Raw genomic sequence first — 57,523 nt, forward strand, 5'->3', positions numbered from 1 at the left:
GGTAAGCCGCCATGTCGGCCATGCGCGTCTTGAGCAGATAGTCAAAACCACCTGCCACCATGTGGCACTCCATGATTTCGGGCCGTACCTGCACCGCCGCCTTGAAGGCTTCGAACACATTGGGCGTGGTGCGGTCCAGCAGCACCTCTACAAACACTGTCATGCCGCGCCCCAGCTTGAGCGGGTTCAGGCGTGCCTCGTAGCCCAGGATGTAGCCGTCCTTGGTGAGGCGCTGCACGCGGGCCAGTACGGCAGTGGGCGACAGGGTGACGGCTTCGGCCAGTTTGAGGTTGGCAATGCGGCCGTCCTGCTGCAGGCAGTGCAGGATTTTCAGGTCGATGCGGTCGAGTTCGGGTGCAGAGTTCATAAGGCTTGTGGCTTGCCAAACAGGTAGCCCTGGAAATGGGTGCAGCCCAGCGCGATGAGGGCGGCACGTTGGTCTTCGGTCTCTACGCCCTCGGCGATCACCTGCAGGCCCACGCTCTGGCCCACGTTGATGATGGCGCGCACGATGCCGGTGTCCTTGGGCGAGGTCAGCATCTCGCGCACAAAGGATTGGTCGATCTTGAGCTGGTCCAGCGGCAGGCGCTTGAGGATGCTCAGTGACGAATAGCCAGTGCCAAAGTCGTCCAGCGACATACACACGCCCATGGCCTTGAGTGCCTGCATTTTGAGGATGACGTTCTCCACATCGTCCACCAGTTGGCTTTCGGTCAGCTCCAGTTTCAGCAGACCCGTGCGTGCGCCCGATTGCTGCAACGCTTGTTCGACCTGGGCTACAAAGTCCGGCTGGTGGAACTGGCGTGCACTGACGTTCACCGACAAGTGCCAGTGGGCTGTGGCAGGCGTTTGCGACCACGCCACCAGTTGCCGGCACGCGGCATCCAGAATCCAGCGCCCCAGCGGCAGGATCAGGCCCGACGTTTCGGCCACGGGGATGAACTGCATGGGGGCCACCAAACCGCGCAGCGGGTGCTGCCAACGCACCAGCGCTTCCATGCCCAGGGTCTGCCCCGCGCTGTCCACCTGGGGCTGGTAATGCAGCACAAACTCGTTGCGCACCAGCGCCTGGTGCAGATCGGCCTCCAGCGCGGTGCGCGCGCTGATCTGGGCCTGCATGGCGGGGTTGAAAAAACGCACCAGGTTGCGCCCATCCTTTTTGGCCTGGTACATCGCCAGGTCGGCCTGTTTGAGCAGTTCGTCCTGGTCCATGCCCGTGCCGGAAAACAGGGTCACCCCAATGCTGACCGAGGTGCGGTAGCTGTGGTCTCCCAAAGCATATGGCTCGCCCAACTGGGCCAGGATTTTCTGCGCCACCAGGCCCGTTTGCTGCGCCGCCGTGTCGACGTCAGCGCTCAGTCCCTGCAGCATCACCACAAACTCGTCGCCCCCCTGGCGTGCCAGCGTGTCCTCGGCGCGGGTGCAGGCGCCCAGGCGCGCGGCCATCTGGCGTAAGAGCGCGTCGCCCATGGGGTGGCCCAGGGTGTCGTTGAGGTCCTTGAAGTTGTCCACGTCGATGAACAGCAGCGCGCCATGTTCGCCCTGTTCGCTGCCACGCCGCTGCGCCGTGAGCGCCTGCTGCACCCGCTCCATCAGCAGGCGGCGGTTGGGCAACTGGGTGAGCGGGTCGTAGTAGGCCAGCCGGTGGATGGCTTCCTCAGCCTGCTTGTGTTTGGTGATGTCGGTGGAAATGCCGCACAGGGCGTAGATGACGCCGTTGCGGTCGTACAGCGGCAGCTTGACCGACAGATAAGTGTTCTCCTGGCTGCCATCGGCACTGAGGTTGGTCTCTTCCTCCTCGACGCGCTCGCCATGCTCGATCACGCGCAGGTCATTGATGCGCAAATGGGCATGGGTAGCCGCGTCAAAGAAGTCTGCATCGGTCTTGCCCACGATCTGTTCGGGCTCCATGCCAAACAAGTCACACACCCTGCGGTTGGCGTACTGGTAGCGCAACTCCGTGTCCTTGATGTAGATATAGGCTTCCACACTGTTGAGGATGGTGGCCAGCCGGGCCTCGGTGGACTGCAGGTGCCAAGCCTGGTCGGCCACCTCGCGGCGCAAATGCAGGCCTACGCCCACCGCCACCAGCAGCAGAACTCCCAAGCCGCCCAGGCTCCACCATACATAGGCCGGCACCGAGAAGCGCGGCGGTACATCCATCCATTGTTTGAGCACCTTGAAATACGGCGAGTCGGTTTGGGACTGCCACACACCCAGGTGCCGGTCTATGGCTTCCAGCAGGTCTGCATTGCGTCCCTTGGCCGTGGCGTAAAACAGCTGCGAGGGCTGGAACAGGATGGGCGTGGGGTCAAGCTGGTATTTGGCGGCCTGCCGGTCGCCGTAAAAGCGGTTGGCCACGGCGGCATCTGCGGTACCGGCGGCGACCTGCGCAAACGCCTCCTGCAAATTGCTGACGGGTACCAGCGTGCCATGGATGCCAAAAGCCAAGAACTGGTTTTCCAGATACGTCTGCTGTATCGAGCCGCTCAACACGGCAACGCGTTTGCTCTGCAGGTCCAGCGCCGTATTGATTTGCACGCCACTGCGTTTGTAGATCTGCGACCAGCTCAGCAGCGCCGCAACCTTGTGGAAGTTGTAGGTTTGCGCGCGTTGCTCGGTGTAGGCCACATCGGGCATCAGGTCGATGTCTCCGGCTGCCAGCGCATCCAGGCAGGCCTGCCATTCACAGACCACGGGTTTGATCACCCAGTCTTCCTGAATGGCCATTTGTTGCAGCAGGTCACCCAGAATGCCGCTGGCCTGCCCATTCGGGCCGAGCAAAATTTTCGGCTCGTTCTGGTAGACACCCACGCGGACTTCACGTTCGGTGTTTTGTGCCAGGGCGGCACCCGCGAGCATCACCCCGGCCAGCACAGGCAGTGCCCGGCGTAACCAGGCCCAGCAGGTGGGCAGACGGGAGCGGGAGAAGATGGGCATGGGTTGGGGGGGGGGTGGGTGCCGAGTAATTATCTATAAAAGACCAAAAATACAACCATTAATTAACCACTAAAAGCGTAAACATAGCGTATTCACCAATACGAAGTCGAGCCCACCATGACCGTTTCCCAACGCCTGCCTTTCCCCTACCGCCCCGAATCCGAGGTGGTGGCCCACCGCCTGCAGGTGGTCAGCGCGGGGCTGGACTGGCACGCCGCCGCCAAAACCGCCGCCCCCTGGGTGCAGGCCGTGCGCGACAACCCGCCGCCGTTCTGGGCCATGGAAAGCCTGCTCAAGGAGTACCCCATTTCCAGCGCTGAGGGCCTGGCCCTGATGCGACTGGCCGAAGCCTTGTTGCGCGTACCGGATGCCGAGACCGCCATCGCCCTCACTGCCGACCAACTGGGCCGCGCCGACTTTGACGCGTCTGGCGACAAGGTGCTGGCGCGATTGTCCAGCACGGCCATTGCGATGTCCAAGCACTTTTTGCCCGATGCGCAGGAGTCGGGACTCATGGGGAAACTGGGTGCCAAGACGGTTGTTGCGGCCACGCTGCGTGCGGTGCAGTTGCTGGGCCGCCAGTTTGTGCTGGGCCAGACCATGGCTGAAGCGGTGAAAGAAGCCGACGTGGCGCGCAAACGCATCGGCGTGCGTTTCTCGTACGACATGCTGGGCGAGGGGGCACGCACCGATGAAGACGCGTTGCGTTACCTCAAGAGTTACAAGGATGCTATTGAATTCATAGCTGCTCGCACAAATCAGACGGGGGCTTTGGAACAAAACGACGGTATATCCATCAAGCTCTCCGCTTTGCACCCGCGTTACGAAGATGCACAAAGCCCGCGCGTCATGGCCGAGCTGGTGCCGCGTGTCTGGGATCTGTGTGACGCGGCGGCCCGCGCCAACATCAACCTCACCATCGACGCCGAAGAGGTCGACCGCCTGGAGCTGTCCCTCGAAGTGCTGGAGGCGCTCACGGCCAGAGTGGCACAGCACCACCCAGCGTGGACCGGTTTTGGCCTAGCCATGCAGGCCTACCAGACGCGTGCGCTGGAACTCATAGAACACGTGGCCGTGCTGGGCCGCAAGTACAAGCTGCGCCTGATGTGCCGCCTGGTCAAGGGCGCGTATTGGGACGCCGAGATCAAGCGCGCGCAGGAGCAGGGCCTGCCGCATTACCCGGTGTTCACGCACAAGCACCACACCGACGTGTCCTACCTGGCGTGTGCGCGTGCACTGCTGGACGCGCCCGACGCGATCTACCCGCAGTTCGCCACACACAATGCCGCCACCATCGCCGCCATATTGCAGATGGCCGCCAAGACCGGTGTGCCGTTTGAGCTGCAGCGCCTGCATGGCATGGGCGAGGGCGTGTACCGCGAGGTGCTGAAGAACCCGTTGGTGTCCTGCCGCGTCTACGCCCCCGTGGGTGCACACCGCGACCTGCTGGCCTACCTGGTGCGCCGCCTGCTGGAGAACGGTGCCAACTCATCGTTTGTGCACCAGCTGGCCGACGAATCGGTGGGCATGGAAGAGCTGCTGATCTCGCCGCTGCGCCTGGAGCCCCATACCAGCCTGCCGCTGCCCCCTGTGCTGTTTGGCAGCCATGCCGGCGCGCGCGCCAACAGCACCGGGCTGGACCTGACGGTGCCCGCCATGCGCGATCCGCTGCTGGCCGCTTACGCCGCGGTACAGGTACCGCAGGTGCCAGAATTTGATGTCAAAAACATCCCTGACGCTTATGCAGACTGCGCAAGCAGCTATCAAAAGTGGAGCAAAACAGGCGTGACCGAGCGCGCCGCCATACTGCGCCGTGCCGCCGATGCGCTGCAGGCGCAGACGCCGCACTTCTGCGCACTGCTGGTCAAGGAAGCCTTCAAGACCTGGGGCGACGCCGTGGCCGAGGTGCGCGAGGCGGTGGACTTCTTGCGCTACTACGCAGACGAGGCCGAACGCATCATGGCGCCCATCGCCATGCCGGGGCCGACGGGCGAATCGAACGAGCTGCGCCTGATCGCGCGCGGTGTGTGGGTCTGCATCAGCCCCTGGAATTTCCCGCTGGCCATCTTTGCGGGCCAAGTCGCCGCCGCGCTGGCCACCGGTAACACCGTGCTGGCCAAGCCCGCTGAACAAACACCCGGCGTGGCGCTGGAAGCCGTGCGCCTGCTGCACGCTGCCGGTGTGCCAGCCGACGCACTGCAACTGTTGCACGGTGCCGGTGACACCGTGGGCGCCGCATTGGTGGCGCAGCCCGGCGTGGCCGGTGTGGTGTTCACCGGCTCCACGCAGGTGGCCAAGATCATCCACCGCGCGCTGGCCGCCAAAGACGGCCCCATCGTCCCGCTGATCGCCGAGACGGGCGGCATCAACGCGATGGTGGTGGACAGCACCGCGCTGCCTGAACAGGTCAGCGACGCTGTCGTGCAAAGCGCTTTCCGCAGCGCGGGCCAGCGCTGCTCGGCGCTGCGCCTTCTGTGCCTGCACGAACAAATTGCCGATCCGGTGATCGCGATGATCCGCGGCGCCGCACAGGAACTGGTGGCGGGTGACCCGGCCGATCTGGCCACCGATGTGGGCCCGGTGATTGACCGCGAGGCCTTTGACGGCATCCAGAAACACCTGCTGCGCCTGAATTCAGAGTCAAAACGGCTTCTAGCCCCCGCAGGTATTGCGCAAGCAGCTACTAATTCAATAGCGAATCTGATCCCTCCGCAGGCTTTTGAAGTGCCCAGCATTGCGGCGATGCAGCAGGAGATTTTTGGCCCGGTGTTGCACATCGTGCGCTGGAGCGGTGATCCGCTTGCGGTTATCGAACAGATCAACGCACTGGGTTACGGCCTGACCATCGGCATCCAGACCCGCATCGACAGCCGCGCCCAGGCGCTGGCACGTGCGTCGCATGTGGGTAATGTCTACATCAACCGCAACCAGATCGGCGCGGTGGTGGGTGTGCAGCCGTTTGGCGGCGAGGGCCTGAGCGGTACCGGCCCCAAAGCCGGTGGCCCGCACTACCTGGCCCGCTTCTGTGCCGAGCAGACCATCACCGTCAACACCACGGCCGCAGGCGGCAACGCTGCGCTGCTGGCCAGCATGCACTGAAACCTATCTGTGCTGCCGCTGCGAATGTGGGCGGGTCCGGCTGGCGGCTGGTGCAGAATGCGGTGAAACTCTGGTTTCATCCACTACCTGCTGCAACCGTTCGCCATGTCATCCAAGGATCGCTCGTTTCTCACCCGTGTTCGCAGCGCCATGCCTGGGTTGCACCCTGCCGAGCGTCGCCTGGGGGAGTTTGTTTGTGATTTTCCTGGTGAACTGGCCAGTTATTCAGGCTCCGAACTGGCGGGATTGGCCCACGTGTCGAAAGCGACGGTATCCCGGTTCATCAAGCGTTTGGGGTACGAGAGTTACGAAGAAGCCAGGCGCCATGCACGCGAAGAAAAACAGACCGGATCACGCCTGTTTCTAAGTACATCGGCCGATGTCTCGTCGGTGCAGTCCGTGGTGGCCCACGTCGCCCAAGGCATTGCCAATCTGGAGGCCTCCTTTTTGTCGATCACAGACGCGCAGATCGACGCTGCAGCGCGGGCCATTTTGGCGGCACGCAAGGTATGGGTCATTGGCTTTCGCAGCAGCCATGCGTTTGCCGCCTACCTGCAGTGGCAACTGACGCAGGTGGTGGAGCAGATCGTCGCCATCCCCGGTGGGGGACAGACCATGGGGGAGCATTTGGTGAGCTGTACTCCGGACGATCTGGTGATCGTCTTTGGATTGCGTCGGCGGGTAGCCCGCATGGACCTGTTGCTCAATGCCATCGCAGACAGTAAAGCCAAGCTGCTGTACATCACCGATGAAGGTGTACCTTTTCAGAACGGCGCAGCGTGGCATTTCCGGTGCCAGTCCCTCGCCCCGGGACCGTTGTTCAACCATGTGGCGGTGACCGCCGTGTGCCATCTTCTGGCGACACGTGCGATTGAGCAGGCCGGCCCCGCAGGACGCAAGCGCCTGCGAGGTATCGAGGCACTGAACGACGGCCTGGAGGAGCTTTAGGCCCTCGTTCGCCGCCCGGGCGTTCCGCCCCTCGCTTTCATCGCTCCCTACCCAAATCTGTACCCCATTCAGGGCGCAGGCACTCTTTGGGTGCCATATTTGCTGCCGATTTGGTGCATCACGTGCTGGGTGTTTTCCCTGCTTGTGGTGTTTCCTATATGAAATTATAGTTTCATATAGGTTGGCAAGAAACTTGCGTTCCTCGTCCGTGTCGGAGCCGAGGGGGTTTCGTTTGCCGATCTTGTCCAACTTAAGGAGTCACCATGTCTTCACGCTTTTTCGCTGTCAGTACGGTGCGTTGCATCACTTTGTCCATTGCAGCCTGGGCGGCCAGCGGCGCCACGACCGCGCAGTCGGAGCCATTGAGCATCAAGGTTCTGGGCCAGCCGGCAGGTTCTGGGTTGATTCAAAAGAACAAAGAGCAACCCTTCTTTGAGGGCTTGGCAGCCAAGTCGGGGATGAATATCTCGCTCCAATATGTTCCTGTGGATGTAGCGGGCATTCCCGATACGGACGGGTTGCGCGTGCTCAAGTCGGGCCTGTTCAATATTGTTTCCATCCGCGGTCCTCAGGTCAGCCGTGATGAACCAACCGTCATGGGCCTGGACCTGGTGGGCTTGAACCCCAGTTTCGAAGCTGGCAAAAAGAACACTGCAGCCTACTTTTCTACCTTGGACAAGCGCCTGCAATCGAGCTTCAACGCCAAACTACTGGGCGTCTGGCCAGCAGGCCCTCAAGTTATCTTCTGCAAACCCCAGATCAAGGGCTTGGCGGATCTGAAGGGCATGAAGATTCGGGTGGGCGACCAAAGCAGCGCCAATTTTGTGGCGGGGCTGGGAGCAACGGGGGTGCCGATGCCGTTTGGCGAGGTCCAGCAATCTTTGGCGCGCGGTGTGGTGGACTGCGCCATTACCGGACCTGCGTCAGCCAACTCCGGCGGCTGGCCCGAGGCCACCACGACCGTGCTGCCTTTGGCGCTGCAACTCGCAGTCAACGGTTACGCCATCAATCTGACAACGTGGAACAAACTCTCGCCCGCGGACCAAGGCAAACTCCAGAAAGCGGTTGAAGGGCTGGTCGCAGATATTTGGTCCTATTCACAGGAACTCTACGACGACGCGATGCGCTGCAACACGGGCGCCAACCCCTGCAATTTGGGCAAACCCTACAAGCTGACAGCCGTGCCGGTGACCGCAACCGACCTGGCCACGGTGAAAGCAGCCCTGACTGAACGGTCATTGCCGGTCTGGGCCAAACAGTGCAACGCGGTGAACCCGCGCTGCGAGGCCGACTGGAAAGCCACCATCGGCGCAGGTCTCTGAACCACACGGATATCGGGAGTCCACCATGCAACGTTACACCCGTGTCGCAAGCCTGATTTTTGGCGTCATGATGCTTGTCCTCTCTGCCGCCGTGACGCTGGAGACCCTCCTTCGCAAGCTGTTCTCTTTCTCTCTGGGAGGGGTGGATGAGCTGTCCGGCTACGCCATTGCATTGGGGGCGCCACTCGCCTTTGCGGTAGCGCTATTGGAGCGATCCCATATTCGGATCAACTTGCTGTACCTCAAACTCGCGCCCAAGCGCCAGGCCATGCTCGATGCGGCGGCGGTGTTGTCCTTGGGGGCGCTGGCGGTGTTCTTGCTGTTTTTCACGGTGCAAAACGTGCTCGACACGCGGCAATACCAGTCCATTGCGCAGACCCCTTGGGCTACGCCGCTGATCTATCCGCAAGCTCTGTGGTTGATTGCCATGCTGGCATTTGCACTGCCTGCGGTGTGGTTGATGCTGCAGGTGCTGAATCTTTTGGCACGGCGTGACTGGGAGGGCCTTCGAAAGCGCTTTGGTCCTGAGTCCACAGAAGATGAGCTCAAGGCAGAGCTCGATGACCTGCAACGGCGCTAAAGGAGTCCTGCCATGAGCATTACATTGATTGCGTTGGGCTTTGCCGTCATGCTGGCCCTCATGTTTCTGAGCCTGCCGGTGGCGTTCTGCATCATCGCAGTGGGCACATTGGGGGGCTATCTGGCCTACGGCATGCCGTTGGTGGACATGATGGGCGGCGTCGTCTGGGGCACGTTAAACAACTCCGTCATGACGGCGATTCCCCTTTTCATGCTGCTGGGTGAAATCCTTCTGCGCGGCGGTATCGCTGACAAGATGTTCGACGCGTTGGCCGTCTGGTTGGGCCGCCTGCCCGGCGGGTTGCTGCATACCAACATTGGAACCTGTGCGTTGTTCTCCGCCACGTCCGGATCCTCTGTGGCAACGGCCGCCACGGTGGGCACAGTTGCCTTGCCTGCCCTGCAAGCGCGTGGTTATCCCCTGGCCGCGTCGCTGGGCTCCTTGGCCGCCGGAGGTACGCTGGGCATTTTGATTCCCCCAAGCGTCAATTTGCTGGTGTATGGGTCGCTGGCCAATGTGTCTGTGGGCCAGCTATTCATTGCGGGTGTGGTGCCTGGGCTGGTGATGACGGCACTTTTCTCTCTCTACATTTTTGTATTTCACAGTAAGGCGGGGCGCAACGACAGGGGGGTGGATCTTCCCATGTCGGACAAGATCGCCCTGCTGCGCCACCTGGTACCACCCGGCGTGATCTTTCTTGTAGTCATGGGCAGTATCTACGGTGGTTTGGCAACGCCTACCGAGTCCGCAGCCTTGGGCGTGATGGTGTCGCTTTTCTTTGTCTGGCGAGCGGGTCGGCTGCAGTGGTCTTTGCTGGAGCATTGCTTTACCCAGTCTGCGCGGACTACCGGCATGGTGGTTTTGATCATTGTTTGCGCCTTGTTGCTCAACGTGACCTTGTCCATGCTGGGGGCTGCACAAGCGGTAACGCAATGGGTAGCCACTTTGGGCTTGAACCAGATCACTTTGCTGCTACTGCTCGTGGTCTTCTACATTATTCTTGGCATGTTTATGGACGCCATGTCCATGCTGGTGCTCACTGTGCCGATTGCCGTCCCTATGGTGATCGCGGTGGGAGTGGACCCGGTGTGGTTCGGCATCTTCATTGTGGTGATGTGCGAGATCGCCCTGATTACGCCCCCGGTGGGGATGAATCTGTTCGTCGTGCAAGGGCTGCGGCGTGATGGTGGAAGCTTCAGCGACGTTGTGGTGGGTGCCTTGCCGTATGTCTTCATCATGATCGGCTTCACTGTATTGCTCATCCTGTGGCCCGATTTGGCCCTGTGGTTGCCCAAATCCATGAGCGGCTCATGACCGAGTCTGCCTCCGCCGTGCACGCCGGTACTGCGCAACGCATCCTCGTCATCAACCCCAACACCAATCCGCTCGTAAGCCAGCGGGTCAGGCTGGCGGCTGAGGCATTCCAGTCGCCTGACCTGTGGCTGGAGGTTGTCAATCCCAGCGAAGGGCCACTCTCCATTGAAAGTGCGGCGGAGCGCGCCGAAGCGGAAGTGCAGGTCATCCGGCTGATCCAGGGGCATCAGGAGAAGCCTTATGCCGCCTATGTGCTGGCGTGTTTTGATGACATCGCGCTGGATGCCCTGCGCCAGTTCGTGGCGGTGCCAGTGATTGGAACCTGCGAGGCAGGGATTGCCGCTGCGCGGGCGACATCGCCACGATTTGCGGTGATTACGACGGTACATTCCGCTGTGCCCGGCATCCGTTCGCTTTTGCAACGGTATGGTGGTGGGGATGAATGCGTGGTGCGTGCGGCGGGTATCGGAGTTGCCGCAGCTGCAAGTGCGCAAGGCGATACTTTGGAGCGAATCGCGGCGACGGTTGAAAAATCACTCAAAGAAGACGGCGCACAAGCCATTCTTCTGGCTTCCGGGGGGTTGACCGGGTATGGCGATGCGATTGGCGCACGTTTTGGTGTCCCGGTACTCGATGGCGTGGCGTGCGCGATGGCATTGGCTGTGCAAAGTGTGCGAGAGAGTGCCTAGAAAAGCACTGTTTGCAAGTAAGCATCGACAGCTCGCTGCTGTGCAGCAACGCTGAGTTCGGTGGAAAATGCGGGCCAGAACTCTGGAGCGACTGCATGTTCTTTCGTAAAACTTTGGTTGTCTTGCTGTTCGGGGCCTTGCTGGCGGGTGGCGGCGCCGTAGTGGCGCAAACGGTGGACAAGGCGCCGACACCTGCTGCGTCTGCCTGCCCGGTCGTGTTGCAGCACCAGTTTCTCCGTCTGCAAGACGAGAGCACACAGAACCTGTGCCAGTACGCAGGCAAGGTCGTGTTGGTGGTGAATACCGCCAGCTACTGTGGGTTCACGCCTCAGTTTGAAGGGCTGGAGGCGCTGTATGCCAAGTACTACGCGCGTGGTTTGGTGGTGCTGGGATTTCCCTCCAACGATTTCAAACAAGAGGCCAAGTCGGCCCAGGAAACGGCAGATGTGTGCTTCAACACCTACGGCGTGAAGTTCCCCATGTTCACCAGCTCGGTGGTCAGCGGCGCTGGCAAGAACCCGCTATACGTGGCGCTGGAGAAGGGGGGCGCCGCCATGCCGCGCTGGAACTTCCACAAGATCCTGCTGGACCGCCGTGGTCGCGTCGTCGCCAGTTTCCCCAGCCAAGTCGAGCCGCAGAGTACGCAACTGACGGCGGCCGTGGAAAAGGCCTTGCAGGCGCGCTGAGGGCTTTGCTGGCGTTTGACCCAACGCAAACGATGGTCATGTCGCGCTGCATCTTGGGGTTTATGCACATGGCAAAAGACTGGGATTTCGATATAAGAACAAGCAGTCCATAAATACACCTCGTTCGGAATCCCCATGCAACATCTTCGTACCAGCAGCGCCCTTCCTGCCTCTGCACGCATGCTTTTAGGCGATCGCGTTTTGCTGATGGCTGCCATCGTGGCCACCCTGGCCAGTGTGGCGTTGGGACTTCAATTTGTGGAGTCGGGCCTGGCGCTGGGCGGCAGTGCGGTGCTGCTGGGGGGCGCGTTGGCGGTGTATTTCATGGCGCCCGGCACGGCATGGAGTCGTTATGTGCTGACTTTTGTGTTGGTGGCGCAAGTGGCGCTGCATATCCAGCTGGCACGCGGAATGATCGAGCTGCACTTTGGTGTCTTTGTGGTGCTGGCCTTTCTGCTGGTGTATCTGGACTGGAAGGTCATCGTGTTCGGCGCCGCGCTGTTTGCCGTGCACCACGTGCTGTTTGACCGCCTGCAGGCTGCGGGATTGGGTGTGTATTGCACCACCGAACCGGATTTCCTGCGCATCGTGCTGCATGCCATATATGTGGTGGTGCAGTCGGCAATGGAAGTGGTGCTGGCGGTGCGCATGCGTACCACGGCCCGCGAAGGCGAGGAACTGGGCATGATGGTGGCCCAGGTCAACCGGGCCGATGGCATCGCCCTGAACATTGGTGATGCGGTCGTGGAAACCATAGGCGGCAACGCACTGAAGGCCACCCTGTCACGCATGGACGCCGCCGTGTCGGCCGTGCGTTCGGGGGCGTCAAGCATTGAGGTGGCCTCGTCCGAAATTGCCAGCGGCAACCAGGACCTGAGCGACCGCACCGAGCAGACCGCGGGCAACCTGCAGCGCACGGCCAGCAGCATGGCCCAACTGACCAGCACCGTGCAACAGTCGGCGGAGAACGTGCGCCGCGCCAACCAATTGGCTGGCAATGCCAGCACGGTGGCCGAGCGCGGCGGCACGGTGGTGGCGCAGGTGGTGGACACCATGCAGGGCATCAACGAGGCCAGTCGCAAGATAGCTGACATCATCAGCGTCATTGACGGCATCGCCTTTCAAACCAACATCCTGGCCTTGAATGCCGCGGTGGAGGCTGCCCGTGCCGGCGAACAGGGACGCGGCTTTGCCGTGGTGGCCAGCGAGGTGCGATCCCTGGCCGGGCGTAGCGCCGAGGCCGCTAAGGAAATCAAGCACCTGATAGACACCAGCGTGGCACGCGTGGAGCGTGGCAGCGCGTTGGTGAGCGAGGCTGGCACCACCATGACCGAAGTGGTGGGCAGCATCCGGGAGGTGACCCAGATCATGGGCGAGATCAGCGCCGCCAGTGCCGAGCAAGCCTCCGGTGTGGCCGAGGTCGGCGAGGCCGTGAGCCAGATGGACCAGGCCACCCAGCAAAATGCTGCCCTGGTGGAGCAGATGGCTGCGGCCGCCGGGAGTCTCAAGTCCCAGGCGCAGGAGTTGGTGCAGACGGTGGCGGTGTTCCAAACAGGGGCAGCAGGGTAATTGCGGACACGTAGGGGACTACACCGCGCGCCCGAACTCGCGTACGATGCCCCTCACTTGGGGTGGCACCGCTGCTGTCCTGTTTCCGGACAATAGGAGTTGGACATGAAATTCAATAATCTGCGCGTGGCCTACAAACTGTGGGTCGTGATCCTGGGTCTGTTGTTGCTCATGCTGGCTGCAGCCATCTGGACTCAGCTGCGCTCCCGCCAGGCGACCGATGCCACGCAGCAAATGGTCGCCAAGTACGAAGGCACCATCACCACCGCCGTGCGCTGGAGGGGGCTGGCCGAATTGGCGGTAACCCTGTCCATGGGCAGTCTGGTGACGACCGACGAAGGCCTGAAAAAAGATTACGATGCCCGAGTGGCTGCGTTGACCGCGCGCATCACGCCGGTGCAGGAGCAGGTCAACAAGGACGCCACATCCGCGCTGGACAAAGAGGCTCTGGAGTTCGTAGCCAAGACACGCGCAGACATTCGCGGGCAAGGCGACAAGGCCAAAGTGCTGAAGGAATCGGGCGATGCCGCCGCCAAGCAGGCGTTTCTGGACAAAGAGTACCGGCCAAGGGCAGAGGCCTATCTGGTCGCCATCGACAAATTTGTTGCTGCGCAGGAACAGCAGCGTGATGCGGCCCGGGCTGCGCTGGAAGAGGTTCGCAAGAACCTGACCATGGTGGCCATCATCAGCGTTGTGGTTGTGTTTGGGTTGGGTATCTTCATGTCGCTCCTGCTGGTGCGTTCGATCACCCAGCCACTGGCGCGGGCCGTCTCGGTGGCCCAGGCCATCACCGCAGGCGACCTGACCCAGGAAGCACGGGACGACCGCAAGGACGAATTTGGCACTCTGATGCAGGCCCAGTCCGACATGGTCGTCAAACTGCGTGGGCTGGTGTCCGAAGTGCGCAGCGGCGTGGAGTCAGTGTCCACCGCATCCAGCGAAATTGCCAACGGCAACCACGACCTGTCGGCCCGCACGGAGCAGACCGCATCGAACCTGGAGGAAACCGCGGCCAGCATGGAAGAACTGACCAGCACCGTGAACCAGTCGGCCGACACCGCACGCCAGGCCAACGACCTGGCCGCCAAGGCCGCACAGGTAGCGGCACGTGGTGGCGAGATGGTGGGGCAGGTGGTGCAGAGCATGCAACACATCACCACGTCTTCCCACAAGATCGGCGACATCATCAGCGTGATTGACGGGATTGCCTTTCAGACCAACATCCTCGCGCTGAACGCTGCCGTGGAAGCGGCGCGCGCGGGTGAGCAGGGTCGTGGGTTTGCCGTGGTGGCCAGTGAAGTGCGAAGCCTGGCCGGACGCTCGGCAGAGGCTGCCAAGGAAATCAAGGCGCTGATCAGCGTGTCGGTTGAAACCGTGGAGACCGGCTCGCGCCAGGTCGAGCAGGCCGGTCAGACCATGGGCGAGATTGTCAGCAGCGTGCAGCGTGTGAGTGCCTTGATCGGTGAAATCACGGCGGCATCCACCGAGCAACGGGACGGTATCGCCCAGGTGAATCAGGCCGTGGGCAATCTGGACCAGATGACGCAGCAGAACGCCGCGCTGGTGGAACAGTCCGCCGCTGCAGCCTCGGCACTGCATGAGCAGGCCCAGCGACTGGCTGAGGTGGTGTCGGTGTTCAATGTGGGCAACACCGCGACACGGCGGCTCAGCTGAGGTTGGGTGCACTCACTTACGCATCAGGGTGCTCTTGCCGAACAATGATTCGATCAAATCCACGGCGACCAGCGCCGTGCGGTTGCGTTCGTCCAGTGCAGGGTTGAGTTCCATCACGTCGAGTGAGGCCAGGCGGCCGGTGTCGGCAATCATCTCCATGCAGAGCTGCGCTTCGCGGTAATTGGGGCCGCCGCGCACGGTGGTGCCCACACCCGGGGCGATGTCGGGGTCCAGAAAGTCCACGTCAAAGCTCACATGCAAATGCGTGTTGGCATCGGTCAGTGCCAGGGCCAGCTCCATGGCCGCACGCATGCCCATCTCGTCGATGTAACGCATGTCAAAGACTTCCAGGTCTTGCTCGTGCACAAACCGTTTCTCGCCCTCGTCCACGCTGCGGATGCCGATCTGGCGCACCCACTTGGGTGAAATCGCTGGCACGTGGCCGCCGATTTCGATGAGCTGTTGTGGCCCGTGCCCACACAGGCAGGCCACCGGCATGCCGTGAATGTTGCCGCTGGGCGTGAGGGTGTTGGTGTTGAAGTCAGCATGCGCATCGAGCCACAACACCCGCAGCTTCTTGCCCGTGTCACGGCAGTGGCGCGCCACGGCACTGATGGAGCCAATGCCCAGGCAGTGGTCACCACCCAGCACGATGGGCAGGCGTCCCAGTTGCAACTCGGCATACACCGCATCGTGCAGCGACTGGTTCCACGCCGTCACCTCGGCCAGATGGCGGTAGCCGTCGACCGGCGGCAGCCAGGGGTTGTTGGGGCCGGTGAGGTTGCCGCGGTCCAGCACTTCCAGGCCGCGCCCTTCCAGCGCACTGGCGATCTGGGCCACACGCAGGGCTTCGGGCCCCATGCTGGCGCCGCGGCTGCCCGCGCCAATGTCGGTGGGTGCGCCTATCAGGCTGATGCGTGTGTTCATGGTGTGCTGAGTGTGAAAACAGGAAGACGCTCGCCGACCAGCAGGCCGCGTGCGTTGATGATGCTGGCCGCGCGCCAGGGCTGCAGGGCCGCGCGTTGCGCATCGTCGAGCCAGCCCAGTTGTTCCAGCACCTCCACCGTAGCGGCAAACAGTGCGGGTTTGTTGCCGTCGATGATCTTCAGCGCAAAGGCCTCGCCGCGGCTCTTGCTGCCGACCACCTGCACGCCGTCGGCGCCGACCTTGGTGACCCAGTCGCCGCGCCCGGCTTGCATAAAGGCCAGGTCGTTGCGACCGGTGCCGCTGACCAGGTCCGGGTGCGCCGTCATTGCTTCGCCCAACAGCGCAAAACTTTCTCCCATCTCCGCATCGGCCGCGCCACTGGCCAGGCGCGCATAGCCGTAGGCCAGTTTGGACAAGGGCATCGCGTAGTTGGGAGCCGAGCAGCCGTCGACGCCCAGCTTCAAATCATTCGCGTCCATACCCACGGTGCGTGCCACATCGCGGCGGATGGCCTGCTGCAGTGGATGGTCGGGTGCGGTGTAGTCATCCAGCGGCAGGCCGTGCTGCACGCAGTAGGCGACAAAGCCCGCGTGTTTGCCGCTGCAGTTGTTGTAGCGTTCGTCAAAACGGGCGCCTTCCGGCACCGGTTTGCCGGTCTGTTCGAAGTGGTAGGGCACATGGCAGCCGCAGCGCAGCACTTGGTAGGTCTGGCCGGCTTTTTCGAGCATGCCGGTGGTTGCCTGCACATGGCTGTCTTCTCCGCTGTGGCTGGCGCACAGCATGGCAATCTGCGGCTGTGAAAAGCCGAACTGTCGGGGGCCACCGGCTTCGACAAAGGGCAGAGCCTGCAGCGCCTTGAGCGTGGAACGGGTGAAGGTCAGCCAGTGCGGATCACCGGCCTGGGCCAGCAGCTGGCCGCGCGTGTTGACGACGGCCACGGCGCCGAAATGCAGGTTTTCCTGCTGGCCGCCGCGGGTGAGTTGGATCAGGGGAGCAAGGTTCACGGTGGGGCCCAGTGTTGGGATAGGACAAATTTTTTGCAGAGCATAACCCGATGCGCGTGTGTGACAGCCGGGGTAAATCGCCCTGCCTATACTGGGCCGCCACAACCTTTCCTGACCATGCAAGAACTCCATTCCCCCCTCCAAGCCCAACTGGTGCAATGGCTGGTCCAGCCCGGTGACACGGTGGCCGCCGGTGACGTGTTGCTGATTCTGGAAGCCATGAAGATGGAGCATGAAATCCGCGCCCCCCAGGCCGGGCGCATCGGGGAGCTGTTTTATGCTGCAGGTGAATCCGTGGTAGAGGGTGATTTGCTATTAAATTGGGAGCGTCTTGCGCATGCTGCGCAAGGGCTAGAGGCCAAAAACACCCTAAATCCTGAGGTGCAGCCTGCATCGGTGCAAGGCCTGCGCGCCGATCTGCAGAAGCTGCAGCAGCGCCAAGCCTATACCTTGGACGCCAGCCGCCCCGAGGCGATGGCCAAGCGCCACGCCCAGGGCATGCGCAGTGCACGTGAAAACATTGCAGACCTGTGCGATGCGGGCTCTTTCATCGAATACGGCGCACTGGCCGTGGCCGCGCAGCGCAGCCGCCGCACGCAAGAAGATCTGGAGCAGAACACGCCAGCCGATGGCATGGTGACGGGCATAGGCGCCGTGAACGGCAAACGTGTGGTCGTGATGGCCTATGACGCCACCGTACTGGCCGGCACCCAGGGCATGCGCAACCACCAGAAGACCGACCACATGTTGGGGTTGGCGCTGCAGAACAAGTTGCCCGTGGTGCTGTTTGCCGAGGGCGGCGGTGGCCGTCCCGGTGATGTGGACATGCCCATCGTGGCGGGTTTGCATGTGGCCACGTTTGCGAGTTTTGCGCGTCTCAACGGCCAGGTGCCTGTGGTGGGCATTGCGGCCGGGCGCTGCTTTGCCGGTAATGCGGCGCTCTTGGGTTGCAGCGACGTGGTCATTGCCACGCGCGCCAGCAACATCGGCATGGGTGGCCCGGCCATGGTGGAGGGCGGCGGCCTGGGCGTGTTCAAGCCCGAGCAGATTGGCCCCAGCAGCGTGCAGCACGCCAATGGTGTGATTGACATCCTGGTGGACGACGAAGCGGCTGCCGTGGCCGCTGTGCGGCATTACCTCTCCATGTTCCAAGGCGCGACTGCAAGCTTCACCGCCCCGCCCGCCGAGGCGCTGCGCGAGGTGGTACCGGAGAACCGCCTGCGCGTCTACGACGCCCGCACAGCGATGGAAGGTATTGCCGACACCGGCTCGTTACTCATGCTGCGCACCGGCTTTGGCCTGGGCATCCACACCGCGCTGGCGCGTATTGAAGGGCGTCCTGTAGGCCTGCTGGCCAATAACCCTCAGCACCTGGGCGGGGCGATTGACGCCGATGCTGCGGACAAGGCCGCACGTTTTATGCAGTTGTGCAACGCGCATGGCCTGCCGTTGGTGAGTCTGGTCGACACGCCCGGTTTTATGGTTGGCCCCGACACCGAAGCCACGGCCCAGGTGCGCCATGTGAGTCGTATGTTTATCGCTGCCGCGCATCTGCGTGTGCCGTATTTGAGTGTGGTGCTGCGCAAGGGCTACGGCCTGGGTGCCATGGCCATGACGGCGGGTGGTTTTCATTCACCGCTGTTCACCGTCGCCTGGCCCACGGGCGAGTTTGGTGCGATGGGGCTGGAGGGCGCGGTGCGTCTTGGCTTCCGCAAAGAGCTGGAAGCCGTTCCCGAAGGGCCCGAGCGCGAGGCGCTGTACCAGCAACTGGTGGCGCGCCAGTACGAAAACGGCAGCGCCATTGCCATGGCGGCGACGCTGGAGATTGACGCGGTGATCGACCCAGCGCAGACGCGCACCTGGCTGGTGGCGGGCCTGCAGTCGGGCCAGGTGGGGCCGTTGCCAGGCGCCGCCATCGACACCTGGTAGCCTGACGTTATGCAGGCGTATCCGTTCGGGCTGAGCCTGTCGAAGCCCTCGTCGATTGGTAAATCCTGCGTTTCGACAAGCTCAACGCGAACGGATTAGTCAGTTAGTTAGTCAGTTGCAGCGGTGCGGCGTTGTCGCTGCTGTCCGTGCTGAGGCGGAACACGGCCACGGCCTGCACCAGGTCCTGGGCCTGGGTGCGCAGGCTGCTCGCCGCAGCGGCCATCTCTTCCACGAGCGCCGCGTTTTGCTGCGTGGCCTGGTCCATTTGTGTGACGGCTTCACCGACCTGGGCCACGCCCAGCGATTGTTCGTTGCTGGCCGCGCTGATCGCACCCATGATGTCGGTCACGCGCTTGATGCTGCTGACCACTTCGGTCATGGTGCTACCGGCTTTGTCCACCAGCGTGGTGCCTTGTGTCACACGCTCCACACTGGCATTGATCAGGGTCTTGATTTCTTTGGCGGCTTCGGCACTGCGGCCCGCCAGGGAGCGGACTTCGGAGGCCACCACGGCAAAGCCACGGCCCTGCTCACCGGCACGCGCAGCTTCTACCGCTGCATTCAAGGCCAGGATATTCGTCTGGAAGGCAATGCCGTCGATCACACTGATGATGTCGCTGATCTTGCGGCTGGATTCGTTGATGCCTTTCATGGTCTCGACCACCTGGCCCACGACTTCACCACCCTGCACCGCAACCGTCGAGGCACTCATGGCCAATTGGTTGGCCTGGCGGGCGTTGTCGGCGTTTTGTTGGACGGTGGAGCTGAGCTCCTCCATGGATGCGGCGGTTTCTTCCAGCGCACTGGCCTGGCTTTCGGTGCGGGACGAGAGGTCTTGGTTGCCATGGGCAATTTCGGAGCTGCCGGTGGCCACGCTTTCTGCGTTGCCGCGTACCGCCGCCACAATGCCTTGCAGGCGCTGGCGCATGTTCTCCAGCGCACCCAGCAGTTGCGAGGTTTCGTCGGTGCCGTTGGCTTTCAGGGGCACGGTCATGTCGCCCTCACTCATGCGCTGGGCGCTGTTCACGGCCACGGCCAGCGGGCGCGTCACATGGCGGCTCACCCCAATGCCCAACCCGATACCGGTGGCTACGCTGACCAACACCAGCACCACCGTGATGTTGCGGCTCTGCAGGTAGAGCTGGGTGTTGGCGTCGGCGGCTGCTTTGGCTTCCTTCTCCTTGAGCTCGGAAAGACCGGTCATGGTGTTGCCCAACCGGATACTGGGTGGTGCGACATCGTCCTTGAGGTAGTTCAGCAGTTCGTTGGGCTGCTGCAATTCAGCAGCGGAAATCCGTTTGATGAGTTCATCCACAGCCAGCCGGTCCTTGGTGGCGGCTTCGCGCAGCAATACCAGCTGTTTTTTGCCCTCTTCGGTGGTAAACAACGGGGCAGCCTGCTCAATCAAAGCGTTACTCTTGTCGCGACCGTCCTGCACGCGTTTGAAGGCGTTACGGCGGTCTACCGGGCCCATCGCCAGCAGGGCGTCGCGCAATCCGACCACCGCTTTGAGGCGTTCTACATTGGCTTCCTTGAACAGAGACAGGCCGATCAGCTCACGCTCGTACATCAGCGTGTCGGCCGCATCGATTTTTTCCATGTTGAAAATCGCATAGGCCCCCAGGGCGGCACCGATCAACGCGACCAACACAAAAGCGGCAATCAGCTTGGTGGCTGTTTTGAAATGGGAGAGCTGCATGTGGGGGCTCCTGCGTGAGAGGTGGATGTGTCCGCGTGCGTCAATGGCTTCTAGATTCGGCGTAGCACCGGAAACGCAAAACACATGCCAAAAAAATGGCCCTTCCGCAGAAGAGCCAGGTTATGCATAGGAGCAATGGCTTACTTGCAGTACACCCGTGCCGTACGGGGTGTGTAGATACCCAGTGTCACCAGGCCCAGCAACACCTCGGGGCCGGTTTGTTCCACGCCCACGCCCAGAACCTTGCTGGCGCCGCCACAGACCTGCGCAGCATCGACGGTTTTTGACTGGCCAATGCCGTCCAAAAAGAAAGTCTGGCTGTCTTCCACTTTGGGGCTGGCACCGGCCGCATCACCCGACACATTGAACCGCTGGCTAGCGCAACCGGCCATTACCAGGCTTGCCGCCAGAATGGATGCTACGGATTTGATCATGCGAAATACTCCCTGAGATAGGTAGGAAAAAGAAGACGGCCTCAGGCAAGGCCGAATTCATTATGGCGTCGAAACATGACGGCGTGGCATGAAGTACAAAGCGCATCCGGTTAACTTGCAGGTGCACAACCTGCCGTGCGGCACCTGCCCTTGCTGAAAATGGCCGTTGCGCCGGCGCTGGACCCGCCACTGCGGCAGGAAGACCCGGCCGGGAGAGCCGCTTACTTGGGCGCGCGCTGCATCCAGTCGGCAAGCCGGGCCACACCGTCGTGCAAGCGGGCGATGTCCTTGGAGGCAAAGCACCAGCGCAGCCAGCCATTGGCCTCGGGCGCAAAGGCATTGCCCGGCGCCAGGCCCAGGCCGGCTTCGCGCACCAGGCGCTTGGCCACCTCCAGTGAATCCTTGGCACCGGGTAACTGGAAGAATGCATACATGCCGCCCTGCGGCGTGGCCAGCGACAAGCCCGGCAATGCCTGCAGTGCCGGTACCAGTGCATCGCGGCAGGCCTGCAGGTGGGCCACCACGCGTGGTGTGACGTCATCGGCATGCTGCAAGGCCGCAATGCCGGCGCGCTGCACAAACACGCTGGCGCAGGAGGTGTTGAACTCGATCAGCTTGCCCATGGGCACCGTCAATGCGGGCGGCATCACCATCCAGCCCAGGCGCCAACCTGTCATCAGAAAACTCTTGGAGAAGCTGTGCACCACGACCAGCCGGTCTTCGGGCACGGACAGGTCCAAAAAACTCGGTGCACAGCCCTGGGCGCTGGGGGCGTAGTACAGGTTCTCATAGACCTCGTCGGCCAGTATCCAGGTGCCGGTGCGGCGGCAGTGGTCCAGGATGGCGCGTTGTTCCTCCGTACTGAGCGTCCATCCCGTCGGGTTGTTGGGCGCGTTCACGATCAGCAGCTTGGTATCTGCCGTGATCTGTGCCAGCAACCGGTCCAGGTCCAGCGTCCAGGCACCGTTCACGGGCTGGAGTGGTACCGTGCGCAGGTGGGCACCCATGATCAGCGGCTGTGCCGTCAGGTTGGGCCACACGGGTGTCACGGCCACCACGTCGTCACCCGGGTCCACCAGCGCCTGCACTGCCAGCATCAGCGCGTTCACGCCGCCAGCAGTCACGGCAATGCGTTCCATCGCAATCGGCTGGGCGTTGCCGTGCAGGGGGTGTTTGCGCGACATGGTCTGCGCAATCTCGGTGCGCAGCTCGGGCAGGCCCAGGTTGTGGGAATAAAAAGTTTCGCCGCGCTGGATAGAGTCCACCGCCGCCTGGCGGATGAAGTCGGGTGTGACTTCGTCACTCTCGCCAAACCAGAACGCCAGTACGTCCGGGCGGCCCAGACCGGCATTGGCCACCTCGCGGATTTTGGACTCTTCGAGGTTCTCTATCGTTCTGCGCATGCATCACTCCTGTCGTTGGCGCGCCCGTGCTGGCGTGCGGGATGGTTCATCGAAAAAACAGCGGCATCAGCAGCGAGGCCAGTACCACTTGCAGGCCCAGTGCCAGGCCGGCGTAAGCGCCCGCATCGGCATTGACCTGCAAGGCACGGGCCGCGCCAATGCCATGTGCGGCCGTGCCCAGCGCAAACCCGCGTGCGGCCCAGCCGCTGTGGTTGTGCGGCAGCCGGAGCAGTGTGAACAGCAGCTTGCCACTCAAGGCACCGGTGAGCCCGGTCAACACGGCAAACACCGCCGCCAGCGCGGGAATACCACCGATCTTTTCCGCAATGCCCATGGCCACCGGCGCGGTGACGGACTTGGGTGCCAACGACAGCACCACATCCACCGGCAAGCCCATGGCCCAGCCCAGTGCCAGGGCGGATCCACTGGCTGCAGCACCCCCCAGCAGCGAGGCCAGCAGCAAGCGGCCCCAGCGCTGGCGCACCTGGGCGCGGCGTTGCCACAGCGGCCAGCCCAAGGCCACCACGGCGGGCCCGAGCAGAAAGTGGATGAACTGCGCGCCCGAGAAATACGTGGGATACGACACGCCGGTGGCCAGCAGCACCGCTGCAATCACCACCACGCTCCAGAGCACGGGGTTGGCCCAGGCGGCCTGGTGCACCCGCAGGTAGAAGGCATGGGCCAGCACATAGGTCACCAGCGTGGCGGTCAGCCCAAACAGCGGTGTGGCCGACAGGTAAACCCACAGCGCGACAAAGTCAGACATCGTCCGCCTCTGTCACAGGGCCCAGGTGGTACAGCACCAGCGCGGTGACGGCCAGGCCGGTCCAGGTGGATAGCACGATCACCACGAGCATGCGTCCACCGTACTGGCTCAGCAAGGCCAGGTGCGTCATGACGCCAACCCCCACGGGGATGAACAGCAAGGACAAGTGGCTGAGCAAAAACTCGGCGCACTCGGCCACCGGTTCGCGCACCAGCGGCCAGTGCAGTGCCGCCAGCAGCAACACCATGCCCACCACAGGACCGGGGAAGGGCAGGGCCAGACCACGCGCCAGCAGTTCACCAGCGCTTTGCAGCGCGAGCAACCAGGCCAAACCGCGCAGACCTTGCATGGTTTAGAACCGGGGCAGGTCCGGGTGTTTGACCTTGCCGCCACGCACCAGCTCGCGGCCGTATTCGGCGCAGCGTTGCAGCGTGGGAATCACCTTGCCGGGGTTCAGCAGGCCCTGCGGGTCAAACGCGGCTTTGAGTGCAAACATCTGTGCGTTTTCCTCCGCGCTGAATTGCACACACATGCTGTTGAGTTTTTCCACACCGACACCGTGCTCGCCAGTGACTGTGCCGCCCATGGCCACGCTGGTTTCCAGAATCTCCGCACCAAACAGTTCGCAGCGGCGCAACTGGTCGGCGTCGTTGGCATCAAACAGGATCAGCGGGTGCAGGTTGCCGTCCCCCGCGTGGAACACATTGGCGCAGCGCAACTGGTATTTCTTTTCCATCTCGGCAATCGCGAGCAGGATGTCAGCCAGGCGGTTGCGTGGAATGGTCGAGTCCATGCACATGTAGTCGGGGCTGATGCGACCCGATGCCGGAAAGGCGTTCTTGCGTCCGCTCCAGAAGCGCAGGCGTTCGGCCTCACTGTTGCTCACTGCAATCGCGGTGGCGCCCGCACTGCGCAGTACGGCGGTCATGCGGCCAATTTCTTCTTCCACCTCTTCGGGCGTGCCATCGCTCTCGCACAGCAGGATGGCGGCAGCAGTTAGGTCGTAGCCCGCGTGCACAAAGTCTTCCACGGCGGCGGTCATGGGTTTGTCCATCATCTCCAGTCCGGCCGGGATGATGCCCTGCGCGATTACGGCGGCCACGGCATCGCCCGCTTTGCGCAGGTCGTCAAAACTGGCCATGATGCAGCGCGCAAGTAAGGGCTTGGGTACCAGTTTCACGGTCACCTCGGTGATGACGGTCAACATGCCTTCGCTGCCCACGATGACACTCATCAGGTCGTAGCCCGGTGTGTCCAGCGCGTCGCCACCAAACTCGATGGGCTCACCCTCCATGGTGAAACCGCGCACCTTCAACACGTTGTGCAGTGTCAATCCATATTTCAGGCAGTGCACGCCGCCCGAGTTCTCGGCCACGTTGCCGCCTATGGTGCAGGCAATCTGGCTGCTTGGGTCGGGTGCGTAGTACAGGCCCAGCGGCGCGGCCGCTTCGCTGATGGCCAGGTTGCGCACGCCACACTGGACTACGGCCGTGCGGCTGCGTTTGTCCAGTTGGATGATCTTGTTGAACTTGGCCAGTGACAGCGTCACGCCCAACGCATGTGGCATGGCCCCGCCGGACAGACCGGTACCTGCGCCGCGTGCCACCACGGGCACGTTCAAGGCATGGCAGACCTTGAGCACGGCGGCGACCTGTTCCTCTGTCTCTGGCAGCGCCACCAAGAGCGGGCGCTGGCGGTAGGCGGTCAGGCCGTCGCATTCGTAGGGCGTGGTGTCTTCGGTCTGGTACAGCAGTGCATGCAGAGGCAAATGGGCCTGTAGCGCCCGTACCACCTGCGCCTGCAGCTCTGCTTTTTGTAGCAATTCTGTGGTGGCGGATGGGGTGGGGGCATTCATGGGCGGGCTCCGGGTGGGGGAATGTGTACTGTAGGGCAGGCCAGACCGGCGTGGTGTGAAGAAACTTGCACGCGGGTGTGAAATGGCTACGCCACTGCCTGCTTGAGCCAGTCGGCAAAAGCCGCCACTTCCCAGCGGTCCATGGCGCCGGTGCGCCAGCACAGGTAGTGGGCGTGGGGGCTGGGCACACTGTGTGTGAACACCTCATTGGTGCCCAGGCGCACCAGCGAGCCATGCTCCAGCCACGGCGCACCCAGCTTCAGGCGCACCAGCGCGATGCCCATGCCGGCCGCGGCGGCGTCGCACATCAGGCCAATGTCGTTGAACTGCGAGCCGTCCACCGGTTCGGGCCAGTCCAGCCCGCTGGCGGCAAACCAGGTGCGCCAGGGTTCCAGCGGGCTGCGCAGCAGCGGCAGGCTCTCCAGATCCTGGGGCGTCTCAAACGGACCGTGCTCGCGCACAAAGGCGGGGGACGCCAGCGGCGTTACATCGTCCTTGGACAGGCACACGTACTCCATGTCCGCATAACGGCCCGGGCCAAAACGCACGGTCAGATCCGCGTCTTCCGCCACCACATCGAGCAGCGGAATCGACACCTGCAGTGTGAGGTCGATCTCGGGGTAAGCCTCGGTGAACTGGCGCAGGCGCGGAATCAGCAGGGAGCGTGCAAAGGTGGGCGTGACGGCCAGGCGCAGCTTGCGTTTACCCGGTGCCGCGGCCGAAGAGGGAAACTTCTGCAGCGTGGCCAGACCTTCGCGCACATGGGCCAGATACTCGCTTCCCTCAACGGTCAGCGAAAAATCGGCCCGGCCAAACAGCTTGGTGCCAATGATCTGTTCGAGCTGGCGCACCCGGTGACTGACCGCGCTGGGCGTCACGCACAGCTCTTCGGACGCCTGGGTCACGCTGCGCAGGCGCGCCAGCGTCTCAAAGGTCAACAGGCACTGGATGGGAGGGATGCGGGCGGCGCTCATGGAAGGGGATGATGCCACCACTGGGTGGGCGCCTTCTGTTTGAGTGTGAAATCGGGCCTTGGCCCTTATGGGGTCTGCGCAAGTCGCTACTAATTTGATAGCGATTTGTGTTGGCGCTCTTGATGGCGTGGCGTTTGTGCAGCAGAGCAGGGGGTATGGGCCCCCGCCTCATACTGTCAAATGCCCAGAAATCGGCGGGGGCCCATACCCCCTGCTCTGCCGGTGAGTGGGTTGGTTTGCGTGGGGAGCTTTGAGTTGGGGTTCGACGACTGCAATGTGGTGGAAGCGGGCTGTCAGATGGGCCATCCCATCTTGGTTCCTGCTGGGTCTGGTTCTATTCCCATGGCTCGCCAAGCTGCTTCGAATATGGGAAATCAGATATAAATCAATTGCTTAAAAAATACACGGGAGGAAAACATGGGTCGATACGACTTTCTTCATAAGACGTGGTTCACTTCCATAACACGTTAGAGCTCCTATGGCTTACGCGGGCGTTCTAGTCATTGCCGCAATCAACTGCGCTGTCCTCTTCTTTCTCGCATTCCTTGCGACAGGCGGAGACGGCAGTTCGGACGGGGTCAAAACCATCTGGCTCTTCGGCTATATCTGGATCACCCTATTCACTGTCGTAGCGCTGGCTTTTTGCGCCCGAAAAGGACGCACCGCCGGAGCAGTAATTGCCGTCAGTACTCTTCCAACAGGCTACTTCGCAAGCATTGCCGCCATAGCGCTCGGAGCCGGCATCACATTTCTGAAGCCAGATTCCGCAGAGTTCACAGCAGCATGTAAGAGTTCCGGCGCACAGTTTTTGGCATCACCAACTAAGCCTGTCCACTCGCTGGCGTATGAGTGGGGCCGCAAGTATCCAATTGAGATCAATTATTTTCAGATCGCCGCAAACAACCACGTTTCCTCAATCGAAACACGCAACCCACGTTACCCATCTGGCATCACTCTCATAGAGAACAGCCCGTCTGCGGCTGATGTACTCGTCAGATTCACCTACCCAGTTGGCAAAGATGAGCTACTCAACGCCCTTTCTCACCAAGGTTTGATTGGGTACGAAATAGCTGTACTGGATCAACGAGACAACCGTACCCTTGCAACACTCAGGTACTTCACGGATTTTTCGAACAGAAAGGCTTGCGCCCCAACCAACGGCGGAGCTTTTAGCGTCAGAGAATTTGTTCTCAAAGCCATCGGAGCGCAGTGAAGGCTCTGTCTATGCACCAGAGCCCTAACTCCTCCTATATGGACTCCCCCACAAGTACGAGAAACTGACCGATGTTTTGGCTGTTGGGGAAGCGCCTGCAGTCGTGTGTCCGGTATCTAGAGTGGAATCGATAACGTCCCGTACCGACATGGAATCTGTGTCACCGATGCGCCAGTCAATACAAGCGGCAGGCAAGCTTCCGGAAAAGCTATCGGTGGCTACGAGTCCACATCACTGTCGATGACCGGCTGGTAGGCGCCAGCAGATTCCCACCCATTGGACCGTTTGGGGCCAGTTTTTAATAACTATTGGGATGGATTTCGGAGGGCGTTCCCCGGGAGCGAAGCCTACTTTCGCCCTGCGTGCCTCAGTAGAATGGCCCTCTTTTTCCCCTCGGAAGTTCCTCTGTGTCTGACACCCTTGCCGTACTGCCGCAGTACTTACTCCCCAAAAAAGCCCTGACTGCCTTTGCCGGCTGGGTGGCCAATGCCCGCTGGGGCCGCAGGACCACGGCCATCATCGAATGGTTTATCGGCAAATACAACGTCAACATGGCCGAGGCCGCCAATTCTGACCCGGCCAGCTACGCCAGCTTCAACGAATTTTTCACGCGTGCGCTCAAGGATGGCGCCCGGCCACTGGCAAAAGCCGACTTCGTCTGCCCGGTAGACGGTGCCATTAGCCAGATTGGTGCGATTGAAAAAGACCAGATATTCCAGGCCAAGGGCCACCACTACAGCAGCACCGCGCTGGTCGGCGGCGACGCTGCACTGGCTGCGCAGTTTGACAATGGCCACTTCGCCACGATCTACCTGAGTCCGCGCGATTACCACCGCATCCACATGCCCTGCGATGGCCAGTTACGCCGCATGATTTATGTGCCCGGCGACCTGTTCTCGGTGAACCCGACCACGGCACGTGGCGTGCCCGGCCTGTTTGCCCGCAACGAACGTGTGGTGTGTGTGTTCGACACCGCACACGGCCCCATGGTGCTGACGCTGGTGGGCGCCACCATTGTGGGTAGCATGGCTACGGTCTGGCACGGCGTGGTGAACCCGCCGCGCTTGCCCCAGGTGACCGAGTGGCATTACGACCCCGGCGCAGTGAGCCTGCGCCAGGGCGAAGAGATGGGCCGTTTCCTGCTCGGTTCCACCGTCGTGCTGCTGTTCCCCAAAGACACACTGCAGTTCAACGCGCAGTGGACTGCGGCCAAGCCCGTAGTGCTGGGTGAGGCCATGAGCGCACGCTAGGCAGAACGCGCCTGAGCGTGCTAGTCTGCGGGTCCGTCGTTTTGGCGGATGCCGCATACAGAGGAGTTGCATATGCCAGGCTTGCTCAACCACGTAGACCCGGACGGGCTGCTGGAGTTTTCGGTGGTCTACACCGACCGCGCGCTCAACCACATGTCGCAGCGCTTCCAGGGCGTGATGAAAGACATCTCGCGCATTCTCAAAGAGGTTTATCACGCGCAGTCCGCCGTGCTGGTGCCCGGCAGCGGCACCTTTGGCATGGAAGCCGTGGCGCGCCAGTTCGCGACGGGCAAGAAAACCCTGGTGATTCGCAATGGCTGGTTCAGCTACCGCTGGACGCAGATTTTTGAGATGGGCTCCATACCTGCCGAATCCACGGTGCTCAAAGCCCGCCGCGTCGGCAGCGGTCCGCAAGCGCCCTGGATTCCGTGCCCGATTGACGAAGTGGTGGCCACCATCGCCGCCAAGAAGCCGGACGTGGTGTTCGCCCCACACGTGGAAACCGCCGCCGGCATGATCCTGCCCGACGATTACCTGCGCAAGGTGGCCGACGCGGTGCATGCCGTGGGCGGCCTGTTTGTGCTGGACTGCATCGCGTCCGGCGCGTTGTGGGTGGATATGGAAGCCACCGGTGTAGACGTGTTGGTCAGTGCGCCGCAAAAGGGCTGGAGCGGCTCGCCCGCCTGCGCCATGGTGGCGTTGTCGGAGCGTGCCCGCAAGGCGATTGACGGCACGACCAGTACCAGCTTTGCCTGTGACCTCAAAAAGTGGTTGCAGATCATGGAAGCCTACGAAGCGGGCGGCCACATGTACCACGCGACCATGCCCACCGATGCATTGGCACGCCTGCGTGACGTGATGGAAGAAACCCGCGCTTACGGTTTTGAGAAGGTGCGTGCGGAGCAGATCGAACTGGGTACCAAGGTGCGTGCGCTGTTCGAGAGCCGTGGCATTGTCAGCGTAGCGGCAGAGGGCTTCAAGGCACCAGGCGTGGTGGTGAGTTACACCACCGACCCGGGCATGCAGAACAGCAAAAAGTTTCTGGCGTTGGGCCTGCAGACTGCTGCGGGTGTGCCGCTGCAGTGTGACGAGCCTGCCGACTTCAGCACCTTCCGTGTCGGACTGTTTGGGCTGGAGAAGTTGCACAACGTGGAGCGCAGCGTGCAGCATTTGGCGACTGCGCTGGACCAGATGGGGGTTGTCGCTCCCGCTAAAGCAGCCTGACGTTCGTTCTGGAGAGAGCGGGGCTGGCGGGGCGAGCGGCTCCGTTCATGTCCCCCGCCCGCTTCGCGGGCTCCGCCTTTACTTCACTGCGCCGCTCACCCCACCATCCCCTTGTGGGTGGGGCCTTAGGTCGCAGTACTCTATTTGAAAATCACCGTCTTGTGACCGTTGAGCAGCACGCGGTGTTCGCTGTGCCACTTGACGGCACGGGCCAGTACTTGGCTTTCGGTGTCGCGCCCCATGGCGGTCAGGTCTTCCACGGTCTTGCTGTGGTCGGCGCGCGCCACGTCCTGCTCGATGATGGGGCCTTCGTCCAGATCTGCCGTCACATAGTGGGCGGTGGCGCCGATCAGTTTGACGCCGCGGTCGTGTGCCTGGTAGTAGGGCTTGGCGCCCTTGAAGCTGGGCAAAAAGCTGTGGTGGATGTTGATGGCCCGGCCTGCGAGCTTGCGGCACAGATCGTCTGACAGGATCTGCATGTAGCGCGCCAGAACTACCAGTTCGGCGCCTTCGGCCTGGATGATTTCCAACTGTTTTGCTTCGGCCTGCGCCTTGGTCGCCGCCGTCACCGGAATATGGTGGAAAGGCACGTTGTAGCTGGCCGCCAGTTGGTAGAACTCGCGGTGGTTGGAGACGATGGCGCGGATGTCCAGCGGCAGCAGGCCACTTTTCCAGCGGAACAGCAGGTCGTTGAGGCAATGCCCTTCCTTGCTGACCAGCAGCACGGTGCGCATGGGTTGGGCCGTGGCGTGCAGGCTCCACTGCATGGCAAATGGGGTGGCAAACGTGCCCAACTGGGTGCGCAGGGCCTCGTGGCTGTGCTTCGCACAACTGAATTGCACACGCATGAAAAACAGGCCAGTGTCGGGGTCGTTGTACTGGGCGGCTTCTTCGATGTTGCCGCCATGTTCCAGTAGAAAACCGGAAACGGCATGCACAAGACCCAGGCGGTCAGGGCATGAGAGGGTGAGGACGTAGGTTGGGTGGTTCAAGGCGCTCATGGGGCTGCATTGTCGCAGTAAGCGTACCCACCAACCGGATCGGGAGGGATGGGTGTTCTGCGCAGGTAAAGGAGGAGCCCGCAAAGCGGGCGGGGGACACGGAGCAGAACGCCCAGTCCGCTCGGTCCAGCGCCAGCAGTGGTTGCCGGCTACCCCACAAATTGCAGGTTAATGCACGCTGACCGGGTTCTGCGCCAACCCGGCGTACTGCTCCAGCGTGTCTTCGACTTCTTCCTGGGTGGGTGTGTTCACCTGCCAGGCCTGGATGTGCTGCTGGAAAAGTTCAGCCCAGGAACCGTCGAGGTAGACCTCTTTGCCGGAGCGCTTGTCCACGATCTCAAACCCATGGCGTGCCAGCAGCGGGATGCCACGGGCATGGTGTTCGGATTTGCTGGCGCCTGAGGGGCGCTGGGGGATCGCCTCCGCGTTGGCCAGCATGTGGGTCACGGAGAAGGTCTCAGAATCGTAGAGGGTATGCATGTCAGCGAAATTCCTGGTTGGATCTCAGTTGGGTGCGGGTCTACTGGTTTCAAGAGTAACAGGCTTTTTGATCTGTGCGAAAAATCAGGGAGTCTGGGTGCCACTCCATTGTTGATCCACCAAATCTCCGTTGCTTTGCAACAACCGTATGCGAACAGGGAGATACGCAAAATCAGGTGCTAGCCAAATGTCCCCTTTGGGGTCGTACTCCCCAACGGCGTCCCGGGACAGTTTGACGGCTTTAATTTCCCCGCCAGGTAATTGCAAGGTTTCCATTTCCCCCACCTTGAACACCCAAACATCCGATGACCTGGGGCCTACAGCTTGGAAGGAGATCGTGGTTCCAGCGGGAAAACGATCCGGGGCGTTGCCCAGCATGGCAGCCAACTGCATGAATACGCTTAACTGATCTTGCGCGCCGGGTAAGAGAGGAGCGTCCGGTGTATTGGCGCTAAAACTGACTTTGCCTTTATCACGTTCGAAATGGGCCGCCACTTCACTGCGTACTTTGTCGCCAAAACGTTCTGGTTCCAATCCGTCGGGGGTAATTCGTCCCCTGCTGGTCTGTACACGGGAGCCAAGTAAAAAATGGCTGATTTCTAGCCGTGCATCGTAAGTCTTGCCATCCTGAAGCCAGAGTAGCTCGCCATTCACAGCCAAAGAGATGCCTTTGACTTGGGTCTTGACGTCGTATTTCAGGCGCATTGACTTTGGGATGGCTACATTGCGAACGGTTTGTGCTTGGCTCGATTTTTGTGTAGACCCGGTACTGACATTGGGAGTGGGATTCGACGGTGCGGCAGCAAGGTCTAAGGCTTCTGTCGAAGCAAGTGGAGCTGCTGGATCCTTCGCCGGTTGTGCAATTGCAGGTTGCTCGGTCGCTGCAGGCCTTGGCGTGAAATCTGTAGGTGCAGTTCTTGTTTGTAGTACATGCGATGCCGGGGGGGGCGCGTATTCCACTTCCGGCACGGGGGGCTGCGGTGTGATGGTCCGGGTGATGAAAGGACGAGGGGACGGAGCCCTTTCTGCCAAAGTGGTTTGACCGGCAAAGGACACCAATGACACGGGCATACCGTGCAACAGTGCCCAATGCGCCATCAACACCGTGGCTATCACCAGCGCCAGAGGCCTGATGGTGCGACGGGAAGTGGGGGGCGTTGGGGCAGGGCGGTCCATGGTCTTCAAGCCAGTGTAATTCAGAGCGACAATTCCCCCATGAAACTCGCTACTTACAAAGACGGATCACGCGACGGCCAGTTGGTGGTGGTGTCGCGGGACCTCGGCCACGCCCAGTACGCCTCCCACATCGCCAGCCGCCTGCAGCAGGTGCTGGATGACTGGAACTACCTTTCGCCCCAATTGCAGGACGTGTACGACGCGCTCAACAGTGGCCGCGCGCGCAATGCCTTTCCGTTCGATCCTGCCCAATGCATGGCGCCGCTGCCGCGTGCCTACCAGTGGGCCGACGGTTCGGCCTACCTGAACCATGTGGAGCTGGTGCGCAAGGCGCGGGGTGCCGAGGTGCCCGAGAGCTTTTACACCGACCCGCTGATGTACCAGGGTGGTAGCGACGACTTTGCCGGCCCCTGTGACCCCATCGTGGCGGTGAGCGTGGACCACGGCGTCGACTTCGAGGCCGAGGTGGCCGTGATTACCAGCGACATTCCCATGGGCTGCCCGGCGGACCGCGCGCTGGACGGTATTCGCCTGTTGATGCTGGTCAATGACGTGAGCCTGCGCAAGCTGATTCCCGACGAGTTGGCCAAGGGTTTTGGTTTTGTGCAGAGCAAACCGGCTACCGCGTTCAGCCCGGTGGCCGTGACGCCGGACGAACTGGGCGACGCCTGGGCCCGGGGCCGTGTGCACCTGACCCTGCAAAGCACCTGGAATGGCCGCAAGGTCGGCCTGTGCGAGGCCGGGCCGGACATGAGCTTCCACTTTGGCCAGTTGATCGCCCATCTGGCCAAGACGCGCAATGTGCGCGCCGGCTCCATCATCGGCTCCGGCACGGTGAGCAACAAGGGCGTGGAGAAAAAGGGCCGTGTGGATTGGCCCAATGGTTACAGCTGCATCGCCGAGAAACGCGCCATGGAAACCATCCAGGACGGCCAGCCGGTGACCGAATTCATGCAGTTTGGTGACACCATTCGTATCGAGATGAAGGGTCGCGATGGTCTGAGCATCTTCGGCGCGATTGAGCAGGAAGTGGTGCCGCTGAAGAAAGTCTGAGGCGCCGCGGCTCCGCAGATCAGCCCCGCAGTTGCACCGCGAACGTCTTGATGCCGCGCAGGATCATTTCAATGGCCACCGACACCAGCACCAGGCCCATCAAGCGTTCCACCGCAGTCACAAGGCGGGAGCCAATGACGCGCTGAATGCGCTCGGCGGACACCAGCACCACGGCGCTGACCAACATGGTCACACACAGCGCACCAATCCACTCCAGACGGCGCTCCGGCTGCTGCGAGACCAGCAGCAACACGGTGGCCAGCGCCGAAGGGCCGGCGATCGCGGGTACGGCCAGCGGCACGATCAGGGGCTCCACCAGTAGTTCGGCCTCGCCCAGACTGGGGGGCGGAAATACCATGCGCAGGGCGATCAGAAACAAGATCACGCCGCCACCGATCTGCAACGCCAGTTCGGAGAGGTTCATGACGCGCAAGAAGCCCTCGCCGACAAACATGAAGGTCAGCAGCAGCGCAAAGGCAATCAGGATTTCGCGCAGGATCACCAGCGGGCGGCGCTGTGGTGCGACGTGTTTGAGCGCGTTGGCAAAGATCGGGATATTGCCAATCGGATCCGTGATCAGGATCAGCAGAATGGTGGCCGACAGAAAGGTGTAATTCATCATGGTGCGTACAGCGATTCGAGTGAACGAAAGCCCTTGACCTCCATCGGGTTGCCAAACGGGTCCAGAAAAAACATGGTCCATTGTTCTCCGGCTTCCCCTGCAAAGCGCACTTGCGGCTCCAGGACAAAGGCGGTTTGGGCGGCCTTCAACTGCTCCGCCAGTGTCTGCCAGTCGGGCAGGGCCAGCACCAGACCAAAGTGTGGCATGGGTACCAGGTGCTCGCCCACATGGCCCGTGCGTGCGGTCTTGAACGGTTCGCCCAGATGCAGCGAGAGCTGGTGGCCAAAGAAGTCAAAGTCCACCCAGGTGGCGGTACTGCGGCCTTCCTGGCAACCCAGTACACCGCCATAGAAAGCCCTGGCCGTGTCCAGGTCGGTGACATTAAAAGCAAAGTGAAACAGGCTGCGCATCCCCGCAGGATAGCAGCCCCGCACGGGTTCAAATCAGGCCTGTTCGGCCTTTTCCTGGCAGTGGATACAGCGGGCGGCTTCAGGGGCTGCATGCAGGCGGGTGGCGGGAATTTTCACGCCACAGTCGGTGCATTCGCCATAGGTGCCCGCAGCAATGCGCAGCAGGGCGGCGTCAATCGCGGCAAGTTCTCCGGTTTCGCGTGAATCCAGGGCGAATTCCAGTTCCCGCTCACTGGCAACGGTTGCACTGGAGTCTTCGCGTCCGGCGAAGTGGGCGGCCGATGCCTCCGCGCGGCTCACGGTGCCGCCGCGCAGGGTCGCCAACTGCCCCAATAAGGTGGTGCGTTGCTGTTGCAGCAAGGACTGAAAGGGTGTGGTGTCGTGGATGGGCATGGTGTGGGCTTTAGGGTATGGACAAGCCACCATGGTGCGCCTTGGCCGAAATTTGTCCTTGACGCGGGTCAATCTTCGGGCACGGGACTGCGCCATAATTCGCCCATGCCCGCGCTGCAAACCTTACGAAACGCCCGCACCCTTGCCCTGGGGGTGCTGGCCTGGTTTGTGTTGTCCATGGGCGTGGCCATTGCCTCGCCCGTGGTCAAGCCGCAGACACTGACCCTGGTGTGTTCGACGGCCGGTGCCGTCAAGTTGGTGGCGGGCAGTGACGATGGCGCCACCCCGGCCGCTCACCAGACGCTGGATTGTGTGTTGTGCCTGGCTTTGGGGGCGCCGCCTGCGGTCCAGCTTCTCGTTTCCACACCGGTCCATGGTGTGGTGGTTCCGACACCCGTGCAGTCTGCTGCGGTTGTCTGGCGCACGGCTGCGCCGCTTCCCGCCCGCGGTCCGCCCGCAGCCTGACGCGGGTGCTGCAGGTCTGTACCTGCAGGTCCCTCCCCCTTTCTCTCTCTCTCTCTCTCTCTCTGCATCGCCGTTGATTGCGTGCGCCGGTTCCCGTGATGGAACGCGCGGCGGGCGCCAGCGGTCCTGGTTGTGTCGTGTGGCGCACTGTGCCGCATTCTTGAAAGAATCCCGTTGTGAACTCTCATTTTGCTCTCAAATTAGTAGCTGCTTGCGCAATATCCATGTGGGCTGCGGCCTCTTTTGCCCACATAACTTTGCAGGACGGCGCCGCCGCTGCCGGAGCGGGTTACCGCGCCACCCTGCGCGTCGGGCACGGCTGCAATGGCTCGCCCACCACGGCGATCCAGGTGCGTATTCCCGCCGGCTTCAACGGCGCGCAGCCCATGCCCAAAGCCGGCTGGACGCTGAGCACACGGGTGGGCGCGCTGGAGCAGCCCTACGAATCCCATGGCACGCGGTTTGCGGAAGGTGTGCTGGAGATCACCTGGACTGCCAACGGCCCGGCCAACGCGCTGCCCGATGCCTATTACGACGAGTTTGTCCTGCGGGGCACCACCCCCACCAAACCCGGTCCCCTGTGGTTCAAGGTCACCCAAGTCTGCGAAAAAGGCAGTACGGCCTGGACCGACGTTCCCGCCACAGGTACCTCTACCAAGGACCTGAAGTCGCCTGCCGCCCTGCTCGAAGTGCTGGACATCCAGGCCGCTGGCGGCCATAACCATTAACCCCACCCGTGAACCAAGGAAAAACCATGAAACTGACTGTTATCGCAGGTGCTGCATTGCTCACCGCTGCCTTCTCAGGCGCTGCACTGGCGCAAGTTGCCGAAGTCAAAAACGCCTGGGCCCGCGCGACGGTGCAGGGGCAAAAGGCCTCGGGCGCCTTCATGCAAATCACCGCCAAAGAGAACGCCACGCTGGTGTCTGTCTCGTCGCCTGTGGCCGGTGTGGCCGAAGTGCATGAAATGAAGATGGAAGGCGATGTGATGAAGATGCGTGCGCTGGACAAGGGGCTGGCCCTGCCCGCAGGCAAAGCGGTGGAGCTCAAGCCCGGGGGGTACCACGTGATGCTGATGGACCTCAAGGTTGCCCTGCAAAAGGACACCACGATTCCTCTGACGCTGGTGTTCAAGGACGCCAAGGGTGTTGAGTCCAAATCCGAGCTCAAAGTCCCCGTGACCACGGTCGCACCCGCAGCCTCTGCATCACCTGCTGCCGCAGGCGCCCACAAGCACTAAACGAAGCCGACCGTGACACCGCGCCAGCACCGGCCACCGCTGCACCGCCTTTGGGCGGGGTGGCTGGCTGCGCTGTTGGTGCTGTTTGCCACACTGGCACCCACGGTGTCGCACGCGCTGGCACTGGGCAACGCCATGCCGGGCATGGAGATATGCACCAGCAGCGGGCCCCAAACCCTTCCTGCCGATTCCCCGGCCGGGCCGGAGGCTGTCAAACATCTGGTGCATTGCCCGTTCTGCCTGCAATCCACAGACCAGGCCGTTCTTCCGGCTTCGGCGGTTGCCTACCTTTTCCTGCTTCCGGGCGAACTGTCGCAAGCCCTGGCCCTACAGGTTTTCTTCTACGAAAAACGGGCCTCACTCACGCCGCCACCGCGCGGCCCCCCTGCGTCGGTGTGACCCCCTGAGCTGATTTTCGGGTCGCCCATGCTGCAGGCATCTGAGCCTGCGCATATCTGCATGCGCCCGATGTCGTGTGCGCCGCGCTGTGACAGCCTGGACGCCATCCTTTTCACACCTTCTGGATTCTGACGATGCAAACTTCTGTTGCGCAATCGCCCGCGCGTGCCGCGGGCTTCCATGCCACCGCCTGGCGATGGCATTTTTATTCCGGCCTGTATGTGGTGCCGTTCCTGTTCATGCTGGCCGTGACCGGCCTGGTCATGGTGTTTTTCACGGGCTTTCAGACCCGGCTGGGTGCTCCTGTTTATGTGTCGGCTCAGAACCGGGTGCTGGCCGTGACGGCCCAAGCCCAGGCTGCCCTGGCGTCAGTGCCGGATGGCACGCTGAAGGAATACATCGCACCGCCTGCCAAAGATCTGGCGGCGTGGTTTGTCGTCATGCAGGGCGAGCAGGCGCATGCGGTGGCGGTCAATCCCTACACCGCAGAAGTCCTCAAGACCGTGGACAAGGGCAACACGGTGTTTGCCTGGGCCGAAAAGATCCACGGCACCCTGCTGCTCGGCGATGTGGGCGACCGCCTGATCGAGATCGCAGCCGGACTGGCGGTGGTGATGGTCGTGACCGGGCTGTACCTGCACTGGCCGCGTGGCGGTAGCCGCTGGGCGGAGGTGCTGGTGCCCAATCTGCGGGCCAAGGGCCGTATCTGGTGGAAGTCGCTGCACGCCAGCATCGGTTTCTGGCTCAGCATCGTGCTGCTGGGCTTTTTGTTGACGGGGATGTCCTGGACCGGCATATGGGGCGCCAAATATGTGCAGCCCTGGGCGACCTTTCCGGCCGTGAAGTGGGATGCCGTGCCCCAGTCGGACGCGACACATGCGACGCTGAATACGGCGGGTGTGCACGATGTGCCCTGGGGTCTGGAGCAAACACCTTTGCCCCAGTCGGGTTCGTCCGCGGGTGTACTGGGCGTGGCTGCGGGTGAGCCGGTCAATCTGGACGGCATGGTGAATCTGGCCACCCGTCTGGGCTTCTCGGGCCAGTTCCATATCAACCTGCCGCAAGACGCCAACGGGGTCTACACCCTGTCGGCCGACACCATGAGTGGCGATTTGAAGAACCCCACACACGACCGCACGGTGCATGTGGACCGCTACACCGGCCGTGTGCTTGCCGAAGCCGCTTTTGCCGACTATTCGCCGGTCGCCAAAGCGATGGCGGTGGGCATTGCCCTGCACCAGGGCGACCTGGGCCTGTGGAATGCCTTGCTTAACGTCGCGTTTTGCGCGGGTGTGGCGTTTTTGTGTGTCAGCGGCATCGTCATGTGGTGGAAGCGCCGCCCTGCGGGTGCCGGTCGCCTCGTGGCGCCGCCGTTATCTGCCGGGGCGCCACTGTGGAAATCCGGCGCTGTGGTGATGCTGCTGGTTGCAGTTGCCTTTCCTTTGTCTGGCGCCGTATTGCTGGCGGTGGTGTTGCTGGACTGGCTGGTGATTGGCCGGTTGCCTGGCTTCAGGGTCGTGCTGAGCTGAGATTGCGCAAAAAAAGGGGATTCCACACCTGCCGTTCGGGTTTGAACCGGGTCGCCAGACGTCGCGCATTGGGGTAAGCTGTCATGACGGCTTACCCCGCCACATTTGGAGACACCATGAGCGATTCAGACACCGCAGGTTTTGGCAAATTCGTCCCCGGATTCGACTTTCTGCAAAACCTGGCCAAAGGGGCGAGTAACAACATTCCCCAAATGCCCAACCTGGGTAACTGGGTCGCCCCCACGCTGAACGTGGAAGAGTTGGAAAAACGCATTGAAGAGCTCAAGAATGTGCATTTCTGGCTGGAGCAAAACTCGCGTGCGCTGGGCGCCACCATCCAGGCGCTGGAAGTGCAGAAAATGACACTGGCCACGCTCAAGGGCATGAACTTCAACATCGGTGACGTGGCCAATGCGCTCAAGCTCAAGGCGGCGGATTCGGTGGCCTCCAGCGTGCAGCGCGTGACCGAACGCGCGGCGTCCACCGCCAAGACCATCTCTGATGTCACCGGTGCGGGCAAACCCACCAAAGCCTCCAAGTCCGCTGTGGCGGGCATGGTGGATCCGCTGAACCTGTGGGGTTCTCTGACGCAGCAGTTCCAGCAGATTGCGGCCAATGCCGTGAAGGAAGCCAGCACCAAGACGGCGGTGGACATGACCAAAAACATGGCCACAGGCCTGGCCAAGGAAGCGCTCAAGTCTGCCACTGCCGCCAGCAAGAAGTCTGCAGCCAAACGCACAGCGGCGCGCAAGTCACCCGCTCGCAAGACCAGCGGGCGTTAGCCCGTACAAGCCTCCGTTCGTTCAGAGGGGCGCTGCATGAAACTCTTTCCCTATGCCCATGCCACCCATCCGCAGTGGCAGATGGCCTGCGCACTGGTGCTGGCGCAGCTGCGTGCCCAGATGGCGCTGCACGGGTATGCGTCGTCGCCCACACTGGCACTGCTGTACGTCACCGACCATTACGCCGGTGATGCCCAGGACATCCTGGAGCATCTGGGGGCCGAGCTGCCACTAGTCACCGATTGGTCGGGCACTGTAGGCGTGGGCATTGCCAGCAACAACGTGGAGTACTTTGACGAACCCGCCCTGGCCGTGATGTTGTTGGAGCTGCCCAGCGACCAGTACCGCGTGTTCTCCGGTGTTGCGCCGCTCGGCTTGGGCTTTGAGGCGCACACCGCGCTGGTGCATGCCGACCCGGCCACCGCCGACCTGGGCGAACTGATCGCCGAGATGGCCGAACGCACCGGCTCGGGTTACCTGTTCGGAGGGCTCTCCAGCAGCCGTACCCGCAGCCTGCAATTCGCCGTGGCCGGTGACGGCAATATCCAGGGCCATGGCAGTGCCAGCGGCGTGTTCAGCGGTGGCCTCAGCGGGGTTGCCTTTCGCGCCGACGTGGGGCTGGTGTCACGCGTGACCCAGGGGTGCAAGCCGGTGTCCAAAGTACGCACCGTGACCGAGGCAGATCACAACGTCGTGGTCACCCTGGATGGTGAGCCGGCGCTGGATGTCATGCTGGCCGATCTGGCGATTTCCCTGGAGCAGCCGCAGCAGGCGCTGGAAGTGGTGCGCGCCACGCTGGTGGGGCTGGTGCAACCACAGGCCGAGCAAGCGCCGGGTGTGGGTGCTGTTGCGGCAGTGCGCCAGACGGGCGATTTCGGCAGCGAAGTGACCGTGCGCCACATCATTGGTCTGGATCCGGGTCGGCGCGGCATCGCCGTGGCTGACCACGTGGAGGAGGGTGCCCAGTTGGCGTTTTGCCAGCGCAATGTGCATGCTGCGCGGGCCGATCTGGTGCGCATTTGTGCAGAGATACGCGAGGAGCTGGAGCCGCAGGAGCAGGCGCTGGAGACAGCCCATGCAGTGCAGGCTTCGGAGATCGATGCTGCGCCCCATCCCGCGCGCCGCATTGCCGGTGCGGTGTACGTGAGCTGTACGGGTCGTGGTGGTCCGCATTTTGGCGGCCCCAGTGCCGAACTGCAAACCGTGCGGCGTGCGCTGGGCGATGTTCCGTTGGTCGGTTTTTTTGCAGCGGGCGAGATTGCCCATGCGCACTTGTACGGCTATACCGGCGTACTCACCGTTTTCACGGCGGGCCCTTGAGGGGCCGCTATTGTTTGCAACCGTTTCGCTAAAAAATATACGAGGAGTCGCGCGGTGAGTCTTTCCAATTTCAAAATCGGTGCCAAGCTGGGCATGGTGTTTTTTGCCTTGGTCGTTGTGACCGCCATGGCCGGAGGTTTTGCGCTGTCGCAGCTCTCCAAGATCAACGACAACACGGAAGACATGGCCACCAACTGGATGGCCAGCATCAAGTACCTGGGCCAGATGCAGGGGCTGCTCAATGACATGCGGCGTGCCGAACTGCAGCACGTCCTGGCCATCAGTCCAGAGGGTAAAAAGCCCGAAGCCGATCGTATGGCAGCGAGCAAACCCAAGCTCGAAGAAGTGGGAAACAAGTTCCTGGCATTGGTGGATTCACCGGAGGAGAAAGCGGCCTGGGATGCTTACACCAAGGGCCTCAAGACCTACTACGAGACCAACACCAAACTCCTTGCCTTGTCGGATATAGGCCCCGCAGAGATTGACGCCACCAGTCGCTATTTGCGAGAAGACTCTCGCACCGCGTTTCGGGCCATGTTCAAGAGCATCGATGACATGTATGTATTGAATGTTCATGGCAGCGACCAAGCCCTCAGTGCGGCGCAAGCCACGTACGCGGGCTCGCGCGGCGGTGTCATTCTGTCCATAGCAATTTCTATTTTGCTGGCCGTGGCGTTGGGCTATTGGGTCACCATTCAGATCACCCGCCCCCTTGCCGCCGCCGTCGTGGCGGCCCAGGATTTCGCCGAAGGCAACCTGACCACCGCTTTGCAATCCCAAGGTAAAGACGAACCCGCGCAGTTGCTGCAGGCCATGGAAGGCATGCGCGCTAGCCTCTCCCGTGTCGTCGCCAACGTGCGCACTGGCTCTGAATCGGTAGCCACCGCCAGCGCCGAAATAGCCCAAGGCAACAACGACCTGAGTGCCCGCACCGAACAACAAGCCTCTGCGCTGGAAGAAACCGCGGCCAGCATGGAAGAACTAGGCTCCACCGTCAAACAAAACGCGGACAGTGCCCGCCAGGCCAATCAACTCGCCATGAACGCCTCTACCGTCGCCATCAAGGGCGGCGAAGTGGTCGGTCAGGTGGTCGAGACCATGAAAGGCATCAACGAATCCAGCCGCAAGATCAGCGACATCATCAGCGTGATCGACGGTATTGCCTTCCAGACCAACATCCTGGCCCTGAATGCCGCGGTGGAAGCCGCCAGAGCGGGCGAACAAGGGCGCGGCTTTGCGGTGGTGGCCAGTGAAGTCCGAAGCTTGGCCGGCCGTTCTGCCGAAGCCGCCAAAGAGATCAAGAGCCTGATCGGCGCCAGTGTGGAGCGGGTGGAACAGGGAACTGCGCTGGTCGACCAGGCGGGCACCACCATGACCGAGGTGGTCAGTTCCATCAAGCGGGTGACTGACATCATGGGAGAGATCAGCGCGGCCAGCAACGAACAGGCTTCTGGCGTCGCTCAGGTAGGCGAGGCGGTGACCCAGATGGACCAGGCCACGCAGCAGAATGCGGCGCTGGTGGAAGAGATGGCGGCAGCGGCATCGAGCCTGAAGACACAGGCCAACGAGCTGGTGCAGACCGTGGCAGTGTTCAAATTGGGTGCCGGCGACAGCCGGGGTGGCCCGCCCAAAGCGCAGGTGCGTGTTGCCCAGAGCGCACCATTCAAAGGTGATGAGCGCCGCACCGACGTCAAACCCGCATCGGCGGCCAAACCGGCCCTGGTCAAAGCCAAGGGGCTGGTAGCCCCCAAGGTGGCCCCAGCCCCTGCGTCCACACCAGCACCCAAGACCAGCACCAAGGTCACCCCGGCGGGTGGGGATGATGACTGGGAAACGTTTTAAATGGATATGCGGGGTAGGCTCAAGTTGCTCCTTTATTCATAGCTGTTTGCGCACTATTGACGGGGGCTACGGCCACTTTTTATATAAATTCCGGGTGTGCATGGCCATGCAGGGTCTCACACTCGGGATGGATGGCCTTGCGGGTCATCATGGTTGCGTTGGAATGTTTTTTGCATCAATCGAATCAACGTTGGCTTCACCATGAACCTCAATAATTTCGGTATCCGGGCCCGTATCACTGCGGGCCTCGCATTGATTCTTTCCCTGGCGGTGCTCAGCGCTGCCAATTCGCTGTACCAGAACCTAGCGGTGAAATACGAGTCCGGGGAGGTTGGCAACTCATGGATACCGGCGATTGAAAATCTGGGCCATATGAAGGGGTTTGTGGCGGACCACTACTTGATGGTCAGTGACCGCATGGCGGGGCGGGACCAGTCCGACGCCGCGACCTTTGGCCAGAAGCTGCAGCAAACCGAAACCCAGCTGATCGCGGCGACTGAGGTGTATGCGGCAACCCTGCTCACCTATACCGAGGCCAACGCAGCCGTGGGCGATGCGGAGAAGGCGCTGTATGCCGATTACCGGACCAAGCGCGACGCCTATTTCAAGCTGGCCCACAGTGGTCTGGCCGGTCTTGCGGAGGCCACCACCGCGCCAGAAAAACTGGCCCAGGTTCAGCAGGAGTTTTCTGCCAACGCACCTGCCGCATTCCGCCAAGCCTATGCGGCGATGGAAAGTATCCTGAAATTCAACCTGGACGGCACGGCGAATGCGGCGCAATCGGTGGTCAAGACAGTGTCATCCTCTGAAAAGACCATGCTCATTGCGCTGGCGGTGATCCTGGTGATGGGGGGCTGGTTGATATGGGCTATCCCGCGCAGCGTGATCATCCCCGTGCGGCAAGCGGTGTCGGTGGCGCAAAGCATTGCAGAAGGCGACCTCAGCCGCAGCATCGTGGTGAACCGCAAGGATGAACTGGGCCAACTGCTGGACAGCCTGTCCACCATGCAAGGCCAATTGGCACACACGGTCTCTGCCGTGCGCCAGGGTTCGGAAGCCGTTGCCACGGCCAGCTCGGAGATCGCCCAGGGCAACCACGATCTCTCTGCCCGCACCGAACAGCAAGCCAGCGCATTGGAAGAAACCGCGGCCAGCATGGAAGAGCTCAGCTCCACCGTCAGGCAAAACGCCGACAACGCGCGCCAGGCCAACCAATTGGCCATGAGTGCTTCGACAGTCGCCGTTCAGGGGGGTGAAGTCGTGGGTCAGGTCGTTGAGACCATGAAGGGCATCAACGACTCTTCCAAAAAGATCAGCGACATCATCAGTGTGATCGACGGTATTGCCTTCCAGACCAACATCCTGGCGCTGAACGCGGCGGTCGAAGCCGCCCGCGCCGGAGAACAAGGCCGCGGTTTTGCCGTGGTGGCCAGTGAAGTGCGCAGTCTGGCCGGCCGTTCGGCCGAAGCGGCCAAGGAAATCAAGGGTCTGATCGGAGCCAGCGTCGAACGGGTTGCGCAAGGCACCGCACTGGTGGACCGAGCCGGTACCACGATGACCGAAGTGGTCAGCAGCATCAAACGTGTCACCGACATCATGGGGGAGATCAGCGCGGCCAGCAACGAACAATCCCAGGGGGTGGCACAGGTCGGTGAAGCTGTGACCCAGATGGACCAGGCCACACAGCAAAACGCGGCACTGGTGGAAGAAATGGCAGCAGCAGCTTCGAGCCTCAAATCCCAAGCCCAGGAGCTGGTGCAGGTGGTCGCGGTGTTCAAGCTGGGTGCGGGGGGACCATCCAATGCTCCCCGCGCGTATGCCCGTGCGCCCACCGTGAGCCCAGGCGCAACGCAGCGCGCAGAGACCCAGCCCAAAGCGCCTGTCGCGAAGCTGCAGACAAGCACCGCGAAACCCAAGGCACCTGCCACGCAACTGGCGGCTTTGCCCAAGCCGACATCGAAGGCCAGCGCCAAAGTCACTCCCGCAGGGGGTGACGAGGACTGGGAAACCTTTTAAGGCAATCTACAGCGGCGCATCGGGGTCTTCCATGCGCAGCAATTGGCTTAACAGCTCGGTCATGCGGGCCACACCCACCTCAATGGTGTTGGTGAGTTCCGCCTTTTTGGCGTCCGGCAGGCGATCCCCATAGTGCTTGAGCAATTCGGTGGACGACAGGATGTTGGCCAGCGGTGTGCGGAACTCGTGGGAGGTCATGGTCACAAAGTCGGACTTGAGCTGGTGCAGCTCGGCCTGTTGCAGCATGGCTTTTTCGATGTCGTTCTTGGCCAGCAATACGGCCTCATCACGCGCCCGTTGCAAGGCGGTTTCATTGGTCTTCAGCGAGGTGATGTCGGTGGTGGTGATCAGCATCCAGCCGTCGTCACCCAGCGTCTCACAGACGCGCAGCCAGCGCCCATCCACATAGTCGGACTCGAAAGACCGCAGGGGTGACTTGCGGTAGGTGGCGCGCACACGCGTCAGCCAGGCCTCGATGTCGGGTGTGTCGATCAGCACACCCACGCGGTCGCGGTGGCAGCGCCGCATCATGGATTCCCAGGTCGTGTCCGGCGCCACTGTGGTGGCGAGTGCCTCCAAAAAAAAAGCATTGGCCCAGCGCAGGTGGTCCTCGGGGTCGAACAGGCCTACGCCCATGGCGCAGTCCTCCAGACTGGCGGGCAGCCGCTGCAGCAGGTCTGGAGGGATCGCCGTCACGGGTTCAGACGCCGCGCGCCCGATCGGTGTGGAACTGGTTGACAAACGCGCCGAACGTACCGGCGTCCAGTGCGTCGCGCACTTCCTGCATCAGGTTCAGGTAGTAGTGCAGGTTGTGGATGGAGGCCAGCATGGGCCCCAGCATTTCACCGCAACGGTCCAGGTGGTGCAGATAGGCGCGGCTGAAACCGTCACGCCCACCATCGGCCCAGGACACGCCCGACTTGCCCGCGCAGGCGTGGCAGGTGCAGGTTACATCGAGCGGCTGCGGGTCGCTCTTGTGGCGCGCGTTGCGGATTTTCAAATCACCGTAACGCGAGAACAGTGTGCCGTTGCGCGCATTGCGCGTGGGCATGACGCAGTCGAACATATCGATGCCGTTCTGCACGCCGGCAATCAAGTCTTCGGGCGTACCCACGCCCATCAGGTAATGCGGCTTGTGTTTGGGCAACTTGGGGCCGATGTGCTTCAAGACGCGCATCATGTCTTCCTTGGGCTCGCCCACAGACAGGCCGCCCACCGCGATACCGGGGAAGTCCAGCGCTTCCAGCCCGGCCAGCGATTCGTCGCGCAGGTGCTCGTGCATGCCGCCCTGCACGATGCCAAACAGCGCATTGGGGTTGTTCAGCCGTGCAAACTCTTCTTGGCAGCGCTTGGCCCAGCGCAGCGAGAGTTCCATGGAGCTGCGCGCCTCGCGCTCGGTCGTGACCAGGCCCTTGGTCTTGGGTTCCACCGACAGGTAGGGCGTGCATTCGTCAAACTGCATCACGATGTCGGAGTTCAGCGTGGTCTGGATCTGCATGCTGATCTCGGGCGTGAGGAACAGCTTGTCGCCGTTGACGGGCGAGGCGAACTTCACGCCCTCCTCGCTGATCTTGCGCATCTCGCCCAAAGACCAGACCTGAAAACCGCCGGAGTCGGTCAGGATGGGTTTGTCCCATTTCTCGAACTGGTGCAGGCCGCCAAATTTCTCCATCACGTCCAGGCCCGGGCGCATCCACAGGTGGAAGGTGTTGCCCAGGATGATTTGTGCGCCCATGTCGTGCAGGCTTTGTGGCATCACACCTTTGACGGTGCCGTAGGTGCCCACGGGCATGAAAATCGGGGTTTGCACCACGCCGTGGTTCAGCGTGAGCGTGCCGCGGCGGGCGTGGCTGCCCAGGTAGCTGCCTTCGGCAGGGTCGGTTTTTAACAGTTCAAATTTCAGCATGGCGGTATTGTCTTTGAAACCCTAGGGCGATGGGCCGGCTTGGACCACCTGGTTGCGGCCGTTGCCTTTGGCGGCATAACAGGCGTCGTCAATGCGGCGGTAGCTGTCCTGGGGGCTGGTGTCGATATCCCAGCGGATGGCATCCACACCGATGCTGGCCGTCATATCGATGGCATGGGACTCCCATGGGAGCGGGTGATTGACCAGGTCATCGCGCAGAGCTTGTGCCATCGCAACGGCCTCTTCGGCCGAGGTATCCGGCAGCACCACGGCAAACTCTTCCCCGCCGATGCGGGCCACCAGGTCGCCACCCCGGCGAAAGCGCTCCTGCATCAGCACCGCCACATGACGCAGACAGGCATCACCGGCACTGTGCCCATGGGTGTCGTTCACACGTTTGAAATGGTCCAGGTCCATCACGATCAGCGCCAGCGCAGTGCGTTGCCTGGCTGCGGCGTGCCAGTGGGAGCCAAATGTCGTTTCGTACTCACGTCGGTTGGCCAGTCCGGTCAGTGCGTCTTGCTGTGACAGGCGTTGTACTTCCGCGCGGCTGGTGATCAGCGCGTATTCGACATCCACCTGCGCGTCGTACTCGCGCCCGCGGCGGCGGATATGGGCCAACTGGTAGACAAAGTACACGGCCAGCACGATGACCAGGGCACGCAAAGGCGGTACCTCGACCAGGAACAGCGCCATGGCAGGCAGTTGTATCAGGACCACCACCAAGAGGGCCTGCTTGCGGTCAAACGAATACACCTCACACGCCGCGGAGGTGTAGGCAATCGTGCACAGCGCCGCAATGGAGAACACGAGGCTGGGGCCCGCTTCAATGACGCCCACGGCGGCAAAAAAACCGCACCACACGATGCTGCCCCCATGCACCATCCACCAGTGCCGTGTCCACCATGCCTTGGTGGCGAGCCTGTCGTTCAGATCCTGGGGAGGCCTGTGGGTACGGCGCAAGTAGGTGAGTAGGGCAAACAGCAGCAGCACTGCCGCCACCAGCGCCGGGTAGCGCGAAAAATAGCCGCCAAACCATGCGGTGACCAGGCAGCCGAGGGCGTAAAAGACCGATCCCGCCAGGGCGCGTTGGTAAAAATCGCCAATCGTGCGTTGCCACCGGTATTGGGCGCGGTCGGCAGGTGCACGCTCCATCAGCGCATGGATATCGATCATGGCAGGGCGCGCGTCCTTTCGAGCAGCATGGCATCACCATAACTGAAAAACCGGTACCCGCGGGCAATCGCTTCCCCGTACAGGCCCATGATGTGTTCGTAGCCGGCAAAGGCGCTGACCAGCATCATCAGGCTGGACTTGGGCAGGTGGAAGTTGGTGACCAGCAGGTCGATCAGCTGGAAGTCAAAGCCCGGCGTGATGAAGATATTGGTGTCGCCGCTGGCCAAGCCGGTTTTAGCCCAGCTCTCCAGCGTGCGTACGGTGGTCGTCCCTACGGCGACGATACGGCCGCCGCGCGCCTTGCACTCGGCAATCGCCTGCTGCGTGGCGGCGGGCACGTCGTACCACTCGCTGTGCATCTGGTGCTCAGCCAGATTTTCGGTCTTGACCGGCTGGAAGGTGCCCGCGCCCACATGCAGCGTGACATGCGCGCGCGACACACCCATGGCATCGAACTGGGCGAACAATGCTTCGTCAAAGTGCAGCGCGGCGGTAGGTGCGGCTACCGCGCCGGGGTTCTTGGCAAACACGGTCTGGTAGCGCTGCACGTCTTCGGGCGAATCCGAGTGTGTGATGTACGGCGGCAGCGGCACATGGCCGTGGCGTTCCATCAGCGTGTACGGGTCGTCACCGCGGTCGTTGCTCAGCACAAAACGGTAGATCGGCCCATCCACGTTGGGCCAGCGGCCCAGCAGCGTGGCGCTGAGGCCGTCCTCTTGGCCCGGTGCGCAGGTCATCTTGATGGTGGCACCGACTTCGGGTTTCTTACTCACGCGCATGTGCGCTGCAACCTGATTGCCGCCGAGCACACGCTCAATCAGCAATTCGACTTTGCCGCCGGTGGCTTTTTCACCAAACAGGCGGGCGTTGATGACCTTGGTGTCGTTGAAGACCAGCAGGTCGCCGGTTTTCAGCAGCGAAGGCAGTTCGCGAAAGATGCGGTCCACCGACGTGGCACCGGTGCCATCGAGCAGGCGGGATCCGCTGCGCTCTGGCGCCGGGTGCTGGGCAATCAGCGCCTCGGGGAGTTCAAAGTCAAAATCGCTGAGGGTGTAGACGCGGTCTGCGTCAGAGGGGTGCAAAGGCATGGTGCTTGAGGGCCGGACAGGCCCGTTCCAAGATAGACAGGAGCCGGATTATCCCCGCACCCTGTCACCATGCCTTGGGAAAGGCGTCTAGTTCAGGCCTATTCCACCTTGGCGCCTGAGGCCTGCACGATGTCCTTCCACTTGGCGTAGTCGGTCTTGAGCAGGTTGCTGAATTGTTCGGGCTTCATGGCCTGGGGTTCGGCGCCCTGGGCGTGGATGGCGGCCTTGACGTCCGGATTGGCCAGCAACTCGCCGACCTTGGCGTTGACCAGATTGACCACGCTGGCCGGTGTGCCGACCGGCATGAACAGGCCATACCAGGTGCTCACGTCAAAGCCCTTGTAGCCCAGCTCGGCCACGGTGGACACGTCCGGCAGCGAACTGCTGCGCGCGGCCGATGTCACCGCCAGGGCGCGCAGCTTGCCAGCCTTGATCTGCGCGATGGCGGAGGGCACGGACGACACCAGCAAGTCCACATTCCCAGCCAGGGCGTCCATCAACGCCGGGTTGGAGCCCTTGTAGGGGATGTGGCGGATCTGGATGTTGGCGGCCTTCTCGAACAGATTCCCCGCCAGGTGGATGGTGGTGCCATTGCCCGGTGAGCCATAGGTGATGGTGTCGGGTGCGGCGCGTGCGGCGGCCACCACATCGGCCAGGGTCTTGTATTTGGAGTTGGCCGCGGTGGCGATCACCACCGGGGTGTAGGCCACATGCGCTACGGCCACCAGGTCCCGGGTCGGGTCCCAGGGCAGGTTGCCGTAGAGCCAGGGGCCCACCACCAGGTTGTCTTTCTGGCCCATCACCATGTCGTAGCCCGTGGGCGCGGCCTTGATGGCTTCGGCAATGCCGATGGTGCCGCCGGCACCGGCCTTGTTGTCGGGGATCACCGTCCACTGGAAGGTTTCGGTCAACTTTTGGGCCACCAGGCGCGACAGGATGTCGGTGCCGCCGCCGGGCGGGAAGGGAATGATGAGGCGGATCGGCTTGGCCGGGTAGGCGCTTTGGGCCAGTGCGGGGGTGGAGAGGGTGAGTCCGGCAACGGCCGCCAACAGGGCGACCGGCAATAGCAGTTTTTTCATGGTGTTTTGTCTCGCTTTATGGGGCTGTCGGGTGCAGCGGCCCACAGTGTAGTACCAGCTCCGTTGTGTGGCACAGGCTGCGGCACAATGTCCCCATGCCCGATGCCACCCCCAAAACCGAGTCGCAAAAAGCCCTCGACAAGCTGGGCCTGCACCGGGACATCGATCTGGCCCTGCACCTGCCGTTGCGCTATGAGGATGAGACAAGCATCACCTTGTTGCGTGACGCACGTGACGGGGGGAGTGCGCAAATCGAAGCTACGGTGACGCACTGCGAGGTGACCTACCGCCCGCGGCGTCAGTTGGTGGTGACGGTGGACGATGGCACTGACACCTGTGTGCTGCGTTTCTTCAACTTCTACCCTTCGCAGCAAAAGGCACTGGCCGTGGGCAAACGCATCCGTGCACGCGGCGAAGTGCGTGGCGGCTTCATGGGCTGGACCATGCTGCACCCGAGCTTCCGCGCCGCCGGAGGCGACCTACCGACGGCGCTCACCCCGGTCTACCCCACGGTAGCGGGCCTACCCCAACCCGTATTGCGCAAGGCCGTGCTGGCGGGCCTGGCACGGGCCGACCTGTCGGACTCGTTTGCGCCCGGGGATTTAAGCCAAATGAGCCCCGGGCCCTTATGGACGCTGCGTGAGGCGCTATTGTTTTTGCACCATCCCGCGCCCGATGTGTCGCTGGACACGCTCTCGGACCACAGCCACCCGGCCTGGCAGCGGCTCAAGGCAGAGGAGTTGCTGGCCCAGCAACTGAGCCAGTTGCAAAGCCGCCGCGAACGCGCAACTCTGCGCGCACCCGTTTTGGCGGAAGTATCGGATGGCACGTTGCACGACCGACTGCTGGCCACTTTGCCGTTTGCCCTGACGAATGCCCAGCGCCGTGTGGGCACAGAAATCGCCGCCGACATGGCGCAGCCCATCCCCATGCACCGCCTGCTACAAGGCGATGTGGGCGCGGGTAAAACCGTGGTGGCCGCGTTGGCTGCCGCCATTTGCATGGACGCGGGCTGGCAGTGCGCGCTGATGGCACCCACCGAAATTTTGGCCGAGCAGCATTTCCGCAAACTGCTGGCCTGGCTGGAGCCGCTGGGCATCACCACCGCGTGGCTCACCGGCACGCAAAAAGCCAAGGAACGCCGCTCCATGCTGGCGTTGATTGAAAGCGGCGAAGCCCAACTGGTGGTGGGCACCCACGCCATCATCCAGGAGAAGGTGAAGTTCAAAAATTTGGCGCTTGCCATCATCGACGAGCAACACCGCTTTGGCGTGGCACAGAGGTTGGCATTGCGGGGCAAACTCCAGCATGACGCTATGGAGCCGCATTTGCTGATGATGACGGCCACGCCGATTCCGCGCACGCTGGCTATGAGCTACTACGCCGACCTCGATGTCTCCACGCTGGACGAGCTGCCGCCCGGGCGCACGCCTATCGTCACCAAGGTGATCAACGAGTCACGGCGCGACGAGATCATCGAGCGGATTCGTGCGCAGATTGCGCAGGGGCGGCAGGTCTATTGGGTCTGTCCGCTGATTGAGGAAAGCGAAGCGCTGGATTTAACCAATGCCACGCAAACCCACGCTGATCTGGCCGAAGCGCTGCAGGGCGCCACGCGTGCGGATGGGCTGCCTGTGCTGATTGGCCTGCTGCACTCGCGCATGCATGTGGACGACAAAAAAGCCGTGATGGGGGCCTTCACCGCCGGGCTGATGTCGGTGCTGGTCAGCACCACGGTCATTGAGGTGGGCGTGGATGTGCCCAATGCCTCGCTGATGGTGATCGAACATGCAGAGCGCTTTGGCCTGAGCCAGTTGCACCAGTTGCGTGGTCGCGTGGGGCGCGGGGCGGCAGCATCGGCCTGTGTGCTGTTGTATTCCACCGGCGACGCGCCGCGCCTGGGTGAGGCTGCACGTGAGCGGCTGCGCGCCATGGCCGAGACCAATGACGGTTTCGAGATCGCGCGCCGTGATCTGGAAATACGAGGCCCCGGCGAGTTTCTGGGTGCGCGCCAGAGTGGCGACGCTATGCTGCGCTTTGCCGATCTGGCCACCGACCAGGCCTTGCTGGATTGGGCCCGGGCCGAAGCCCCTATGCTGCTGGATCGCCACCCGCATCTGGCGCACAAACATGTGCAGCGCTGGCTCGGTGGAAAATCCGAATATCTAAAGGCCTGAACCGTAATGGAAAACTTTGTGACGTGGGTGCTTGCCGGGGCTACCGCACTGGGCGTGGCGGTCTACCTGTATCTGGACCACCAGGCCAAGAGTCTGCGCACGCGTGTGGTGGAGATTCCCGGCGGGCTGCGTTTTGAGGCCTGGGGCTTTTCGGTAGAAATGCACCGCGCGGCGCAGTTGATCAAGGTCCAGTCGAACAATGGCCAAGTGACACGTACGCCCCGCGGCGGCGGAGAGCCCCAGGTGCAAAACGGCCCGCTGGAGCTGACATTGCCCGCCGCCGGTTTGCAGATCGAGGTAGTGCGCAAGTCGGTCAAGGTGGAGTCGCAGGAAGAGCCTTTGTCCACGGGGCATTGCACCATCACCGTGCGCGGTCCCGATGCGTCCCAGCCCGACCATGCCCCCGAGTTGACCCACACGGAAGTTCTGAAAATCCCGCGTGTGCCCGAGTCGGTAGGCCAGAGTTTCCAGCAGTTTGCCGGCCGCTTGCGGGTGTGGGTGGAGAAGACCGAGCACCGCCTGGAGCGTGACCGCAAGGAGCAACTGCGCAAAGAGGAGGATGCCGCGCAAGAGGCCGCGCAAGAGGCGCTGCTGGCTGAGGCCCGCGCCAACCAGGCGCCGGACGCGATACTCACCGAAGCCGACGTTGCTGCCATTGCCGACACACAGGTCGCGGGGTGGCGCAAGGCCGCTGGGTTCACCGGCACGGCCAGTGAAGTCAGTGTGGACCCCGATGGCCGCGTCGCCTGGTTCATCGATCTGGCCAACGATGGCCGCGTCACCCTGCATGCCGACAAACGCACCATCCATACCACCCTGAAAGGCGCCAGCATTGACACGCTCGGTGGAGAGCTGGACATTGGTGTGCGGGACGACTACTGGAGCGAAGACGACCCCACGCTCAAGTTCTTCCGCATCTTCAAGGGCCTGCCGGCCGACAAGCGCCGCGCCTGGAAGGAAAAACTGGAGCTGGTGCGCAACACCCTGAACGCCCGGTGAACACGGCATGCAATCCCCGAGCAGCGCTGGTGCAGCAGGTCTGTGCTCAAAGACACCCGCCGGTGTAGGACACTGCTTGGTAGGACAATAGCGCCATGACCCTGACCGAACTCAAATACATCGTGGCCGTGGCGCGCGAGCGGCACTTTGGCAAGGCGGCCGAGGCCTGCTACGTCTCGCAGCCCACGCTGTCGGTGGCGGTGAAGAAGCTCGAAGAGGAACTGGACGTCAAACTCTTCGAGCGCAGCGCCAACGAGGTGACCGTGACTCCTCTCGGCGAAGAGATCGTGCGCCAGGCGCAAAGTGTGCTGGAGCAGGCCGCCAACATCAAGGACATCGCCAAGCGTGGCAAGGACCCGCTGGCAGGTCCCTTGAAGCTGGGCGTGATCTACACCATCGCTCCGTATTTGCTGCCGGATCTGGTGCGCCAGGTCATCACGCACAGCCCGCAGATGCCGCTGGTGCTGCAGGAGAACTTCACCGTCAAACTGCTGGAAATGCTGCGCACCGGCGAGATCGACTGCGCCATCCTGGCCGAGCCTTTCCCCGACACAGGCCTGGCGCTGGCGCCGCTCTATGACGAGCCGTTTTTTGCCGCCGTGCCCACCAGCCACCCATTGGCCAAACAGGACAGCGTGACCACCGAAGAGCTGAAGAAGGAAACCATGCTTCTGCTGGGCAACGGCCACTGTTTCCGCGACCACGTGCTGGAGGTATGCCCCGAGTTCGCACGTTTCTCCAGCGATGCCGAAGGCATCCGCAAGAGTTTTGAGGGTTCTTCGCTGGAGACCATCAAACACATGGTGGCCGCTGGCATGGGCATCACGCTGGTGCCGCGCCTGAGCGTGCCCAAAGATGCGATGGCCTCCAAGAAACGCCGCGGCGACGAGCCGTTTGTGAAGTACCTGCCGGTGCAGGACGGCAAGACGCTGCCGCCGCCCACGCGGCGTGTGGTGCTGGCGTGGCGGCGCAGCTTCACGCGTTACGAAGCCATCGCCGCGCTGCGCAACGCCATCTACGGCTGTGAGTTGCCCGGAGTGACCCGTCTGTCCTAGTATTGGGTCGATTTATAAGCCAAAAAGGCTGCTAGCCCCCGTGGAAATTGCGCAAGCAGCTACTTTATTTATAGCAATTTTGTGCCCTCTCTCGCCTCCACCAAACTCGCGCTCTACCTTGACCTGATCCGCTGGAACCGCCCCGCGGGCTGGCTGTTGCTGCTGTGGCCCACGCTCAGCGCGTTGTGGCTGGCGGCGGGTGGTTTCCCCGGCTGGCACCTGATAACAGTGTTCACGCTGGGCACCATCCTCATGCGCAGCGCGGGTTGCTGTGTCAACGATGTGGCCGACCGCGATTTCGACAAACACGTCCAGCGCACCGCACAGCGCCCGGTCACCAGCGGGCGCATCTCCACGCGCGAGGCGTTGGCTGTAGGTGCCGTGCTGGCGCTGGCTGCGTTTGGCCTGGTACTGACGACCAACACCGTGACGATTGCCTGGTCGTTTGCCGCACTGGCCGTGGCGCTGGTCTACCCCTACGCCAAACGGTATGTCTCCATGCCGCAGGCCGTGCTGGGCGTGGCATTCAGTTTTGGCATTCCCATGGCCTTCGCCGCTGTGACAGGCGAAGTGCCTTTGCTGGCCTGGGTGCTCTTGATTGGCAATCTGTTCTGGGTGCTGGCCTATGACACCGAATACGCCATGGTGGACCGCGACGACGACCTGAAGATCGGCATGAAGACCTCGGCCATCACGCTGGGCCGCTGGGACGTGTCGGCAGTTTTGTCGTTTTATGTGATCTATCTGCTCATCTGGTCCTGGGTGGTCGCGCCCCGCGTGTCGCCGCTGGGCTGGTGGCTGGGCGTGGCTGCCGCTGCCGCGCAAGTGGTGTGGCACGCCGCGCTGATCCGCACGCGCAGCCGTGACGGCTGCTTCAAGGCCTTCCGGCTCAACCACTGGGTCGGGTTTGCACTGTTTGCGGGCGTGGTGGTGAGCTATTCGGTGCGTTAGTGCCAGGCTACTGACATAACGCTGTCAGCAGGGGTGGCGCAGCATCAGGGCTTCATTCACATGGAGTCTTTGATGACCAATACCACCGCCCCCAGCAATGCCATCACCTGGTTCGAAATCGGCTGTCGCAATCTGGCGCAGTCCCAGGCTTTTTTTGAGGCCGTCACCGCCCGTCCCATGCGCCGCGAAGCCATGGGCCCCAGTGAGGGTGCCGTATTCACCTATGCCGGTGAAGGTGTGGGCGGCGCCCTCATGTGTGGCCCCACGGCACCTGCACCGGGCGCCAGCGGCACGCTGGTTTACCTGGACTGCAGCCCTTCGCTGGACGCAGCGCTGGCGCGCGCTGTGGCCGCAGGTGGCAAGGTGGCTGTGCCACGTCAGGCCTTGCCACCGGGTATGGGCTTCTTTGCCCATGTGCAGGACATCGATGGCAACCGCATTGGCCTGCATGCCATGGACTAAAGTCATGACCGTGACCCAAGCCCTGTTCCCCACCGATCCCAGCAACTGGATTGCCGTGGCCTGTGCCGAGCACGCCTGCCGAGGCCGCGACGAACTGAAGCCCGGCTTCATGCAGGTCTGCCACGGCAAGCGCGGCCCACTGGCGCGTGTGCACCCGGGCGACCGCGTGGCCTATTACGCGCCCACCGTCACGATGGGCGGCAAGGATCCGTACCAACACTTTGTCTGCATCGGCCTGGTGGAAGACGGGGAGCCCTATGCGTTTGACATGGGTGGTTTTGTGCCCTTTCGCCGCGACGTGCGTTATGTGGCGGCGAAAGAGGCGCCCATTCGCCCATTGCTTGATGCGTTGGAGTTTGTCGAAGACCGCACGCGCTGGGGCTACAAGTTCCGCTTCGGCCTGTTTGCGGTCTCGGACCACGACATGGGCCTGATTGCCCACGCCATGGCGGCCGATGTGGCGGCCCTGGGTTTGCCCGCCTGAACCATGCGCCGCGCCGATCGCCTGTTTCAGATCGTGCAGATGATCCGCGGGCGCCGCCTCACGACTGCGGCGTTTCTGGCCGAGCGGCTGCAGGTCTCCCAGCGCACGCTGTACCGCGACATTGCCGACTTGCAGCACCAGGGCGTGCCGATTGAAGGCGAGGCGGGCGTCGGCTACCGGCTGGGCGCAGGCTTTGACTTGCCGCCGCTGATGTTTACGCAGGACGAAGCCAAGTCGCTGGTCGCCGCACTGCGTCTGGCGCAGGCCTGGCTCGACCCCGGGCTGGCGCTGGAGGCCGAGTCGGCGCTGGGCAAGGTCTTGTCGGTGTTGCCCACCAGCGTGCGCGTAGCGGCGCAAAGTCTGGCGGTGTATGCGCCCAGCTTCGAGATCGACGCGCAGGTGCAACACAAGCTGCAGGCGCTGCGCGAAGCTGTGCAGTTGCGCCAGAAGGTGGCACTGGCGTACCGCGATGCCGATGGCGCCACCTCGCAGCGCGTGGTGCACCCGCTGGGCTGCTTTTACTGGGGCAAGGTCTGGACGCTGGGGGCCTGGTGCGAATCGCGCAAGGACTTTCGCAGCTTCCGCGTGGACCGCATTGCAGAACTGCAACGCCTGGATGCCCATTTCCCGCACGCAGCCGGACGCACGCTGGCAGATTTTTTGCGCAAGGCCGGGGCCCGGCTTCAAGACTGACAGCGCACCAATGGCTGCGGGCCCCGGTGTGCGGGCCTATGCGGGCACAAAAAAGCCCGCGCAGCAGGACTGGCGGGCTTGGCGGGAGACGCACAGAGCGCTCCCAGTGGTCAATGCAGGGTTTAGCCCTTGAGGCACTCGCTCATGAACTTCTTGCGCTCGTCGCCTTTGAGGGTTTTGGCCTTGGGGTCGGCGTTGCAGGTCTTCATCTTGCTTTGCTGGGCGGTTGCACCATCGGCCGCAGGCGCGGCTTCTTTCTTGGCGCTCAGGCATTCCTTCATGAACGCCTTGCGTTCGTCGCCCTTGAGGTCTTTGGTCTTGGCGTCTGCATTACAGGTCTTCATCTTGTTTTGTTGCGCGGTGGGGGCTTTTTCGTCGGCAGCGTGGGCGCCACCTACTGCCAATGCCAGGCCCAGAGCCATGAGGGAGATCAGTTGTTTCATCAGTCGTCCAATCAAAAAGAGGCAGCGAAGCCGCCGTTACAGAAAAACCCCAGCGGTTGAAAGCTTATAACGAAAAGATGACAGCGCGGTTGACGGTCTGTCCCCCGGGCTTTCCCGAGGGGCCCGTAAAATCGGCCCATGCTCACCGTTAAACACGAACTCCTGCAGGCGCTGGCCGCTTGCCTGGACACCCTCTCCCCCGGCGCGGGTGCCAAAGCCGCCTTTGAATCCCCCAAGGTCGCCGCCCATGGCGACCTGGCCACCACGGCCGCCATGCAACTGGCCAAGCCCCTCAAGCTCAACCCCCGCCAATTGGCCGAGCAACTGCGCGATGCCCTGTTGGCCCACCCCGCCTATGCCACCTGGGTCGACGCGGTGGAAATCGCCGGCCCTGGCTTTATCAACATCCGTCTGAAGCCCGCTGCCAAGCAGGAGATCGTGCGCGAGGTATTGGGGCAGGCCGCAGAGTTTGGCCATCAACCGTCCAACGGCCAGCGCGTGCTGGTCGAGTTTGTCTCGGCCAACCCCACCGGCCCGCTGCACGTGGGCCACGGCCGCCAGGCCGCGCTGGGCGATGCGATCTGTAATCTGCTGGAAACCCAGGGCTGGGATGTGTACCGCGAGTTCTATTACAACGACGCGGGTGTGCAGATCAACACCCTGGCCAGCAGCACCCACCTGCGCGCCCAAGGCTTCAAGCCCGGCGACGCGCAGTGGCCCAGCGGTGAGAAGGCTGCGGCCTACAACGGCGACTACATCGCCGACATTGCTGCTGACTTCCTG

General features: G+C 62.4%; 53 protein-coding genes and 1 pseudogene (2 of these 54 only partly in view). 31 read left to right on the forward strand and 23 right to left on the reverse strand.

The features are described from left to right. Nucleotides 1-367: the 5' portion of an Lrp/AsnC ligand binding domain-containing protein gene (locus tag RS694_RS01920; RefSeq protein ID WP_029709718.1), read on the reverse strand. The gene continues 107 nt to the left of window position 1, outside the view; the window shows 367 of its 474 coding nt (coding positions 1-367); its start codon is at nt 365-367; the stop codon falls past the left edge of the window. Beyond that, nucleotides 364-2,940, reverse strand: a complete 2,577-nt coding sequence (locus tag RS694_RS01925) for an EAL domain-containing protein (protein WP_083664552.1) — start codon at nt 2,938-2,940, stop codon at nt 364-366. Before RS694_RS01925 ends, RS694_RS01920 begins: the two co-directional genes overlap by 4 nt. Before the next feature lie 117 nt (nt 2,941-3,057). On the opposite strand from RS694_RS01925, the gene RS694_RS01930 reads away from it, so the two are divergent. The 9 genes from RS694_RS01930 (at nt 3,058) to RS694_RS01970 (ending at nt 14,821) form a co-directional block, all read left to right on the forward strand. Continuing rightward, entirely contained in the window at nt 3,058-6,039 is a 2,982-nt protein-coding gene (locus RS694_RS01930) for an L-glutamate gamma-semialdehyde dehydrogenase (RefSeq protein WP_029709008.1), read from the forward strand. 105 nt (nt 6,040-6,144) lie between these two features. After that, entirely contained in the window at nt 6,145-6,987 is an 843-nt protein-coding gene (locus RS694_RS01935; RefSeq protein ID WP_029709007.1) for a MurR/RpiR family transcriptional regulator, read from the forward strand. 263 nt (nt 6,988-7,250) lie between these two features. Next, nucleotides 7,251-8,309 (forward strand): TRAP transporter substrate-binding protein, encoded by a 1,059-nt coding sequence (locus RS694_RS01940; RefSeq protein WP_037248024.1) that lies wholly within the window; start codon nt 7,251-7,253, stop codon nt 8,307-8,309. Nucleotides 8,310-8,334: 25 nt separating this feature from the next. Then, on the forward strand, nt 8,335-8,889 hold the full coding sequence (locus tag RS694_RS01945) for a TRAP transporter small permease subunit (protein ID WP_029709005.1): 555 nt from the start codon (nt 8,335-8,337) through the stop codon (nt 8,887-8,889). Nucleotides 8,890-8,901: 12 nt separating this feature from the next. Further along, the gene (locus RS694_RS01950) at nt 8,902-10,203 is read left to right on the forward strand and encodes a TRAP transporter large permease (protein ID WP_029709004.1); all 1,302 of its coding nucleotides are present in this window, start codon (nt 8,902-8,904) and stop codon (nt 10,201-10,203) included. Continuing rightward, entirely contained in the window at nt 10,200-10,892 is a 693-nt protein-coding gene (locus RS694_RS01955; protein WP_051392042.1) for an aspartate/glutamate racemase family protein, read from the forward strand. Before RS694_RS01950 ends, RS694_RS01955 begins: the two co-directional genes overlap by 4 nt. A gap of 95 nt (nt 10,893-10,987) precedes the next feature. Next, complete coding sequence (locus RS694_RS01960) at nt 10,988-11,578, forward strand: glutathione peroxidase (protein ID WP_029709002.1); 591 nt, start codon at nt 10,988-10,990, stop codon at nt 11,576-11,578. Nucleotides 11,579-11,713: 135 nt separating this feature from the next. After that, nucleotides 11,714-13,147 (forward strand): methyl-accepting chemotaxis protein, encoded by a 1,434-nt coding sequence (locus RS694_RS20960; protein WP_029709001.1) that lies wholly within the window; start codon nt 11,714-11,716, stop codon nt 13,145-13,147. A gap of 105 nt (nt 13,148-13,252) precedes the next feature. Beyond that, entirely contained in the window at nt 13,253-14,821 is a 1,569-nt protein-coding gene (locus RS694_RS01970; protein WP_029709000.1) for a methyl-accepting chemotaxis protein, read from the forward strand. Between the two features lie 12 nt (nt 14,822-14,833). Here the strand turns inward: RS694_RS01970 and rocF are convergent, their stop codons facing one another. Continuing rightward, nucleotides 14,834-15,748, reverse strand: a complete 915-nt coding sequence (gene rocF / locus RS694_RS01975; RefSeq protein ID WP_029708999.1) for an arginase — start codon at nt 15,746-15,748, stop codon at nt 14,834-14,836. Continuing rightward, nucleotides 15,745-16,752, reverse strand: coding sequence for an asparaginase (locus RS694_RS01980; protein WP_029708998.1), 1,008 nt, complete (start codon nt 16,750-16,752; stop codon nt 15,745-15,747). Before RS694_RS01980 ends, rocF begins: the two co-directional genes overlap by 4 nt. A gap of 126 nt (nt 16,753-16,878) precedes the next feature. On the opposite strand from RS694_RS01980, the pseudogene RS694_RS01985 reads away from it, so the two are divergent. Next, nucleotides 16,879-18,681, forward strand: a pseudogene (locus tag RS694_RS01985) (carboxyl transferase domain-containing protein); the annotation flags it as partial. 103 nt (nt 18,682-18,784) lie between these two features. Here the strand turns inward: RS694_RS01985 and RS694_RS20965 are convergent. From RS694_RS20965 to RS694_RS02020, 7 genes are all read right to left on the reverse strand, one after another. After that, complete coding sequence (locus RS694_RS20965; protein WP_051392041.1) at nt 18,785-20,380, reverse strand: methyl-accepting chemotaxis protein; 1,596 nt, start codon at nt 20,378-20,380, stop codon at nt 18,785-18,787. A gap of 140 nt (nt 20,381-20,520) precedes the next feature. Beyond that, the gene (locus RS694_RS01995) at nt 20,521-20,814 is read right to left on the reverse strand and encodes a Bor family protein (protein WP_029708995.1); all 294 of its coding nucleotides are present in this window, start codon (nt 20,812-20,814) and stop codon (nt 20,521-20,523) included. A 221-nt stretch (nt 20,815-21,035) separates the two neighbouring features. Next, a complete protein-coding gene (locus RS694_RS02000) occupies nt 21,036-22,217 on the reverse strand; it encodes a pyridoxal phosphate-dependent aminotransferase (RefSeq protein WP_029708994.1) in 1,182 nt (393 codons plus the stop codon). Nucleotides 22,218-22,263: 46 nt separating this feature from the next. After that, nucleotides 22,264-22,983: an LrgB family protein gene (locus RS694_RS02005; RefSeq protein ID WP_029708993.1), complete on the reverse strand. Its 720-nt coding sequence runs from the start codon at nt 22,981-22,983 to the stop codon at nt 22,264-22,266. Next, nucleotides 22,976-23,332: a CidA/LrgA family protein gene (locus tag RS694_RS02010; protein ID WP_029708992.1), complete on the reverse strand. Its 357-nt coding sequence runs from the start codon at nt 23,330-23,332 to the stop codon at nt 22,976-22,978. Before RS694_RS02010 ends, RS694_RS02005 begins: the two co-directional genes overlap by 8 nt. A gap of 3 nt (nt 23,333-23,335) precedes the next feature. Beyond that, entirely contained in the window at nt 23,336-24,838 is a 1,503-nt protein-coding gene (locus RS694_RS02015; protein WP_076069263.1) for an FAD-linked oxidase C-terminal domain-containing protein, read from the reverse strand. Nucleotides 24,839-24,924: 86 nt separating this feature from the next. Then, complete coding sequence (locus RS694_RS02020; RefSeq protein WP_029708320.1) at nt 24,925-25,812, reverse strand: LysR substrate-binding domain-containing protein; 888 nt, start codon at nt 25,810-25,812, stop codon at nt 24,925-24,927. Between the two features lie 478 nt (nt 25,813-26,290). Here RS694_RS02020 and RS694_RS02025 point away from each other — a divergent pair, with 478 nt between their 5' ends. The 3 genes from RS694_RS02025 (at nt 26,291) to RS694_RS02035 (ending at nt 29,499) form a co-directional block, all read left to right on the forward strand. Further along, on the forward strand, nt 26,291-27,025 hold the full coding sequence (locus tag RS694_RS02025; protein WP_029708319.1) for a hypothetical protein: 735 nt from the start codon (nt 26,291-26,293) through the stop codon (nt 27,023-27,025). A gap of 407 nt (nt 27,026-27,432) precedes the next feature. Further along, nucleotides 27,433-28,275: an archaetidylserine decarboxylase gene (gene asd / locus RS694_RS02030; RefSeq protein ID WP_029708318.1), complete on the forward strand. Its 843-nt coding sequence runs from the start codon at nt 27,433-27,435 to the stop codon at nt 28,273-28,275. 72 nt (nt 28,276-28,347) lie between these two features. Next, nucleotides 28,348-29,499: an aminotransferase class V-fold PLP-dependent enzyme gene (locus RS694_RS02035; protein ID WP_029708317.1), complete on the forward strand. Its 1,152-nt coding sequence runs from the start codon at nt 28,348-28,350 to the stop codon at nt 29,497-29,499. Nucleotides 29,500-29,639: 140 nt separating this feature from the next. On the opposite strand, the gene purU is transcribed toward RS694_RS02035, so the two are convergent. The 3 genes from purU to RS694_RS02050 form a co-directional block, all read right to left on the reverse strand. Next, nucleotides 29,640-30,500, reverse strand: a complete 861-nt coding sequence (gene purU, locus RS694_RS02040) for a formyltetrahydrofolate deformylase (RefSeq protein WP_029708316.1) — start codon at nt 30,498-30,500, stop codon at nt 29,640-29,642. 168 nt (nt 30,501-30,668) lie between these two features. Then, entirely contained in the window at nt 30,669-30,980 is a 312-nt protein-coding gene (locus RS694_RS02045; RefSeq protein ID WP_029708315.1) for a BTH_I0359 family protein, read from the reverse strand. A gap of 84 nt (nt 30,981-31,064) precedes the next feature. Next, nucleotides 31,065-32,156, reverse strand: a complete 1,092-nt coding sequence (locus tag RS694_RS02050) for a DUF3108 domain-containing protein (RefSeq protein ID WP_076069265.1) — start codon at nt 32,154-32,156, stop codon at nt 31,065-31,067. 39 nt (nt 32,157-32,195) lie between these two features. On the opposite strand from RS694_RS02050, the gene RS694_RS02055 reads away from it, so the two are divergent. Next, entirely contained in the window at nt 32,196-33,209 is a 1,014-nt protein-coding gene (locus tag RS694_RS02055) for a fumarylacetoacetate hydrolase family protein (RefSeq protein WP_029708313.1), read from the forward strand. Nucleotides 33,210-33,228: 19 nt separating this feature from the next. Here the strand turns inward: RS694_RS02055 and RS694_RS02060 are convergent, their stop codons facing one another. Genes RS694_RS02060 through RS694_RS02070 form a run of 3 tightly spaced genes read right to left on the reverse strand, consistent with a single transcriptional unit; the run spans nt 33,229 to nt 34,634 of the window. After that, entirely contained in the window at nt 33,229-33,828 is a 600-nt protein-coding gene (locus RS694_RS02060) for a MarC family protein (protein WP_029708312.1), read from the reverse strand. Next, a complete protein-coding gene (locus RS694_RS02065) occupies nt 33,828-34,241 on the reverse strand; it encodes a VOC family protein (protein WP_029708311.1) in 414 nt (137 codons plus the stop codon). Before RS694_RS02065 ends, RS694_RS02060 begins: the two co-directional genes overlap by 1 nt. 33 nt (nt 34,242-34,274) lie before the next feature. After that, nucleotides 34,275-34,634 (reverse strand): TraR/DksA family transcriptional regulator, encoded by a 360-nt coding sequence (locus RS694_RS02070; protein WP_029708310.1) that lies wholly within the window; start codon nt 34,632-34,634, stop codon nt 34,275-34,277. A gap of 105 nt (nt 34,635-34,739) precedes the next feature. Here RS694_RS02070 and RS694_RS02075 point away from each other — a divergent pair, with 105 nt between their 5' ends. The 9 genes from RS694_RS02075 to RS694_RS02115 all read left to right on the forward strand — a co-directional run bounded on the left by RS694_RS02075 (nt 34,740) and on the right by RS694_RS02115 (nt 44,227). After that, complete coding sequence (locus RS694_RS02075; protein ID WP_029708309.1) at nt 34,740-35,099, forward strand: DUF2946 family protein; 360 nt, start codon at nt 34,740-34,742, stop codon at nt 35,097-35,099. A gap of 224 nt (nt 35,100-35,323) precedes the next feature. After that, a complete protein-coding gene (locus RS694_RS02080; protein WP_037247602.1) occupies nt 35,324-35,827 on the forward strand; it encodes a YcnI family copper-binding membrane protein in 504 nt (167 codons plus the stop codon). Between the two features lie 26 nt (nt 35,828-35,853). Beyond that, nucleotides 35,854-36,339: a copper chaperone PCu(A)C gene (locus tag RS694_RS02085; RefSeq protein ID WP_029708307.1), complete on the forward strand. Its 486-nt coding sequence runs from the start codon at nt 35,854-35,856 to the stop codon at nt 36,337-36,339. A gap of 12 nt (nt 36,340-36,351) precedes the next feature. After that, a complete protein-coding gene (locus tag RS694_RS02090) occupies nt 36,352-36,738 on the forward strand; it encodes a DUF2946 domain-containing protein (protein WP_051391950.1) in 387 nt (128 codons plus the stop codon). A gap of 134 nt (nt 36,739-36,872) precedes the next feature. After that, nucleotides 36,873-38,267 carry a PepSY-associated TM helix domain-containing protein gene (locus tag RS694_RS02095; RefSeq protein WP_029708305.1) on the forward strand — a complete coding sequence of 465 codons (1,395 nt, stop codon included), beginning with the start codon at nt 36,873-36,875 and terminating at the stop codon, nt 38,265-38,267. A 116-nt stretch (nt 38,268-38,383) separates the two neighbouring features. Next, nucleotides 38,384-39,049, forward strand: coding sequence for a PhaM family polyhydroxyalkanoate granule multifunctional regulatory protein (locus RS694_RS02100; protein ID WP_029708304.1), 666 nt, complete (start codon nt 38,384-38,386; stop codon nt 39,047-39,049). 36 nt (nt 39,050-39,085) lie between these two features. Continuing rightward, on the forward strand, nt 39,086-40,369 hold the full coding sequence (locus RS694_RS02105; protein ID WP_029708303.1) for an FIST signal transduction protein: 1,284 nt from the start codon (nt 39,086-39,088) through the stop codon (nt 40,367-40,369). A 54-nt stretch (nt 40,370-40,423) separates the two neighbouring features. After that, on the forward strand, nt 40,424-42,211 hold the full coding sequence (locus tag RS694_RS20970; protein WP_076069268.1) for a methyl-accepting chemotaxis protein: 1,788 nt from the start codon (nt 40,424-40,426) through the stop codon (nt 42,209-42,211). 201 nt (nt 42,212-42,412) lie between these two features. Further along, nucleotides 42,413-44,227, forward strand: coding sequence for a methyl-accepting chemotaxis protein (locus tag RS694_RS02115; RefSeq protein WP_029709298.1), 1,815 nt, complete (start codon nt 42,413-42,415; stop codon nt 44,225-44,227). Between the two features lie 6 nt (nt 44,228-44,233). On the opposite strand, the gene RS694_RS02120 is transcribed toward RS694_RS02115, so the two are convergent. From RS694_RS02120 to RS694_RS02140, 5 genes are all read right to left on the reverse strand, one after another. Continuing rightward, nucleotides 44,234-44,923, reverse strand: coding sequence for a histidine kinase dimerization/phospho-acceptor domain-containing protein (locus RS694_RS02120; RefSeq protein WP_051392080.1), 690 nt, complete (start codon nt 44,921-44,923; stop codon nt 44,234-44,236). A 4-nt stretch (nt 44,924-44,927) separates the two neighbouring features. After that, complete coding sequence (gene tgt, locus RS694_RS02125) at nt 44,928-46,133, reverse strand: tRNA guanosine(34) transglycosylase Tgt (protein ID WP_029709296.1); 1,206 nt, start codon at nt 46,131-46,133, stop codon at nt 44,928-44,930. Nucleotides 46,134-46,154: 21 nt separating this feature from the next. Further along, nucleotides 46,155-47,309 (reverse strand): GGDEF domain-containing protein, encoded by a 1,155-nt coding sequence (locus RS694_RS02130; protein WP_029709295.1) that lies wholly within the window; start codon nt 47,307-47,309, stop codon nt 46,155-46,157. Next, nucleotides 47,306-48,397 carry a tRNA preQ1(34) S-adenosylmethionine ribosyltransferase-isomerase QueA gene (gene queA / locus RS694_RS02135; RefSeq protein ID WP_029709294.1) on the reverse strand — a complete coding sequence of 364 codons (1,092 nt, stop codon included), beginning with the start codon at nt 48,395-48,397 and terminating at the stop codon, nt 47,306-47,308. The genes RS694_RS02130 and queA overlap by 4 nt, the downstream gene beginning before the upstream one ends. A gap of 98 nt (nt 48,398-48,495) precedes the next feature. After that, a complete protein-coding gene (locus tag RS694_RS02140; protein WP_029709293.1) occupies nt 48,496-49,476 on the reverse strand; it encodes a Bug family tripartite tricarboxylate transporter substrate binding protein in 981 nt (326 codons plus the stop codon). A 95-nt stretch (nt 49,477-49,571) separates the two neighbouring features. Here RS694_RS02140 and recG point away from each other — a divergent pair, with 95 nt between their 5' ends. From recG to RS694_RS02175, 7 genes are all read left to right on the forward strand, one after another. Further along, a complete protein-coding gene (gene recG, locus RS694_RS02145; protein WP_029709292.1) occupies nt 49,572-51,653 on the forward strand; it encodes an ATP-dependent DNA helicase RecG in 2,082 nt (693 codons plus the stop codon). An 18-nt stretch (nt 51,654-51,671) separates the two neighbouring features. Beyond that, nucleotides 51,672-52,652 carry a hypothetical protein gene (locus RS694_RS02150; RefSeq protein WP_156876164.1) on the forward strand — a complete coding sequence of 327 codons (981 nt, stop codon included), beginning with the start codon at nt 51,672-51,674 and terminating at the stop codon, nt 52,650-52,652. A 95-nt stretch (nt 52,653-52,747) separates the two neighbouring features. Further along, nucleotides 52,748-53,707 (forward strand): LysR substrate-binding domain-containing protein, encoded by a 960-nt coding sequence (locus tag RS694_RS02155; protein ID WP_029709291.1) that lies wholly within the window; start codon nt 52,748-52,750, stop codon nt 53,705-53,707. Nucleotides 53,708-53,788: 81 nt separating this feature from the next. Next, a complete protein-coding gene (gene ubiA / locus RS694_RS02160) occupies nt 53,789-54,658 on the forward strand; it encodes a 4-hydroxybenzoate octaprenyltransferase (protein ID WP_029709289.1) in 870 nt (289 codons plus the stop codon). A gap of 72 nt (nt 54,659-54,730) precedes the next feature. After that, a complete protein-coding gene (locus tag RS694_RS02165) occupies nt 54,731-55,120 on the forward strand; it encodes a VOC family protein (protein WP_029709288.1) in 390 nt (129 codons plus the stop codon). A 4-nt stretch (nt 55,121-55,124) separates the two neighbouring features. Then, complete coding sequence (locus RS694_RS02170; protein WP_081708707.1) at nt 55,125-55,604, forward strand: EVE domain-containing protein; 480 nt, start codon at nt 55,125-55,127, stop codon at nt 55,602-55,604. A gap of 3 nt (nt 55,605-55,607) precedes the next feature. Next, nucleotides 55,608-56,297, forward strand: a complete 690-nt coding sequence (locus tag RS694_RS02175; protein ID WP_029709286.1) for a helix-turn-helix transcriptional regulator — start codon at nt 55,608-55,610, stop codon at nt 56,295-56,297. A gap of 122 nt (nt 56,298-56,419) precedes the next feature. Here the strand turns inward: RS694_RS02175 and RS694_RS02180 are convergent, their stop codons facing one another. Continuing rightward, nucleotides 56,420-56,740: a PsiF family protein gene (locus RS694_RS02180; RefSeq protein WP_029709285.1), complete on the reverse strand. Its 321-nt coding sequence runs from the start codon at nt 56,738-56,740 to the stop codon at nt 56,420-56,422. A gap of 138 nt (nt 56,741-56,878) precedes the next feature. Here RS694_RS02180 and argS point away from each other — a divergent pair, with 138 nt between their 5' ends. Further along, nucleotides 56,879-57,523: the start of an arginine--tRNA ligase gene (argS, locus tag RS694_RS02185; RefSeq protein WP_029709284.1), read on the forward strand. 1,041 nt of this gene lie beyond the right edge of the window; 645 of the gene's 1,686 nt are visible here — the first part of the coding sequence; it begins with the start codon at nt 56,879-56,881; the stop codon falls past the right edge of the window.

The organism is Rhodoferax saidenbachensis (genome assembly GCF_001955715.1).
Classification (GTDB): domain Bacteria; phylum Pseudomonadota; class Gammaproteobacteria; order Burkholderiales; family Burkholderiaceae_C; genus Allorhodoferax; species Allorhodoferax saidenbachensis.

Coding starts and splice junctions, on each gene's coding strand:
- RS694_RS01925 (WP_083664552.1), bottom strand. CDS start 2,940: ATGCCCATCTTCTCCCGCTCCCGTCTGCCCACCTGCTGGGCCTGGTTA.
- RS694_RS01930 (WP_029709008.1), top strand. CDS start 3,058: ATGACCGTTTCCCAACGCCTGCCTTTCCCCTACCGCCCCGAATCCGAG.
- RS694_RS01935 (WP_029709007.1), top strand. CDS start 6,145: ATGTCATCCAAGGATCGCTCGTTTCTCACCCGTGTTCGCAGCGCCATG.
- RS694_RS01940 (WP_037248024.1), top strand. CDS start 7,251: ATGTCTTCACGCTTTTTCGCTGTCAGTACGGTGCGTTGCATCACTTTG.
- RS694_RS01945 (WP_029709005.1), top strand. CDS start 8,335: ATGCAACGTTACACCCGTGTCGCAAGCCTGATTTTTGGCGTCATGATG.
- RS694_RS01950 (WP_029709004.1), top strand. CDS start 8,902: ATGAGCATTACATTGATTGCGTTGGGCTTTGCCGTCATGCTGGCCCTC.
- RS694_RS01955 (WP_051392042.1), top strand. CDS start 10,200: ATGACCGAGTCTGCCTCCGCCGTGCACGCCGGTACTGCGCAACGCATC.
- RS694_RS01960 (WP_029709002.1), top strand. CDS start 10,988: ATGTTCTTTCGTAAAACTTTGGTTGTCTTGCTGTTCGGGGCCTTGCTG.
- RS694_RS20960 (WP_029709001.1), top strand. CDS start 11,714: ATGCAACATCTTCGTACCAGCAGCGCCCTTCCTGCCTCTGCACGCATG.
- RS694_RS01970 (WP_029709000.1), top strand. CDS start 13,253: ATGAAATTCAATAATCTGCGCGTGGCCTACAAACTGTGGGTCGTGATC.
- rocF (WP_029708999.1), bottom strand. CDS start 15,748: ATGAACACACGCATCAGCCTGATAGGCGCACCCACCGACATTGGCGCG.
- RS694_RS20965 (WP_051392041.1), bottom strand. CDS start 20,380: ATGCAGCTCTCCCATTTCAAAACAGCCACCAAGCTGATTGCCGCTTTT.
- RS694_RS01995 (WP_029708995.1), bottom strand. CDS start 20,814: ATGATCAAATCCGTAGCATCCATTCTGGCGGCAAGCCTGGTAATGGCC.
- RS694_RS02000 (WP_029708994.1), bottom strand. CDS start 22,217: ATGCGCAGAACGATAGAGAACCTCGAAGAGTCCAAAATCCGCGAGGTG.
- RS694_RS02005 (WP_029708993.1), bottom strand. CDS start 22,983: ATGTCTGACTTTGTCGCGCTGTGGGTTTACCTGTCGGCCACACCGCTG.
- RS694_RS02010 (WP_029708992.1), bottom strand. CDS start 23,332: ATGCAAGGTCTGCGCGGTTTGGCCTGGTTGCTCGCGCTGCAAAGCGCT.
- RS694_RS02015 (WP_076069263.1), bottom strand. CDS start 24,838: ATGAATGCCCCCACCCCATCCGCCACCACAGAATTGCTACAAAAAGCA.
- RS694_RS02020 (WP_029708320.1), bottom strand. CDS start 25,812: ATGAGCGCCGCCCGCATCCCTCCCATCCAGTGCCTGTTGACCTTTGAG.
- RS694_RS02025 (WP_029708319.1), top strand. CDS start 26,291: ATGGCTTACGCGGGCGTTCTAGTCATTGCCGCAATCAACTGCGCTGTC.
- RS694_RS02035 (WP_029708317.1), top strand. CDS start 28,348: ATGCCAGGCTTGCTCAACCACGTAGACCCGGACGGGCTGCTGGAGTTT.
- purU (WP_029708316.1), bottom strand. CDS start 30,500: ATGAGCGCCTTGAACCACCCAACCTACGTCCTCACCCTCTCATGCCCT.
- RS694_RS02045 (WP_029708315.1), bottom strand. CDS start 30,980: ATGCATACCCTCTACGATTCTGAGACCTTCTCCGTGACCCACATGCTG.
- RS694_RS02050 (WP_076069265.1), bottom strand. CDS start 32,156: ATGGACCGCCCTGCCCCAACGCCCCCCACTTCCCGTCGCACCATCAGG.
- RS694_RS02055 (WP_029708313.1), top strand. CDS start 32,196: ATGAAACTCGCTACTTACAAAGACGGATCACGCGACGGCCAGTTGGTG.
- RS694_RS02060 (WP_029708312.1), bottom strand. CDS start 33,828: ATGAATTACACCTTTCTGTCGGCCACCATTCTGCTGATCCTGATCACG.
- RS694_RS02065 (WP_029708311.1), bottom strand. CDS start 34,241: ATGCGCAGCCTGTTTCACTTTGCTTTTAATGTCACCGACCTGGACACG.
- RS694_RS02070 (WP_029708310.1), bottom strand. CDS start 34,634: ATGCCCATCCACGACACCACACCCTTTCAGTCCTTGCTGCAACAGCAA.
- RS694_RS02075 (WP_029708309.1), top strand. CDS start 34,740: ATGCCCGCGCTGCAAACCTTACGAAACGCCCGCACCCTTGCCCTGGGG.
- RS694_RS02080 (WP_037247602.1), top strand. CDS start 35,324: ATGTGGGCTGCGGCCTCTTTTGCCCACATAACTTTGCAGGACGGCGCC.
- RS694_RS02085 (WP_029708307.1), top strand. CDS start 35,854: ATGAAACTGACTGTTATCGCAGGTGCTGCATTGCTCACCGCTGCCTTC.
- RS694_RS02095 (WP_029708305.1), top strand. CDS start 36,873: ATGCAAACTTCTGTTGCGCAATCGCCCGCGCGTGCCGCGGGCTTCCAT.
- RS694_RS02100 (WP_029708304.1), top strand. CDS start 38,384: ATGAGCGATTCAGACACCGCAGGTTTTGGCAAATTCGTCCCCGGATTC.
- RS694_RS02105 (WP_029708303.1), top strand. CDS start 39,086: ATGAAACTCTTTCCCTATGCCCATGCCACCCATCCGCAGTGGCAGATG.
- RS694_RS02115 (WP_029709298.1), top strand. CDS start 42,413: ATGAACCTCAATAATTTCGGTATCCGGGCCCGTATCACTGCGGGCCTC.
- tgt (WP_029709296.1), bottom strand. CDS start 46,133: ATGCTGAAATTTGAACTGTTAAAAACCGACCCTGCCGAAGGCAGCTAC.
- RS694_RS02130 (WP_029709295.1), bottom strand. CDS start 47,309: ATGATCGATATCCATGCGCTGATGGAGCGTGCACCTGCCGACCGCGCC.
- queA (WP_029709294.1), bottom strand. CDS start 48,397: ATGCCTTTGCACCCCTCTGACGCAGACCGCGTCTACACCCTCAGCGAT.
- RS694_RS02140 (WP_029709293.1), bottom strand. CDS start 49,476: ATGAAAAAACTGCTATTGCCGGTCGCCCTGTTGGCGGCCGTTGCCGGA.
- recG (WP_029709292.1), top strand. CDS start 49,572: ATGCCCGATGCCACCCCCAAAACCGAGTCGCAAAAAGCCCTCGACAAG.
- RS694_RS02155 (WP_029709291.1), top strand. CDS start 52,748: ATGACCCTGACCGAACTCAAATACATCGTGGCCGTGGCGCGCGAGCGG.
- RS694_RS02165 (WP_029709288.1), top strand. CDS start 54,731: ATGACCAATACCACCGCCCCCAGCAATGCCATCACCTGGTTCGAAATC.
- RS694_RS02170 (WP_081708707.1), top strand. CDS start 55,125: ATGACCGTGACCCAAGCCCTGTTCCCCACCGATCCCAGCAACTGGATT.
- RS694_RS02175 (WP_029709286.1), top strand. CDS start 55,608: ATGCGCCGCGCCGATCGCCTGTTTCAGATCGTGCAGATGATCCGCGGG.
- RS694_RS02180 (WP_029709285.1), bottom strand. CDS start 56,740: ATGAAACAACTGATCTCCCTCATGGCTCTGGGCCTGGCATTGGCAGTA.